Annotated in this window: 56 protein-coding genes and 2 pseudogenes (1 of these 58 cut by a window edge); 25 read left to right on the forward strand and 33 right to left on the reverse strand. The window is 36.2% G+C overall.

Going from position 1 to position 57671, the window contains the following annotated elements; all coding sequences use genetic code 11:
* On the reverse strand, nt 1–244 hold the 5' portion of the coding sequence (locus AC4CUY_RS11765) for a low molecular weight protein-tyrosine-phosphatase (RefSeq protein WP_490774146.1). Its footprint begins 260 nt before the window's first position; the window shows 244 of its 504 coding nt (coding positions 1–244); it begins with the start codon at nt 242–244; its stop codon lies beyond the left edge, outside the window.
* Nucleotides 245–364: 120 nt separating this feature from the next.
* On the opposite strand from AC4CUY_RS11765, the gene AC4CUY_RS11770 reads away from it, so the two are divergent.
* From AC4CUY_RS11770 to AC4CUY_RS11780, 3 genes are all read left to right on the forward strand, one after another.
* Nucleotides 365–1519 carry an iron-containing alcohol dehydrogenase gene (locus AC4CUY_RS11770; RefSeq protein WP_490774147.1) on the forward strand — a complete coding sequence of 385 codons (1155 nt, stop codon included), beginning with the start codon at nt 365–367 and terminating at the stop codon, nt 1517–1519.
* 482 nt (nt 1520–2001) lie between these two features.
* Nucleotides 2002–2805: an OmpW/AlkL family protein gene (locus AC4CUY_RS11775; RefSeq protein WP_336954185.1), complete on the forward strand. Its 804-nt coding sequence runs from the start codon at nt 2002–2004 to the stop codon at nt 2803–2805.
* Nucleotides 2806–3032: 227 nt separating this feature from the next.
* Nucleotides 3033–3464, forward strand: coding sequence for an acyl-CoA thioesterase (locus AC4CUY_RS11780; RefSeq protein WP_336954186.1), 432 nt, complete (start codon nt 3033–3035; stop codon nt 3462–3464).
* A gap of 365 nt (nt 3465–3829) precedes the next feature.
* Here AC4CUY_RS11780 and AC4CUY_RS11785 read toward each other — a convergent pair whose 3' ends face one another.
* The 5 genes from AC4CUY_RS11785 to AC4CUY_RS11805 all read right to left on the reverse strand — a co-directional run bounded on the left by AC4CUY_RS11785 (nt 3830) and on the right by AC4CUY_RS11805 (nt 13039).
* Nucleotides 3830–4549, reverse strand: a complete 720-nt coding sequence (locus AC4CUY_RS11785) for an MgtC/SapB family protein (protein WP_336954187.1) — start codon at nt 4547–4549, stop codon at nt 3830–3832.
* Between the two features lie 12 nt (nt 4550–4561).
* Complete coding sequence (gene mgtA / locus AC4CUY_RS11790; RefSeq protein WP_490774148.1) at nt 4562–7309, reverse strand: magnesium-translocating P-type ATPase; 2748 nt, start codon at nt 7307–7309, stop codon at nt 4562–4564.
* A gap of 34 nt (nt 7310–7343) precedes the next feature.
* On the reverse strand, nt 7344–8081 hold the full coding sequence (locus tag AC4CUY_RS11795) for a PA4824 family protein (RefSeq protein WP_490774149.1): 738 nt from the start codon (nt 8079–8081) through the stop codon (nt 7344–7346).
* A 525-nt stretch (nt 8082–8606) separates the two neighbouring features.
* A complete protein-coding gene (dnaX, locus tag AC4CUY_RS11800; RefSeq protein ID WP_490774150.1) occupies nt 8607–10841 on the reverse strand; it encodes a DNA polymerase III subunit gamma/tau in 2235 nt (744 codons plus the stop codon).
* Nucleotides 10842–11551: 710 nt separating this feature from the next.
* Nucleotides 11552–13039, reverse strand: a complete 1488-nt coding sequence (locus tag AC4CUY_RS11805) for an MFS transporter (protein WP_419359637.1) — start codon at nt 13037–13039, stop codon at nt 11552–11554.
* Between the two features lie 114 nt (nt 13040–13153).
* Here AC4CUY_RS11805 and AC4CUY_RS11810 point away from each other — a divergent pair, with 114 nt between their 5' ends.
* Nucleotides 13154–13741, forward strand: a complete 588-nt coding sequence (locus AC4CUY_RS11810; RefSeq protein ID WP_419359635.1) for a TetR family transcriptional regulator — start codon at nt 13154–13156, stop codon at nt 13739–13741.
* A 116-nt stretch (nt 13742–13857) separates the two neighbouring features.
* Here AC4CUY_RS11810 and AC4CUY_RS11815 read toward each other — a convergent pair whose 3' ends face one another.
* The 3 genes from AC4CUY_RS11815 to AC4CUY_RS11825 all read right to left on the reverse strand — a co-directional run bounded on the left by AC4CUY_RS11815 (nt 13858) and on the right by AC4CUY_RS11825 (nt 17641).
* Complete coding sequence (locus AC4CUY_RS11815; protein WP_490774151.1) at nt 13858–15123, reverse strand: serine hydrolase domain-containing protein; 1266 nt, start codon at nt 15121–15123, stop codon at nt 13858–13860.
* A gap of 80 nt (nt 15124–15203) precedes the next feature.
* Nucleotides 15204–16058, reverse strand: a complete 855-nt coding sequence (locus tag AC4CUY_RS11820) for a MaoC family dehydratase (protein WP_336954195.1) — start codon at nt 16056–16058, stop codon at nt 15204–15206.
* Between the two features lie 191 nt (nt 16059–16249).
* Nucleotides 16250–17641, reverse strand: a complete 1392-nt coding sequence (locus tag AC4CUY_RS11825) for a 3-oxoacyl-ACP reductase (protein ID WP_004822281.1) — start codon at nt 17639–17641, stop codon at nt 16250–16252.
* A 311-nt stretch (nt 17642–17952) separates the two neighbouring features.
* Here AC4CUY_RS11825 and AC4CUY_RS11830 point away from each other — a divergent pair, with 311 nt between their 5' ends.
* Nucleotides 17953–19491, forward strand: coding sequence for an acetyl-CoA C-acetyltransferase (locus AC4CUY_RS11830; RefSeq protein ID WP_483770916.1), 1539 nt, complete (start codon nt 17953–17955; stop codon nt 19489–19491).
* 178 nt (nt 19492–19669) lie between these two features.
* Here the strand turns inward: AC4CUY_RS11830 and AC4CUY_RS11835 are convergent, their stop codons facing one another.
* Nucleotides 19670–20788, reverse strand: coding sequence for an OmpW/AlkL family protein (locus AC4CUY_RS11835; protein WP_336954197.1), 1119 nt, complete (start codon nt 20786–20788; stop codon nt 19670–19672).
* A gap of 674 nt (nt 20789–21462) precedes the next feature.
* Between AC4CUY_RS11835 and mdh the strand changes: the two genes are divergently transcribed.
* The 3 genes from mdh (at nt 21463) to AC4CUY_RS11850 (ending at nt 24682) form a co-directional block, all read left to right on the forward strand.
* Complete coding sequence (gene mdh, locus AC4CUY_RS11840; RefSeq protein WP_483770915.1) at nt 21463–22635, forward strand: iron-dependent methanol dehydrogenase; 1173 nt, start codon at nt 21463–21465, stop codon at nt 22633–22635.
* Nucleotides 22636–22835: 200 nt separating this feature from the next.
* A complete protein-coding gene (locus tag AC4CUY_RS11845) occupies nt 22836–23678 on the forward strand; it encodes an SDR family NAD(P)-dependent oxidoreductase (protein ID WP_490774152.1) in 843 nt (280 codons plus the stop codon).
* Between the two features lie 41 nt (nt 23679–23719).
* Nucleotides 23720–24682 (forward strand): alpha/beta hydrolase, encoded by a 963-nt coding sequence (locus AC4CUY_RS11850; protein WP_419327803.1) that lies wholly within the window; start codon nt 23720–23722, stop codon nt 24680–24682.
* A gap of 57 nt (nt 24683–24739) precedes the next feature.
* Here AC4CUY_RS11850 and AC4CUY_RS11855 read toward each other — a convergent pair whose 3' ends face one another.
* Nucleotides 24740–25921, reverse strand: a complete 1182-nt coding sequence (locus tag AC4CUY_RS11855; protein ID WP_336954201.1) for a sigma-54-dependent transcriptional regulator family protein — start codon at nt 25919–25921, stop codon at nt 24740–24742.
* A gap of 359 nt (nt 25922–26280) precedes the next feature.
* Between AC4CUY_RS11855 and exaC the strand changes: the two genes are divergently transcribed.
* Nucleotides 26281–27792 carry an acetaldehyde dehydrogenase ExaC gene (exaC, locus tag AC4CUY_RS11860; protein ID WP_490774153.1) on the forward strand — a complete coding sequence of 504 codons (1512 nt, stop codon included), beginning with the start codon at nt 26281–26283 and terminating at the stop codon, nt 27790–27792.
* Between the two features lie 133 nt (nt 27793–27925).
* On the opposite strand, the gene AC4CUY_RS11865 is transcribed toward exaC, so the two are convergent.
* Together AC4CUY_RS11865 and AC4CUY_RS11870 are read right to left on the reverse strand one after the other, a co-directional pair.
* Complete coding sequence (locus AC4CUY_RS11865; RefSeq protein ID WP_336954202.1) at nt 27926–28264, reverse strand: immunity protein Imm33 domain-containing protein; 339 nt, start codon at nt 28262–28264, stop codon at nt 27926–27928.
* Nucleotides 28265–28826: 562 nt separating this feature from the next.
* Nucleotides 28827–29699 carry a LysR family transcriptional regulator gene (locus AC4CUY_RS11870; protein ID WP_336954288.1) on the reverse strand — a complete coding sequence of 291 codons (873 nt, stop codon included), beginning with the start codon at nt 29697–29699 and terminating at the stop codon, nt 28827–28829.
* Between the two features lie 147 nt (nt 29700–29846).
* On the opposite strand from AC4CUY_RS11870, the gene AC4CUY_RS11875 reads away from it, so the two are divergent.
* The gene (locus AC4CUY_RS11875; RefSeq protein WP_490774154.1) at nt 29847–30764 is read left to right on the forward strand and encodes an AEC family transporter; all 918 of its coding nucleotides are present in this window, start codon (nt 29847–29849) and stop codon (nt 30762–30764) included.
* Between the two features lie 171 nt (nt 30765–30935).
* On the opposite strand, the gene AC4CUY_RS11880 is transcribed toward AC4CUY_RS11875, so the two are convergent.
* Together AC4CUY_RS11880 and AC4CUY_RS11885 are read right to left on the reverse strand one after the other, a co-directional pair.
* Nucleotides 30936–31523: a 2-hydroxychromene-2-carboxylate isomerase gene (locus tag AC4CUY_RS11880; protein WP_419820300.1), complete on the reverse strand. Its 588-nt coding sequence runs from the start codon at nt 31521–31523 to the stop codon at nt 30936–30938.
* A gap of 163 nt (nt 31524–31686) precedes the next feature.
* On the reverse strand, nt 31687–32433 hold the full coding sequence (locus tag AC4CUY_RS11885) for an SDR family oxidoreductase (RefSeq protein WP_096734377.1): 747 nt from the start codon (nt 32431–32433) through the stop codon (nt 31687–31689).
* Nucleotides 32434–32527: 94 nt separating this feature from the next.
* Here AC4CUY_RS11885 and AC4CUY_RS11890 point away from each other — a divergent pair, with 94 nt between their 5' ends.
* The 4 genes from AC4CUY_RS11890 (at nt 32528) to AC4CUY_RS11905 (ending at nt 35204) form a co-directional block, all read left to right on the forward strand.
* Nucleotides 32528–33094 (forward strand): TetR/AcrR family transcriptional regulator, encoded by a 567-nt coding sequence (locus AC4CUY_RS11890; RefSeq protein WP_490774155.1) that lies wholly within the window; start codon nt 32528–32530, stop codon nt 33092–33094.
* Nucleotides 33095–33161: 67 nt separating this feature from the next.
* Nucleotides 33162–33878, forward strand: a complete 717-nt coding sequence (locus tag AC4CUY_RS11895; RefSeq protein WP_419327802.1) for a glutamine amidotransferase — start codon at nt 33162–33164, stop codon at nt 33876–33878.
* 321 nt (nt 33879–34199) lie between these two features.
* Complete coding sequence (locus AC4CUY_RS11900; RefSeq protein ID WP_419359615.1) at nt 34200–34469, forward strand: putative hemolysin; 270 nt, start codon at nt 34200–34202, stop codon at nt 34467–34469.
* A 201-nt stretch (nt 34470–34670) separates the two neighbouring features.
* The gene (locus AC4CUY_RS11905; protein ID WP_419820299.1) at nt 34671–35204 is read left to right on the forward strand and encodes a ClbS/DfsB family four-helix bundle protein; all 534 of its coding nucleotides are present in this window, start codon (nt 34671–34673) and stop codon (nt 35202–35204) included.
* Here AC4CUY_RS11905 and AC4CUY_RS11910 read toward each other — a convergent pair.
* Entirely contained in the window at nt 35201–35485 is a 285-nt protein-coding gene (locus AC4CUY_RS11910; protein WP_490774156.1) for a hypothetical protein, read from the reverse strand. The two genes, AC4CUY_RS11905 and AC4CUY_RS11910, sit on opposite strands and share 4 nt — an antisense overlap.
* 280 nt (nt 35486–35765) lie before the next feature.
* On the opposite strand from AC4CUY_RS11910, the gene AC4CUY_RS11915 reads away from it, so the two are divergent.
* Together AC4CUY_RS11915 and AC4CUY_RS11920 are read left to right on the forward strand one after the other, a co-directional pair.
* Nucleotides 35766–35975, forward strand: a complete 210-nt coding sequence (locus tag AC4CUY_RS11915; RefSeq protein ID WP_336954212.1) for an acyl-CoA thioesterase — start codon at nt 35766–35768, stop codon at nt 35973–35975.
* Nucleotides 35976–36051: 76 nt separating this feature from the next.
* On the forward strand, nt 36052–36606 hold the full coding sequence (locus tag AC4CUY_RS11920) for a lipocalin family protein (RefSeq protein ID WP_419820298.1): 555 nt from the start codon (nt 36052–36054) through the stop codon (nt 36604–36606).
* 72 nt (nt 36607–36678) lie between these two features.
* On the opposite strand, the gene AC4CUY_RS11925 is transcribed toward AC4CUY_RS11920, so the two are convergent.
* Entirely contained in the window at nt 36679–37902 is a 1224-nt protein-coding gene (locus AC4CUY_RS11925; protein ID WP_419820297.1) for an MFS transporter, read from the reverse strand.
* A 66-nt stretch (nt 37903–37968) separates the two neighbouring features.
* On the opposite strand from AC4CUY_RS11925, the gene AC4CUY_RS11930 reads away from it, so the two are divergent.
* The 4 genes from AC4CUY_RS11930 to AC4CUY_RS11945 all read left to right on the forward strand — a co-directional run bounded on the left by AC4CUY_RS11930 (nt 37969) and on the right by AC4CUY_RS11945 (nt 41375).
* On the forward strand, nt 37969–38361 hold the full coding sequence (locus AC4CUY_RS11930) for a helix-turn-helix domain-containing protein (RefSeq protein ID WP_419820296.1): 393 nt from the start codon (nt 37969–37971) through the stop codon (nt 38359–38361).
* A gap of 209 nt (nt 38362–38570) precedes the next feature.
* A complete protein-coding gene (locus tag AC4CUY_RS11935) occupies nt 38571–39569 on the forward strand; it encodes an AraC family transcriptional regulator (protein WP_490774157.1) in 999 nt (332 codons plus the stop codon).
* 114 nt (nt 39570–39683) lie between these two features.
* On the forward strand, nt 39684–40307 hold the full coding sequence (locus AC4CUY_RS11940; protein ID WP_419820295.1) for a sterol desaturase family protein: 624 nt from the start codon (nt 39684–39686) through the stop codon (nt 40305–40307).
* 33 nt (nt 40308–40340) lie between these two features.
* The gene (locus AC4CUY_RS11945; protein ID WP_419327795.1) at nt 40341–41375 is read left to right on the forward strand and encodes a DUF6670 family protein; all 1035 of its coding nucleotides are present in this window, start codon (nt 40341–40343) and stop codon (nt 41373–41375) included.
* An 84-nt stretch (nt 41376–41459) separates the two neighbouring features.
* Here the strand turns inward: AC4CUY_RS11945 and AC4CUY_RS11950 are convergent, their stop codons facing one another.
* The gene (locus AC4CUY_RS11950; RefSeq protein ID WP_336954219.1) at nt 41460–42038 is read right to left on the reverse strand and encodes a YceI family protein; all 579 of its coding nucleotides are present in this window, start codon (nt 42036–42038) and stop codon (nt 41460–41462) included.
* A gap of 310 nt (nt 42039–42348) precedes the next feature.
* Here AC4CUY_RS11950 and AC4CUY_RS11955 point away from each other — a divergent pair.
* The 3 genes and pseudogenes from AC4CUY_RS11955 (at nt 42349) to AC4CUY_RS11965 (ending at nt 43307) form a co-directional block, all read left to right on the forward strand.
* Nucleotides 42349–42749 (forward strand): annotated as a pseudogene (locus tag AC4CUY_RS11955) (OsmC family protein).
* Nucleotides 42750–42824: 75 nt separating this feature from the next.
* A pseudogene (locus tag AC4CUY_RS11960) lies at nt 42825–42986 on the forward strand (hypothetical protein); the annotation flags it as partial.
* A gap of 102 nt (nt 42987–43088) precedes the next feature.
* Nucleotides 43089–43307 carry a hypothetical protein gene (locus AC4CUY_RS11965; protein WP_419820293.1) on the forward strand — a complete coding sequence of 73 codons (219 nt, stop codon included), beginning with the start codon at nt 43089–43091 and terminating at the stop codon, nt 43305–43307.
* Between the two features lie 128 nt (nt 43308–43435).
* Here AC4CUY_RS11965 and AC4CUY_RS11970 read toward each other — a convergent pair whose 3' ends face one another.
* The 5 genes from AC4CUY_RS11970 to AC4CUY_RS11990 all read right to left on the reverse strand — a co-directional run bounded on the left by AC4CUY_RS11970 (nt 43436) and on the right by AC4CUY_RS11990 (nt 46208).
* Nucleotides 43436–43651 carry a hypothetical protein gene (locus AC4CUY_RS11970; RefSeq protein ID WP_336954222.1) on the reverse strand — a complete coding sequence of 72 codons (216 nt, stop codon included), beginning with the start codon at nt 43649–43651 and terminating at the stop codon, nt 43436–43438.
* A gap of 358 nt (nt 43652–44009) precedes the next feature.
* Nucleotides 44010–44216: a hypothetical protein gene (locus tag AC4CUY_RS11975; RefSeq protein WP_419327793.1), complete on the reverse strand. Its 207-nt coding sequence runs from the start codon at nt 44214–44216 to the stop codon at nt 44010–44012.
* Between the two features lie 70 nt (nt 44217–44286).
* Nucleotides 44287–44514, reverse strand: a complete 228-nt coding sequence (locus AC4CUY_RS11980) for a hypothetical protein (RefSeq protein WP_336954224.1) — start codon at nt 44512–44514, stop codon at nt 44287–44289.
* A gap of 100 nt (nt 44515–44614) precedes the next feature.
* A complete protein-coding gene (locus tag AC4CUY_RS11985; protein WP_336954225.1) occupies nt 44615–44830 on the reverse strand; it encodes a cold-shock protein in 216 nt (71 codons plus the stop codon).
* Nucleotides 44831–45878: 1048 nt separating this feature from the next.
* Nucleotides 45879–46208, reverse strand: coding sequence for a YcgJ family protein (locus AC4CUY_RS11990; protein WP_419327821.1), 330 nt, complete (start codon nt 46206–46208; stop codon nt 45879–45881).
* Between the two features lie 286 nt (nt 46209–46494).
* Here AC4CUY_RS11990 and AC4CUY_RS11995 point away from each other — a divergent pair, with 286 nt between their 5' ends.
* Entirely contained in the window at nt 46495–46797 is a 303-nt protein-coding gene (locus AC4CUY_RS11995) for a transposase family protein (RefSeq protein WP_490774158.1), read from the forward strand.
* Nucleotides 46745–47221 (forward strand): transposase family protein, encoded by a 477-nt coding sequence (locus AC4CUY_RS12000; protein WP_336954228.1) that lies wholly within the window; start codon nt 46745–46747, stop codon nt 47219–47221. Before AC4CUY_RS11995 ends, AC4CUY_RS12000 begins: the two co-directional genes overlap by 53 nt.
* Nucleotides 47222–47500: 279 nt before the next feature.
* Here AC4CUY_RS12000 and AC4CUY_RS12005 read toward each other — a convergent pair whose 3' ends face one another.
* From AC4CUY_RS12005 to AC4CUY_RS12050, 10 genes are all read right to left on the reverse strand, one after another.
* Entirely contained in the window at nt 47501–47743 is a 243-nt protein-coding gene (locus AC4CUY_RS12005; RefSeq protein WP_336954229.1) for a hypothetical protein, read from the reverse strand.
* 138 nt (nt 47744–47881) lie between these two features.
* Complete coding sequence (locus AC4CUY_RS12010; RefSeq protein ID WP_490774159.1) at nt 47882–48325, reverse strand: hypothetical protein; 444 nt, start codon at nt 48323–48325, stop codon at nt 47882–47884.
* A complete protein-coding gene (locus AC4CUY_RS12015) occupies nt 48277–48873 on the reverse strand; it encodes a hypothetical protein (protein ID WP_490774160.1) in 597 nt (198 codons plus the stop codon). Before AC4CUY_RS12015 ends, AC4CUY_RS12010 begins: the two co-directional genes overlap by 49 nt.
* A gap of 383 nt (nt 48874–49256) precedes the next feature.
* Entirely contained in the window at nt 49257–49535 is a 279-nt protein-coding gene (locus AC4CUY_RS12020) for a hypothetical protein (protein ID WP_336954232.1), read from the reverse strand.
* Between the two features lie 1317 nt (nt 49536–50852).
* Complete coding sequence (locus AC4CUY_RS12025; protein WP_490774161.1) at nt 50853–51329, reverse strand: hypothetical protein; 477 nt, start codon at nt 51327–51329, stop codon at nt 50853–50855.
* The gene (locus tag AC4CUY_RS12030; protein WP_490774162.1) at nt 51326–51766 is read right to left on the reverse strand and encodes a lysozyme; all 441 of its coding nucleotides are present in this window, start codon (nt 51764–51766) and stop codon (nt 51326–51328) included. Before AC4CUY_RS12030 ends, AC4CUY_RS12025 begins: the two co-directional genes overlap by 4 nt.
* Nucleotides 51753–51971: a hypothetical protein gene (locus AC4CUY_RS12035; protein ID WP_314340918.1), complete on the reverse strand. Its 219-nt coding sequence runs from the start codon at nt 51969–51971 to the stop codon at nt 51753–51755. The genes AC4CUY_RS12030 and AC4CUY_RS12035 overlap by 14 nt, the downstream gene beginning before the upstream one ends.
* Nucleotides 51968–52324 carry a hypothetical protein gene (locus tag AC4CUY_RS12040; protein WP_004724919.1) on the reverse strand — a complete coding sequence of 119 codons (357 nt, stop codon included), beginning with the start codon at nt 52322–52324 and terminating at the stop codon, nt 51968–51970. The genes AC4CUY_RS12035 and AC4CUY_RS12040 overlap by 4 nt, the downstream gene beginning before the upstream one ends.
* 41 nt (nt 52325–52365) lie before the next feature.
* A complete protein-coding gene (locus AC4CUY_RS12045) occupies nt 52366–52905 on the reverse strand; it encodes a DUF4376 domain-containing protein (protein WP_419371581.1) in 540 nt (179 codons plus the stop codon).
* Nucleotides 52902–57653: a TipJ family phage tail tip protein gene (locus tag AC4CUY_RS12050; protein ID WP_490774163.1), complete on the reverse strand. Its 4752-nt coding sequence runs from the start codon at nt 57651–57653 to the stop codon at nt 52902–52904. The genes AC4CUY_RS12045 and AC4CUY_RS12050 overlap by 4 nt, the downstream gene beginning before the upstream one ends.
* Nucleotides 57654–57671 lie beyond the last annotated feature (18 nt).

Here is a 57671-nt window from a genome sequence, read left to right on the forward strand (position 1 = left end):
AGTCTTGTATTTTTAATTGTCTAGCACGTAAGCTAGAAAGATCATAGCCTCTTTTTATTGCATGTTTTTGACTACGAATATCGGGTGATTTATTTGGATGATAATTGCTCGTTCCAGCTGAATCCACAATTACATTTAATCGTTTTTCATCACAATAGTGTCGTAAAACCACCTCTGCTGTGGGTGAGCGACAAATATTTCCTAAGCACACACATAAAACTTTGTATGGCATTTTGGATGACATAACAACCTCAAATGATCATTTCTTTTATAAAGTCTTATGTTAAGTTATTTAGCAGGCGAATCCTATAGAACCTTAAAACAATAATGTTTAATTTGTGATGATAGATTAAGGATAATACATATGAGTCATTTTCAATTCCAAACTGTAGCCAATATTATTTCAGGTTTAGGATCAATCCAAGAACTCAGTACAGTATTAGGCAATCAATACCACAAAGCATTAATTGTGACAGATGCAGGCATGATTCAACACGCACTGCATTTGCCGCTATTAAAAATTTTAGCGCAATGCAATTTAAACTATGAAATTTATGCCGATGTACAGGCAGATCCAGCAGAGCAAATTGTTTTATCGGCAGTTAAATTCGCCAAAGACAATCAAGTAGATGTGGTTATTGGCTTCGGTGGTGGTAGCTCTATGGATGTTGCCAAACTCATTGCGATATTGGCAAATCCAAAGCAATCACAAAGTATTCAGGAAATCTATGGGGTTAATAATGTCAAAGGCCCTCGCCTTCCTTTAATTCTTATTCCAACCACAGCAGGCACAGGCTCTGAAGTAACGCCCATTTCTATTGTCACGACAGGTGAAACAACCAAAACTGGAATTGTTTCTCCAATTTTATATGCAGATGTCGCAATTTTAGATGCAACCTTTACCTCAGGCTTACCTGCACATATCACAGCAGCAACAGGTATCGATGCTATGGTGCATGCAATTGAAGCCTATACTTCTAAAATTAAAAAGAATTTTTATGCAGACATGCTTGCTAAACAAGCACTTAAACTTTTAAATAAAAATTTAAAATTAGTATTAACTGATGGTACAAATTTAGAAGCTCGTCAGAATATGTTACTTGGCTCTATGCTTGCAGGACAAGCTTTTGCCAATGCTCCAGTAGGTGCTGTTCACGCTTTAGCTTATCCGTTGGGCGGTCATTTTCATTTATCACATGGACATACCAATGCTTTAGTTTTATTGGAAATTTTAAAATTCAATGCGCCTGAAGCAAAAATACATTACGCAGAATTAATGCAATGGATTGATCCATATAGTAAAGGTAGCACAGACGGCTTGTGTGATTTATTTATTGATCATATGCAGAGACATTTGGATCACAGTGGGTTGGCTTTGAAGTTACGAGATTTAAATGTACAAGAACACCAACTCGACAGATTGGCATCCGATGCAATGCTTCAGACACGTCTTTTACAAAATAATCCAAGACCGCTAAGCTACTTAGATGCGTTAAAAATTTATCAAACGATTTATTAAAAGTTATCAGTATTCATTTACGAAGTCATACATTAAATAAATTTCTAAATAAAACATTGAGATAAGTTAGCATATTTCATCTTCGTGTTTTATTTTCAAATATCTTCTATATAACTTATACAAACATAAACCATAGTATGCACATAGGGTATATCTCATCAATTTGACTACATTTCAACTCAAACTGTAACCACGCAAAAACTACTTTAAAGTTGAAGTTGGTTATTCTTAATATGTGAAAAATCAACGTGACTTATAATGTTTGTTATATTTTTTAATCAATTAAACTTAAAGTTTTTTTAATGAAATAATTTAAAATTCATTAATTTTCAAAAAAATACTCTATTAGATGACTATTTTTATGACTGCCTAGTAATGAGTTTTTATTTAATTTTTATTTAATTTTTAAAATAATTACTCTAAAATCGCGCCGGATCTTAATCGGAAAATTAAGACAACTGATAGTATTGGAAAATCATTTTATGAAAAAACTTACATTAGCGATTCTGCCATTAGCAGCATTTGGATTAAGCAACGTTACTCACGCAGCAACTTCAGATGGTAAGACTTTTGGTGTTTCTGCTGGTTGGTTGCATGTTATGCCTCAAAGTAAAGGACAAGGCGTCAATGGTAAAACTGGTAATAGTCCTTTCTTAGGACCTCTGGCAAATATACAAGCTAATAACCCTGATGCAGGTTTTGAAGTACAAAATGCAGATACTGCAGGCTTGATGCTTGATTATTTTGTCAATGATAACGTTTCACTTGAATTAACTTTAGGTGCTCCTCCTGAAATGGAACTTGCTGGTCAAGGTAGCATTAAAGTTCATGGCCTAACTGTAGTTGATTTGAATAAATTTGATAAAGCTGCAACAACAGATGCTTATACACCAACGCTTTCAGCTCGTTATCACTTTGGTTCAATCAATAACAAGATCCGCCCTTATGTGGGTGCTGGCTTGATGTATGCTCATTTCTCAAATGTTGAGACTGATCCAGCAATCAATGATGCATTAAAAGCTTCACCTATCGGCGCGTTTAGACCTGAACTAGGTAAAGTTAAAGTTGATGATGCGTTTGCTCCTGTTGCAATTCTAGGTGCAGATTTCAATATCAATAAAAATTGGTATGCAACTGCTTCTGTTTCATATGCGCATCTGACAACAAAAGCAAAATTAAATGTAAATGGTACAACGTTAGGCGGACCAACAACTTTAATTTCAGGCCAAAGCAGCATTGAAATTAAACCAATCGTGACTTATTTAGGTCTTGGTTATCGTTTCTAATCAATTTGAACTGAATCAGTTGTAAATTTTAAAAGCTCATTAAGTTATAATTAATGAGCTTTTTTATTGCCCAAACTTGATCGTGAATGTTTTAACCAAAACACTTGTAAAAAAATGCAAAATTCATCTATAAAGTTACTTGTTTATAAAACCATATAAAGAATTGACTTCGTGATTGACAGCGAAAATATTCTAAATATTTAATCTATAGAAATGAATCAATCAAAATGAAACCAGAAATAAAATTACGCAGCCAATATCCCTTTATCTTACCCATCCAAACACGTTGGGCGGACAATGATATTTATGGACATGTCAATAATGTGACTTATTATAGCTATTTTGATACTGCTGCAAATGCGCTATTGATCCACAAAGCAGACTTTGACATACATCATTCACCCATCATTGGTTTGGTGGTAAATTCTTCTTGCCATTTTCTAGAAGAACTCACCTACCCTGAAATTATTGAAGTTGGTGTAGCGATTACAAAAATTGGAAATACATCACTTAGTTATGATCTGGCAATTTTCAAACAAGGTAAAAATGATGCTTCAGCACAAGGTCACTTTATCCATGTTTTTGTAGAACGTGAAACAAAAAAAAGCACCCCGATTCCACAAAAAATGCGAGATTCTTTGCAAAACTATATAATCTGAGTTCAATATAGGTTCTTGATTAAATATGCTACTCAGAAACGTCATCCGTAATAGTCTGAGGCAGGACTTCATTCATAAAGTCTTCTTTCTACGATTTATTGAATGTGTAGCTGGTTGTCGACGATTTTTGCGGTGAGGAGCAAGACTTTGCAAAATGCTTGTCCATGCGAAGCTTAGCTCCTCCCTCCGAAAAAAAGTAGGGCATGCCGCAGGCTGACCCTGAAATTGAATGAAAGCTCAGTAAGAGACTGTCAAGATCATTGTTTTCAATCAGTTAAAGATAAGTCGAGTTCACTTTATATCATTTAAGCCAAAATTAATTCTTAAAAAACTCATCCCCGACATCCTAAAAATAAACTCTCCTTTCAAGCGAGCGTATTTTGATCCCAAAAAGCCTGACTCACTTCTGGCATTTGATTTAACATTTCAATAATGGGCTGAATTTCTTTTTCCTCAACGGAATTCGCAATCAAAATCGCTTTAATTTCCACATCTTGCTCACCAAAAGGTTCTACATCAAAATCTTTGGCTGGAAAATGATAACGCTTTAAAGCTTTATTCAGCTCATCCATAACATATTTACTGTGCTCTTTTTGACAAACCACATAAATTTCATGTTGCATTTCCGAATCAACATTTAAAGGCTTACGATCGATAATGTGCCCAATAGGACGCAATAAAGTATTGGCTGCCAAAATAAATATCGTCGCCAATATTGCTTCCACCAAACGGTCACAGCCTGCCGCAGCACCGACGGCAGCAGAACACCATAAGGTTGCAGCAGTGTTAAGTCCTTGAATATTCCCTTCTTGACGCATAATTACCCCTGCGCCAAGAAATCCAATGCCAGAAACCACATAAGCAATCACACGTACCGAGCCATCAGCACCTGTTAAGTTATTGGCAATATCAACAAATATAGCAGCGCCAAGTGCAACCAACACATTGGTTCTTAAACCTGCAGTACGTTGTCTATACTGTCGCTCAAACCCGATCAATCCTCCTAAAATAAAAGCGCCAAGTAAACTAATCAAAGAATCTAACATATTCGCTAATTCTAGATGTTGCATGAATTGGAGTTGCATTGGTGTTCTCCATTACCAGCCGTAACGACGGATGTAAATTTTTTTCATCAGTTGGACAACCAGTATGTAACCAAGCAAGATTAATGGTAAAAATAAGAAATAACTTAATGGTAAAGCTTGTAGTTTTAAATACTCAGCAAAAGGCCCCATTGGTAAGAAAATACCAACAGCCACAATGACCAAGGTCATGACCAGCAAAGGCATCGCTGCACGACTTTGAATAAAGGGTATTTTTTCCGTACGAATCATATGTACAATTAACGTTTGTGTCAGTAGCCCGACCACAAACCAGCCTGATTGAAACAAGGTTTGCTGTTCTGGCGAATTTGCATGAAATACAAACCACATGAGTGCAAAAGTCAAAATATCAAAAATCGAACTAAGCGGTCCAAAGAAAATCATGAAACGCCCAATTTCATTTGGTTTCCAGCTTTGCGGTTTCTCGATCAACTCATCATCAACATTGTCAAATGGAATGGCGATTTGTGATACATCATAAAGTAAGTTCTGTATAAGCAAATGAATTGGTAGCATCGGTAAAAACGGAATAAAAGCACTCGCTACTAATACCGAAAAAACATTACCAAAATTTGAACTTGCCGTCATTTTGATATATTTCAACATATTGGCAAATGTACGTCGTCCCTCTAGCACGCCTTCTTCAAGCACCATTAAACTTTTTTCAAGTAAAATTAAATCTGCTGACTCTTTGGCAATATCCACTGCTGTATCCACCGAAATTCCAATATCAGCACTGCGTATAGCCGCCGCGTCATTGATACCATCTCCTAAGAATCCAACCACATGTCCATTCTCTTTCAGCTGCATCACAATACGTTCTTTGTGAACTGGGCTTAATTTGGCAAATACTTGAGTATATTCAACTGCAAATTTTAGTTCTTCGTCAGTCATATTCTCAACATGCCCACCTAAAAGTACATGTTCACAATCCAACCCAAGTTCTTCGCAGACTTTTTGAGTAACAAACTCATTATCACCTGTAAGCACTTTGACATTGACGCCATGGGCTGCCAATTGAGCTAGAGCAGGTGCAGCAGATTTTTTAGGAGGATCCAAGAAAGTAAGATATCCAGTTAAAATCAAATTATTTTCATCTGCGACAGAAAAGTGATCTGATCTACCATTAAAATCTCGATATGCGATGGCAATAACACGTAGACCTTCAAGATTAAATTGGCGTATTTTTTCTTGAATAGCTTCAAGATACTCTGGCGTTAATAGCTCAATCTTGTCGTTTATCTCTACATGCGAACAGACTTTCAACATTTCCTCTGCCGCACCTTTAGTGATAATGCGTGCATTCCCTTGTAAGGTGCGGACCACTACTGACATACGTCGACGCACAAAATCAAATGGTACTTCATCCAGCTTCTTAAATTTAAAATTTAGATCTTGCAAGTCTTGTGCAGCATGGTCCAAGATTGCAGCATCCAGTAAATTTTTCAGCCCTCTTTGGTAATAGCTATTTAAGTACGCCTGTACCAGTACACGTTGTGATGACTTGCCATTTACATCGACATGTTGTGATAAACAAATTTTATCCTCAGTCAATGTACCTGTTTTATCTGTACATAAAACATCCATTGCACCGAAATTTTGAATCGCATCTAAACGTTTAACGATAACTTTTTTACGAGATAAGAATACTGCACCTTTGGCCAATGTTGAGGTCACGATCATCGGTAACATTTCAGGTGTTAAACCCACAGCAACAGATAAAGCAAACAGCAATGCTTCACTCCAATCACCTTTTGTAAACCCATTGATAAATAATACAATTGGCGCCATGATCAACATAAATCGAATCAATAACCAACTGACTTTATTTACGCCCATTTGAAATGAGGTCGTTGCACGATCTGCATGTGATACTCGGTGTGCCAATGCCCCAAAATAGGTTTGTGTGCCAGTATTTACCACCACCGCTTTTGCAGAACCCGACACAATATTAGTTCCCATAAAAACAATATTTTCCAGTTCCAATGCATTTTGCAGAGTGTGATCTTTTTGATCAGCAAACTTTTCTACAGGAATAGATTCACCCGTCATCGACGCTTGCGAAACAAAGAGATCTTTTGCAAAGATAATTCGACAATCTGCTGGGATCATATCACCAGCAGACAATAAAATAATGTCGCCAGGGACCAAATCTTGGATGGTAAGTTCAATCTGTTGAGATCCTTGATCTAAGTCATTTTGCATGGTTTCAAAATCTGGATCATCCCAATCTACTTGACGAATCACGGTAGCTGTATTACTCACCATGGCTTTTAATGCAGCGGCCGCTTTATTTGACTTAAACTCTTGCCAATAGCGCAACACAGTAGAAAGTACAACCATAGATGTAATAATGATTGTGCCTTCTATATCATCAGTAAAGAAAGCCACCAGAGCCAAAATTGTAAGTAAAATATTAAATGGATTGCGATAGGCATACCAAAGATGCTTCCACCACGGCAGTGGTTTTTCATGCGCAAGCTCATTTAATCCAAATTGTTCTTGTCGTTGTTCAACCTGTTTTGCTGACAGACCATGCTCTGTTGTATTTAAATGATTGAGCAATTGGTCTGAAAGTACATAGGAAGCATTGATCAAACTTTGTGAAATTTTTTTACTAATTTCACTGGCATAACTTGCTTGATGTAATTCTTTAAATGAACGATGACGTTCAAATAAATGTTGAATATGATATTTTTTGATGAAATTAGAAAATAAACGTTGCCATAGATTATGAAGCATAGTGTTCTCCTTTTTTGGCAATAAAGATTTCTTCCTATTGAACAGGAATTGAATTAGATGATTTTTTTATGAGTTTAAAATTGCTGAGAAACTCTGCTCCTAGCCCAAACCAGCGATCATGATGGTGGTCAAATCGATCTGCATAAGCCACTTGGATCCTGACAAAATCTTGAATCAACTCATAACCAAATGCGGTTTGAAAAAATGCAGACTGATGATCTTGATTAAAGATTTCTGCACTGAGAGAGGTTTTAGCAGTGATCCAATAATTGCCTGAAATTGCAGCTAAAACATACTGAGTATTGCCCTGATGTTCATAGGAGATGTTGCCATTTAAAAATAACCGATCATCCAGTAATAAATAAGTTACGGGGAGATTCACTTTCCAACTAGAGTGGCCATCACCATACATATTTCGGCTTATTGTTAAGGATGCGGCAGCGCCCCAACTATTCGACTCCACTGCTTTCAAATTACGTTTGAATTGACCTGATATCACATCATGACGATTCTTATTTTGAAGATGATCATCCAGCTGAAAACTTAATTCCAAATTTTTGGCGATACCACATACTGGAGAAAAACTGGAATTAACCTCCTGATGTTTATAAAAGTTTATATTACTTTCAAAATGACAGGTATATAGATCAGCAACACTTGCATCATCTGTAATTAATACAGGATCGGCATATGCTGATTTATGAATAATAAATAATAAAAAGCAGCCTGTAATCAGTACTGTTTCTATCATACAAAGTTGATTGATTACCATCCGTAATCCTCATTGCTGAGGCGGCATGAATCTAAGTGCGCACAAAAACAAGCCAAAATTGAACTAATTAAAGTCAAAATTGAGCTATTTCACGTCAAAATGGGGATGTAGTTTAAAGTCAGATTATAACTGTCTCATTGCAAGACAGCTTTCCTAAAGGCAGTGCTGTCTTGCTCAGATACGAATAATGGCTGTATGTAAACTACAGCGCCTCGATGAACAATTTGCCACTTAGGGTCTCCGCTAATTAAAGTTGCCGCAATTATAACCATAAAATTATTTAAAACAAGCGATTTTCAGCATAACAACAGCTATAAATAACAGATTGATTAGCCTAATTTGAATTAAAATTCTTATATAAATTGAAAGCATGATGAAATATTAAAATGATTTGCATTATCGCAGGCAGAAAAAGATTGTGAACCTTCCCTAAATCTAGACAAAATAGAATGCAATAAAATAAGCCCAATTCCAGTGGAATTGAGCTTATTTAAAACGATATATAATCTATACGTTTTTTAAAATTTAAGCTTTGAGCTGAATATTTTCCAACTTCCCATCCAATGCTTCAATTAAACTTTTGACCAAAGCTTCTTTTTCAAGCATTTCATTCGCACGATCATAAGCTCGAAGCTTACGCTCGTTTTGCATCATATAGGGTGTGGTCGACTCAACTTCACCATATTGCACTGTAAATAAAGTATTCGGCCACTGCTGTTTTAATTTTGCCTCAAGATCATGTTGTGCTTGATTCAGTATTTTTTCATATTTTTGCGAAATTTGAAAAATAGATTGACCATTCACATCCCCAGTCATTAATCCATGCTGTGCGAGTTCTTGAACAGCAGGAGAAAGTGAGCTGTTTCTAAACCAATATTCCCATTTCTCAACTGTCCACTCACCTTCTAAGACCTGTAATTTTAAGGCAAGTATCTGTTGCGGCGTTTGTTGCTCACCAGAAGATCCTGGTTCTATTTCAGGGATAATATTAGAAACTTGAGCTGGAGTATCTGTTTGAGAATGAATAGGCTCAACTAAATCAATTTCAACATTTTGATCCTGATTCTCAGGTGCTAAAAAAAATACATCTTTATTTGAACTAGACTGAGACGTAGAATTTTTCGGTTGACTCAAATCAGCACCAAATAAAGTTAAACTTGGTTCAGCATTTTCTACTGCAATTTTCTCTTGAACAGTTGGCGACTGCGCTTCAATATTTTGATTATTATGAACAGTTGATTCAACTACAGCGCTTTGTTGTACTTCCTCAGCAAAGTCATCCAAGTAGTCATCACTACTGGGTTCATGATCAACGCTTTGCTGTTGAGTTTGCAGCTCTTCTATTTCGTCAAAAGCTGGATCTGAATCATTCACTACACGCTGCGAATTGATCTCAACCTGCGGTTGCTGTACTTCTGTTAATGGCGCGTAACTTTCTGGTTGCGGAATTACATTCAAAGCAGCATTTTGTTGTTCATTATTTTTTTCAACAGGTGCTTGCTGAGCCTGCTGTTGATGAGCTGGTTCTTGTTGAATCTGTGCTTGCTGAATTTGCGCTTCTTGAATAATCCCGGCTTGAACAGTTGCTTGATGCGGTTGCTGTGACACAGCAACTTGAGCGATATTTTGATTGTTTTGTGGTTGTTCAGCTTGAGAGACTACAATTTCATTGATTTGCATCGGTCTAAATGCCAGTAAACGCAATACTGTCATTTCAAAGCCTTGCTCTTGTGTTACTGCAAGTTGTAGCTCCGCTCGACCTTTACAGGCAATTTGATAATAAAGCTGTAAATCTTGTGCAGAGACAATTTTTGATAACTGCATAATTTTTTGATTAATTTCAGCACTGTATTTTAGACTTAAATCAGGCAAATATTGCAACATCGCCAACTCATGCAAAGTTGAAATAAACTGATCTAAAACCAGTGAAACATCTAAAGCCTGTTGCCTAAATTGTAGTAATAACTGACTAACCCGTGCATTTTGATTTTGATGAATTGCCAAGATCAAATCATAAATGATGGTTCTATCAATCAAACCTAGCATTTCTTTGACATCTTGATGATGAATTGCGCCTTGACCATAAGCAATTGCTTGGTCAGTTAAAGACAATGCATCACGTAACGAACCTTGGGCAGATTCAGCAATTTGCCAAATCGCATCTTGCTCTGATGCAATTTCTTCTTTATTTAAAATGTCTGTAAGGTGATGGGTAATTTCATCTACAGCCAATGGACGTAAAGTAAATTGCAAGCAACGTGAAATCACCGTAATTGGTAATTTTTGTGGATCTGTGGTCGCAAATAAAAATTTTACATGTTCAGGCGGTTCTTCTAATGTTTTCAATAATGCATTAAAGGAATGCGTCGACAGCATATGTACCTCATCGATCAAATATACCTTAAATCGACCTTGGGTCGGTGCATAAGGTACATTGTCGAGCAACTCACGTGTGTCTTCAACTTTTGTCCGTGAAGCAGCATCGATTTCAATCAGGTCAATAAAGCGCCCTTCATTTACCGCCTTACAAGTTGCGCAAACTTCACAAGGTTTAGAGGTTACCCCTGTTTCACAATTTAAACATTTCGCTAAAATTCGAGCAATCGTGGTTTTCCCCACCCCACGTGTTCCAGTAAATAAATAGGCATGGTGTAAACGTCCACGATCTAACGCACTGGTCAGTGCACGTGAAACGTGATTCTGTCCGACCAATTCATTAAAGTTACGTGGGCGATATTTACGTGCAAGTACCTGATACATGGAAGCTCCTAGTTACAGGTCTAAGGATACTGTTTTTTTACTGATTAGTGAATGAAGAACTGTAGAGTTATTTTTTATTAGAGATAATTCGATCAATTTCTTCTAATTTGACACTGTGCTCTACAATATAAAGTTTATCTATCGCTTAAATAGATTTAAAAACACACAATAGCTAATTTTACTTTAAAAAACACTGACGTGGCAGTGTTAAACAAATCACATTTTGGGCTGCTATAGTTTTTCAATCGCTTCTCCAAACTTTTATATTACACCGTAAAACCTATAGTCAACCTGTCAAAAACTCAGATACAAGAATAGAATTTCTCTTAATCAATATTTTTAATTAAATCAATTATATGGAAAAAATTTTTGATTATAAAAAAGCCTGCAATGCCACACCTTACATTCAAGGTTTAAATAGCTTTGCGTAGGCTATGCCTCACTCTTGCGCTACAAACAAAGCAGTACTTTATTTTTGCTCATATACCCCCGCCTAACGGCGACATCCCTGTCGCCCCACGGTAGGACAACCATCTATAATTCAAAAGTTTCAAAAATGAATTGATAAGCAATAAATAGTTTCTAAAAGTTCATACCAAAATAAAAGCTTCATTTCAGATCAATGGCTACATAAAATCACTTGTATAAACAATTAGTTGCTTGACTATAAATATAAAAACAAGCGCATAATTTAAATCATGCGCAATATTCTAGACAGTAATCTGTTTCTTTGCAGGTAAAGCACGCCAAACAAATACAGATAAAACCAGAAACATCAGACCCGAAATGCCCAAGACTTTACTATGTGAATAAATAAACGCTTCAAAAGCTGCTTGTTCTACCTCTTGCATCAATGCAGGTTCTAACTGCTTGGTCAACAATAATGCCTCACCAATAGAAGAACTTGCTTGAGCTGCGATATTCAGCGGTAAATGCTCAGGCAAGACAATTGAATGCGCATAAAATATAGACAGCAACAGTCCAAAAAACGCAATCCCAAGACCTGCACCTAACTCATACGCCATGCCTTCAATTGCACCAGCAGCCGTTGCTTTTTGTGGAGGTACAGCAGACATAATAGCTGCCGTGGAAGATAATAACGCGATTTCAACACTGATTCCCATCAACACCATCCAAACCCAAGCTTGAATATAATCGATATCAAAATTGGTCATGGCCAAGCCAAAGAAACATAAGGCACACATCAGCATCCCAATAGTTGCAACAGGTCGTAAACCATAATGATTCATTAAAATACTGGTAAAAGGTCCTCCAATACTAATAGCGATCATAAAGGGCAAAATAAACAAACCTGCTTCTAATGGACTATATCCATACACAAACTGTAATTCTTGTGAAAGGAGTAGCTCAAAACCTACTAAAGCTATCATAGCCACCATTGCCATCACAATACTGGTTGAGATCACAGGATTCTTAAACAGACTAAAATCGATCATCGGTTGGGTTGTTTTTAATTGATGGCGGATAAATCCCACCAACAATCCCAATCCAAGCACAAAAATCAAAATCATCCCTAGGCTAAACGCATAGATAGAGGTCTTAATTGAATAAATCAGCATTAAGATTGCAGTGACCAAAATGAGCGCTTGTAATAGATTTAAAGGTTGTTTGGTTTGTACCACTTGCTTTGGCACCAGCCATGTCGTCAATACCAAGACCAAAATAATAATTGGCACGTTAATCAGGAACACGGTTCCCCATGAAAAATGTTCCAGAATAAAACCACCCAACAGTGGACCAAAAGCGGCTCCACCACCACCGACAGTTCCCCAAATACCTAAAGCATAATTACGTTGTTTTTCATCTAAAAAGGTATTGCGAACACCTGCCAAGGTTGCAGGTAAAATCATGGCAGCACCTACACCAAGAAATGCTCTTGCCGCAATCAACATATAGGCTGAACTCGCAAAAGCAGCCATGAGAGAAGCCACACCAAAAATACCAGCACCAATCAGCATCAGACGTTTAAAGCCAATACGATCCCCCAATGCCCCCATGGGCAAAATCAAGCCTGCCATGATCAGTGAATAAATATCAATCACCCAGAGCATTTCATTACTGGATAGTGATAAAGCAGCACTCAATGTTGGGATGGCAACATGCAAAACCGTTGCATCAATTGAAACCGGTAAATAAATTAAAACGATGATTGCCAAAATCACCCAATTGCGGTACATAACACACCTAATTAAAGTTGGACGCTTGTTCAAGTTCCATCATTATAAGCAGACTTGAACAAACGTCCAACTTTGTTTAATATTTGTTTTGTAAATTTTGTTGTATTAAAAGTGATGAATTATTTAAACCGAGAACAACGTCGTACTATGATTTTGGATGCAGCAAAGCGTGTTGCATTACAAGATGGATTGAATGGATTAACTGTGCGCCGTATTGCCGCAGAAGCACAAGTTTCAACAGGGCAAGTACATCATCACTTTCAATCAAGTTCGCATTTAAAGGCAGAGGTTTTTATTCAGTTGATGGATCAACTCAATAAAGTAGAAGATCAAATTAAAACCGACAGTAGCTTTGAACGTTTATCTCTCTTGCTAGGCTTTGAAAATATTGAACAAACTCAACCCTACTTACGACTCTGGAATGAGGCTGAAATTTTAATCGACCAAGATCCAGAAATTAAAAAAGCTTATAATATTACGATGGAACAATGGCATGTTGCCTTGGTTACAGCGATTGAACATGGCATCGCCCAACAAGAATTTAAAATTGCTACAGCCAGCAGTAGCCAAGACATTGCTTGGCGGCTGATTGCTTTTGTTTGTGGTTTAGAAGGAATCTATCAACTTGGCTTAAAAGGTCTAGACCAACACTCGTTTAAACATCATGTCGAAACCATCTTAAAAATGGAGTTACTTGCCTAAGAAAATATAGATGGATCTACATGCCGCTGTATAAAGTCCTTATTTTTAATTCTTTTGCACTATAAGACTCAGCCATCTAACCTTCTATGAAATTTCAATCACTTTGATCTTAATATTTAGAACCAGCCTTTACTTCCCTTAAGTAAACCGTCGGCGCAACGTAATGTTTCTTGGGTCAGCCCCCAAAGACGATAATCACCGGTGATTGAACCAATGGCAAAATTATGGGTGTAGGCAAAACTAAGCCCTCGTTGCGGGTCACACCACGCTCCAGAACCGTTATATCCAATGTGACCAAAGCCTTGCTTGGCACGTTTACCCATACTAATCACACGGTGGTAGCCTAAACGCCATTTCATAGGAATTGGCATCACGCGATCTCGTTTAATCGATTGGATCTGACTTAACTCTGTAAATATTTCAGGGCGAATTAAAACTTTTCCTTCCCAAACCCCTTTATTTGCCATCATGGCATAAACTTTTGCAAGACTATTGGCGCTAAATACACCATTGGCCGCTGGAATAATCGCTTGAAGCCCTTGGTCACTAAAGAAACTAAAATCACGCATCCCTTTCGGTACCATAGCATCTAAAAAATCTTGCGGATTTTGTCCGGTTAATTCAACCAATTTATCTGAAAATGACGTTTTATGATGCTTCTTAGCTTTGCTCTTACTGGATTTTGTTTCTGTTTTTTGTACTGGCACTGCTTTTTGAATTAAACGCGCCACACGATTTAGCTCAGATTCAGGCACACCAAAATAGGCACCATCAAGTTGTAGGGGTTCAACCAAATACTTCTGCATTAACTCTGTTAAAGATTGTTGCGTTGCTTTCTCTAAAACACCACCCACCAACCAGCCAAATGTTAATGCCTGATATGCAATATCAGTTCCTACAGCAAAACGAGGTGTGGCCTGCTCCATGACCTTGAGCATATGCTGCCAATCTGCCATTTCAACTGCACCAGCAACAATATTGCGAATATCGTATAAGCCACTTTGATGGCTTAAAATATGACGCAGTGTCATTTTCTCTTTACCATTTTGAGCAAATTCAGGCCAAAAATTGACTATAGGCGTATCGTAGTCTAAGAAACCTGCACTCACTAAAATATGCGCGAGTGTTGCCAATACACCTTTCCCAGTGGAATAACACACTGATAAAGTTTGCTCATCCCATTGCTCAGTTTTTGATTTTTTACCCGTATATATATCGACAACTTTTTCATTTTGAAAATAAACAGTTAAAGCAGCACCACCATTTTCGCTACGACCATCCTGCAAACGACTAAATTGAACAGCGAGATCTTGAAAACGCTCATCCACATAGCCCTGATAATTTTTCGTACTCGCAAAAATAATGTCCGTTAAACTGCTCATTGCCCTATCCTATTTTTTTAATCATAACTTTTTTAATTAAAAAAGCCTGAATCATCTCGACTCAGGCTTTATATTTTATCTTATAAAGCGTTAACCACACCAGAAACATGAGGTTTTTGTGATTTTTGATTACGAATCAAAAAGTCAGTTGTTGTACCATCTTGTACAGTTAAAAATTCTACTGTTGAAGGTAAATACATCGGCAATTTAAACAATACATCGGCTTCATAAGCTTCTGGTAATTTAAGCCCAGCGAGAACGCGCGCCTTGCTCCACATCCCATGAGCAATCGCTTGTTTAAAACCAAATGCTTTTGCAGTTAATGCATGGATATGAATCAAGTTAAAGTCACCTGATGTCATAGCATAACGACGACCAGTATTTTCAGAAACTTCCCAAACCGCCTGAACTTGATAATTTGGTTCTTTTTTATCTTTTGGTTTTTCTGTAACTGAACCATCGGTTTTTTGACGTGCTAGATAGGTGGTTAATCCTTGCATGACCACGTCACCGCCAACTTTGGCTGTTGTGATGAAGTCGAACTGAACCCCTTTATCATGGGGCTTTAGCTCACCAAATTGACAAGATAAAGTCAGCTGTTCATTGACCCCAATTTTACGTGTTTGCTTAATTTGATTGCGAATATGCACCAAGCCTAAGATTGCAAAAGGAAATGCTTCAGAGGTCATCATATGCATTTGTAAACTTTGCGATAAAACAGCTAAATAAATCGCGGGAATATACCCATTATTTTTAAAGCCACACACTTCGTTATATGCTTTTAAATGATTTGGATCAATTTTGAATGAATCAACCACATATTCAACTTGCGGTAGAACTTTTTCACCTTTTGGCTTTTTAAAAATTAAACCCTGAATCACTTTTGGATAAGCTAAATATGGCTTAGGAAGTTGACTAAAATGGCGAGTATTCATACTGGACCTTTGAAAAATTAATTCTTATTCAACATTTAAAAAATCCAACATTTCAGTTGGAAATTAACGGATGATACAGCTTAAACATCCTGATTTCGTTCAAGAGAAAGCCAGCGAAAGCGTTATTTAAATACACAAATAATCTCTTCGCGGTAATCCCCTAAACGAAACAGGATTTCACTTATGCGTGATTATGCACCCAATAAGCTTTGACCACAAACACGCACAACATTACCATTTAATCCTGTAGATGCTGAAGATGCAAATAAAGCAATTGTTTCAGCAACATCAACAGGTAATCCACCTTGACTCATTGAGTTCATACGACGACCCGCTTCACGGATTGCAAATGGAATTGCCGCGGTCATTTGAGTTTCAATGAAACCTGGCGCTACAGCATTAATGGTAATACCATTTTTTAACACAGGCGCAGTAAATTTCACCAAGCCAATGACACCTGCTTTTGATGCCGCATAGTTGGTTTGACCTAAGTTACCAGCAATACCTGAAATTGAAGATACGCAAACGATACGACCATTTGCATTTAAACCATCATTTGACAATAAATAATCGTTAATACGTTCAGCAGCAGATAAGTTGATATTAATCACCAGATCCCACATCTCTGGCTTCATATTTGCCAAAGTTTTGTCACGTGTAATACCCGCATTATGTACGATGATATCTAAACCACCTTGTTGAGCTGCCGCAGCTTTGATTTTTTCACCAGCATCAGCAGCAGTGATATCAATTGCAAGTGTAGAACCACCGATTTCACTTGCAACACGGTCAAGGTCTGCTTGTTGTGGTGGAACATCTAAACAAATTACATGTGCACCATCACGTGCCAATACATGTGCAATCGCTTCACCAATACCACGGCTTGCACCTGTTACTAGTGCAGTTTTGCCTGCAAGCGGTTTTGCCCAATCGATATCAATCACATCACCTTTAGATACGCGAATCACTTGACCCGATACGTATGCTGAACGTGGAGAAATTGCAAAACGTAAACTTGATTCCAAGTTTTGTGCAGCATCTGCATCAACCAGAATAAGATCAGCAGCAATTCCTTTCTTAAACTCTTTACCAACCGATTTAACAAACCCTTCTAATGCACGTTGTGCAATCGCCTGCTTAATCGTTGGTGCAGTTTCAGGTGTTAAACCAATAATAATTACACGGCCTGATGTTGCAATTTGACGGGCAACAGGATTAAAAAACTTGTGTAGTTCATGTAATTGTTCTGAATTTTGAATCCCTGATGCATCAAATATCACTGCTTTGAATTTTGATTCTTTATCGCCTTCATTAAAAGCACCCACATTCAAACCAGATTTTGCCGCAGCTTGTTGTAACTCTGCGTTATTCCCTGCATAAGTGTTGGCATGAATATTACTAAGAACCTGCGCAACTTCACCAGTGAAATGACTCTTTGGCGCTGCACCAAATAATACAGCACCTTTAACGACAGGAGTGGCTGACTCAAAGCGGTCTAGCTGGATTGGTGATGGTAAACCTAAATTTTTTATGACAAATTTACCAATTGGAGATTTAGCAAATGCTTGGTATTGGTCAGACATGTTTCTTATCTCTCATCAAATTAATTTTGTATGGGGCTTAAGCTATCTTTTAACTTCAGTATAATCTCAGATATTTAGCTGTGTTACGCTTTCTTAAATGGCTTGCGTTGGTCTTCGCGCAAGACTTAGAGGAATCGTCAACAACGCTATCATCTCTATGACCCATAAGTTTCAGTTAAATCATACTTGAGTTGCCAAAATGATGACTTGACCTGAAAGAATATGCAAATGTCATTATAGTCAATTCGAGTCATAGCCAATTATGTTAATGTAAGCCCTAAGAATATTGCGAACATGCTTGGAAAAGCCTTATGAGCAAAACAACTCAAGAAAATTCAAACGCTGAAAGCACTGTACAAGAAACTGTGTCAAATACATCAAAAGCTCGTACTCGTACGAGTAAAAGTAGCAACACAAATTCTACAAATGCCAATGCAGCCAACACGACTAAAAAACCGACTCGTGCGCCAGCAGCTGCTTCACGTAGTAAAGCAACAGCATCGACGGCAAAAAAAGTTACAACAGCTTCATCTTCTAAAACTCAAACTTCTGGTCAGCAGGATAAAATTATGAGTCAAAACACTGTACGTCGCGTAGCAATTATTGGCGGTAACCGTATTCCTTTTGCACGTTCAAATGGCCCTTATTTCCGAGCGTCAAACATTGACATGCTTACTGCGTCTTTAAACGGTTTAATTGAACGTTTTAACCTTCAAGGTCAACGTTTAGGTGAAGTTGTTGCTGGTGCAGTTCTAAAACATAGCCGTGATTTCAACATGACACGTGAATGTGTTTTAAATACTCAACTTGCACCTGAAACCCCTGCTTATGATATTCAACAAGCATGTGGTACTGGCTTACAAGCAGCTTTCCTTGTTGCAAACAAAATTGCATTAGGCCAAATTGAAGTGGGTATTGCTGGTGGTGTGGATACTACCTCTGATGCACCGATCGCATTTGGTGACGGCTTACGTAAAGCATTGCTTGAATTAAACATAGCAAAAACAGGTAAAGACCGTTTAAAAGCCTTAGCTAAAATCAATGTTAAAGACTTGATGGATGCGCCAAAAAATGGTGAACCTCGTACAGGTTTATCTATGGGTGATCACCAAGCGATTACTGCTCTAGAATGGGGTATTCCTCGTGAAGCTCAAGATGAACTTGCTGCATCTTCACATCAAAAAATGGCCAAAGCATATGATGAAGGCTTCTTCGATGATTTGATCACGCCATTTATGGGTCTAGACAAAGACAATAACTTACGTCCTGATTCTTCAGTTGAAAAATTGGCTAAGCTTAAACCTGCATTTGGTAAAGGTGATACTGCAACAATGACTGCAGGTAACTCTACGCCACTTACAGACGGCGCTTCAGTAGTGCTTTTAGCCTCTGAAGAATGGGCGAAAGCAAATGGTCATGAAGTACTCGCGTACTTAACATTCACTGAAACTGCTGCTGTAGATTTTGTCAATAAGAAAGAAGGTTTATTGATGGCGCCTGCTTATGCTGTTCCACGTATGTTGGCTCGTGCGGGTATTAAACTTCAAGACTTCGACTACTATGAAATTCATGAAGCTTTTGCATCACAAGTTCTTTCGACCTTAAAAGCATGGGAAGATCCTAAGTTCTGTAAAGAACGTTTAGGTCTAGATGCACCATTGGGCTCAATTGACCGTAGCAAACTCAATGTTAAAGGTTCTTCTTTAGCTGCTGGTCATCCATTTGCAGCAACAGGTGGTCGTATTTTGGCAACTGCTGCAAAATTGATTAACCAAAAAGGTTCAGGTCGTGTACTTATTTCGATTTGTGCTGCTGGTGGCCAAGGTGTAACTGCAATCGTAGAGAAATAAATTCTCTGATTTGTACAATACTCTCAAAAAAGCATCCATTTAGGATGCTTTTTTATTGCTCATCAATCTACATCTAGCTAAAAAAATTTGCATAGACCATTCTGCTCAACATAAAAAATGGTTAGCCGAAGCTAACCATTTAAAATCTTCACTATTCTTAGGGAAAATAGTGTTGATTTTAGAAGCGATACCCTACACCAACATAAGTAATCAATGGATCTATATCAACTTTTGTCGTGGAATTAATCAGTCGCTTACCAGTCTTGGCATCAACAACATCAATCTTAGCCTGATTGTTGAGCTTGGCATAAGAAACAGAAGCCACACCAAACCAGTTTTCATTAATATCATAAGTAGCACCCAGACTTACAATAGGTGCAATTGCATCAGTCGTTTTAACCCTTACATAAGGATTTGCACTGGAAGGTTTGCCATCCAACGCAGCCCCTGCTTTTCCATCTAAAACGTTTTGAATCATGTGTCCCGCTGCGACCAGATCACTTTTGATCTGTGAGTTCAATTTAATATCAGTAAAATGAGAGTACATCACCCCTACCCCAATATATGGACGCAATTTATTGACACCAGACTGACCAAACTGATATTGCGCTTCAAGCGCTGGTGTCCATGCACGGACTGAAGCTGCTTTAGATTTGTTGCCTAAATTGGTGATTGGAATTGCTTGGTTTAAATCTATACCATCTGGAAATAAAATTCCGACTAGGTCACTTGGCGAGGTGGCTAATCCGGTGAGGGGTGCCAAGATTTCCCCTTTACCTTTAATATCAACTTTTGGAGGAATTCCACCAATGAGTTGCAAAGAAACATTGTCGTTAATGTAATAATTTAACATCATACCAAGGGTATCTACATCATCGACTTCAAGCCCTGTTCCCTTAGCTTGCCAATTTTCCAAGCCATGAATATTTGCTGTTCCTGCGACCTCTGGCAAAATATTACCCTTACCATCGGTCAATAGGGTTTGCATAAATGCATCATTGAGAAATTCAGTTAAAACCTCTTTCTGATTAAATGGTACTCCGCCTAAGTCTTCCCCCATAGCATTAGGATCAACTGAGTTTAAAAAACTGGTTGTAGAGATACTTCCGACTGTTGCGTTAGTACCATTTTTAACACTGGTATTAATATTAAAGGGATTGGCTTTTCCCTGAGGCATAACATGTAACCAACCTGCAGATACTGAAAAGCGTTTATACTCCCCCGCAAAACTCATGCTGGTAATCGCGAACAATGAACTTGTTATGACAATATTTTTTAACGTTAATATTTTTTTCATTTTTTATCCTTAAAATATGAGATTACCGAACCGTGGCAACCTGTTTAAAAAACATACATAAAAAACAATCTTTATGTATAAAATTCTGATCAATAGCATTTTCACTCAGCCGTAAAAAATATAGGTAATTTTATTTTTAAATTTTTTATAATACTTATTAATGATATATATCATTGTTTTATTTTTATCATTTAGCATAATTTAACAGTAAAGGTATATTTAAAAAGTCTATTTAAGCCCATGCTGAACTATTATATAAATATCAAATTTTTCACATAATTTTAACTTTTTAATTATCAATACACATTCTCATAAATTGATAATTCATTCCATTTTGATGGATTTTAAAATGTATGCCCGAAATTAAACTCAACGATTCACTTTTTAAAAATAAAATGAATTGTTAGAGCAAAAAACACCCAACAAAATAGCTTTTTGTACTTTTTAATCAAAACTCACGTTCAAATATAATTTTCACCTTAAAAATTATAAAGAAAAACTTCACTACTTTATTTTAAATAAAAATATCAAATACTTAGTTTAAGGTTTGCATTATTAAAGTTTGGTAGGTGTTTAGTAGGTATTCAATCTAGCCCTCAAAACAGATACTCAACCTCAAGGTGAACATCACCTTTCTGGAATGATGAAATAACAATGGTAGAAGGAATCGCACCATGGCTTTTAAAAATATAGCAGATCAAACAAACGGTTTTTACATCCCTTGCGTCTCACTTTTTGGTCCAGGTTGTGCCAAAGAAGTCGGTGCTAAAGCACAAAATTTAGGGGCAAAAAAAGCCCTCATCGTCACTGATGCCGGCTTATTCAAGTTTGGTGTTGCAGACATTATTGTTGGATATCTTAAAGATGCTGGGGTAGACAGTCATATTTTTCCTGGGGCGGAACCAAACCCGACAGACATTAACGTACATAATGGCGTAAACGAATATAACAATAATGGTTGTGACTTTATTGTGTCTTTAGGCGGTGGCTCTTCTCATGACTGTGCAAAAGGAATCGGCTTAGTTACCGCAGGTGGCGGTCATATTCGTGATTATGAAGGGATTGATCAAAGTAAAGTCCCAATGACACCGCTTGTCGCAATCAATACGACAGCAGGAACTGCTTCCGAAATGACTCGTTTCTGTATTATCACCAATACTGATACCCATGTAAAAATGGCAATTGTTGATTGGCGTTGTACACCGCTTGTTGCAATTGATGATCCTAAACTTATGATTGCAAAACCTGCTGCTTTAACTGCTGCAACGGGTATGGATGCTTTAACTCATGCTGTAGAAGCTTATGTTTCAACTGCTGCAAACCCAATTACTGATGCATGTGCAGAAAAAGCCATTTCAATGATTAGCGAATGGTTAAGCCCTGCTGTTGCCAATGGCGAAAATCTTGAAGCACGTGATGCAATGGCATATGCACAATATTTAGCAGGTATGGCATTTAACAATGCGTCTTTAGGTTATGTACATGCAATGGCTCATCAATTAGGTGGCTTCTATAACCTTCCACACGGCGTATGTAATGCAATTCTATTACCGCATGTGTGTGAGTTTAACTTAATCGCCTGCCCAAACCGTTATGCAAAAATTGCCCAATTAATGGGTGTCAATACTGAGGGTTTAACCGTTACTGAGGCTGCCTTTGCTGCGATTGATGCAATTCGTGAGTTATCATCATCTATTGGTATCCCTTCTGGCTTAGCTGAACTGGGTGTCAAAGCGGAAGATCATGCAGTGATGACCTCAAATGCGCAAAAAGATGCCTGTATGTTGACCAATCCACGTAAAGCAACTGATGCTCAAGTCATTAAAATTTTTGAATCAGCAATGTAAAATGATCCGCTTTCGTTCTACTCAGCCTGAGAACCTTTTAGGCCAAATACAATGAAGTGTGCTTGATACTCAGGAATATTACTTTGGTAATATTCCTTTTTTATACGCTTATAAAAAATGACAATCATTATTGTCAGATATATTGATAAAGTCACAATCTATGACTATGATGCTTAAAACATCAGCGGATTATTTCAGCAATGACAACAACAAGTAAAACCATCATCATCACGGGTGCAAATACCGGAATCGGGCTTGCAACTGCAGAAACCTTTATTAAGGATGGTCACCATGTGATCATTGCTTGTCGTAATCTAGAAAAAGCCAAAACAGCACAGCAACATTTAGAGTCATTCGGTACAGGTCAAGTAGACGCAATTCACCTTGATTTAAATAGTCTTGAACAAATTAACCAAGCAGCCAATGAAATTATTGCTAAATATGAAAAAATTGATGTATTAGTCAACAATGCTGGCATGATGACACCTGATCTTGAGGCCACAGCTGATGGTTTTGAAAAACAGTTTGGGGTAAATTATCTGGGGCCTTTTCTTTGGACATTGAAACTTCTTCCATTGGTTCAAAAAGCCCAACAAGGTCGTGTAATTCATTTGGCTTCAATGATGCATCTTTTAGGTCGTATCCAACCTGAAAACTTTAACGCGGATCAAGTGAAGAAATACAATGGTGTTTTGAGCTATGGCAATAGTAAATTAGCTAATCTGCTCTTTAGTAATATCCTCGCCAAACAACTATATGGAAGTCATGTCACCAGCAATGCATTACATCCAGGTGGCGTAGATTCTGAGATTTATCGTGAATTACCCAAATGGCAATATGCAATCATTAAACTTGGTCTTATTCCACCATCTAAGCCTGCCGAATTAATTAAAAAAATTGCTTTTGATCCGTCATGGGAAAAGCGAAATGGTGATTATGTGAGTTTACAAACTCCAGCGTTTAAATCAGGCAGGGCCAAAGATATAAAGTTGGCACAAAAACTATATGATGAATCCTATGCGCTGGTAAAAGACTATCTGTAATTTTTCGGATTTCATTTTTCTATAAAATTCAGGAATACGCTATGACCACTCAATCTATTGAATATCAACCTGATACCCTTGGTACGGGTTATGAAAAACTAACCTTAAACTTACCAAATGACTATGATGGTAAAGTCATTGCGACTTTGGTACGTAAACAAGCAGCTCAAGCGACCAAGAAAGCGGTGCTCTATATCCATGGTTTTATCGATTATTTCTTTCAAACAGAAATGGCTGAACAATTTAATCAACATGATTATGATTTTTATGCACTTGATTTAAGAAAATATGGTCGTTCTTACCTACCACATCAAAAATATTATTATGTTCTAAATTTGAATGAATATGATGAAGAAATCACGCAAGCATTAAAGATTATTGGTCAGGAAGGCCACACTGAGGTGTTACTGGCAGGACATTCTACAGGTGGATTGATCGCAACATTATATGCAGCACATTATCCACAACATCCCCTTATTCAAGCCTTATGGTGCAATAGTCCTTTTTATGACTTTAATATGCCTGCTTGGAAGAAAAAATTAGCCCTCCCCAAACTCAGCGCAATGGGCAAACGCTTACCTAATTTAAAGTTTCCAAGTGAATTAAATAAATGGTATGTCACCAGTCTGCATAAAGATTTGCAAGGCGAATGGGATTTCAGCTTAGAGTGGAAAAAACCAACTTACCCCAAAGTATATTTAAGCTTTGTGCATGCAATTTTTGAAGCGCAAAAAGAAATTCATGCAGGTGTACAGATCAATGTACCAACCTTAGTGATGCATTCTCACAGAACAACCTATCCTAAGAAATTTAACCGAGATGCTCAAAGCACTGATGTTATTTTAGAGGTCAAAGACATCGTCAGAGATGCAGGTAAAATACAGGGCGATGTTAATGTCATGACCATTCAAAATGGACTACATGACTTGGTTTTATCGGCACCAGAAGTCAGAAGAGAAGTTTATCATCAACTTTTTTCATGGTTAGCTCAAAAGCAACCTTAAAGGCTCAAATCCATTTTTCTTTGCAAGCAAATGATCAGTTAAAAGTATCCTGCAAAATCAATGCTCATCTTTATATTTCATTAGAATTTGATGAGCAGGATGCCCGTCTGGTGTAAGTTCAATTAGACGTTCAACGGCATCAATCGCTTCTGGAAAATGTGCAAGGTGTTTTAATAAAGCATCTGTTTCATTGGCTTTAAAAATCGCTTCACTTAGGCGTGATTCGAGGCAGTCTCGCCATGCAGATAAAAAAGGACTTTCGGTTTTAGCTAAAAATACACCTTTACATAATTTTAAAGCGGATTCGGTATAACCCGCATCTAAAGCATTCTCTGCTTGCAAGAAATCTGCTTCAACATGTGCCAATAAACGATAAGGCCGTGAACCCAGCATGCCGCCCAAGATATCACGCAACTGCGACATTTCTGCTTTTAATGTGCCGACACTCACTTTTCGTTCACCATACAACGCTTGATGTAAATTTTCCAGATTCATCCCTTGAGGGCACAACGCAAGAATGGTCAAAATTTCAATTTGTCGTGGTGTCAATACCACAATCTTGCCATTGAACAACACTTGTGGCACAGCAAAAGCACGGATAAATAAATGTTGTTGTTGAAACTCTAGCAATGCCGATTGAATAATCGAGGCACAGCGCTCAGCCGCCAATAATCCCAAACTATTGTGATGATTCCATGTGGTTGAAAGATCAATGACCCCTAAAACTTGTTTGGAATATGGATCTATAATTGGAGAGGCATAACAAACCCAGTCATGCACAGAAGACATAAAATGCTCGTTGGAAAACACACAACTGGATTGTTGGGTTTTTAATGACAGTGCCAAAGCATTAGTTCCCACCAAATCTTCACGCCATTGTCCACCAGCAATAAAATGGACACGTTCTGCAGCATTGCGCATTTGCCCACTTGCGGCTGACCAAATAATAGTACTACCGATATCCCCTACTGCAGCAACCATTGCTGACTGTTCTGCGATATGAGTTAATTCATCCCGACAATGTTCTATTGCTTTTTCTAACAGCGTTTTTCTTTCTTGTTTTACATTCATCAAAGGTGCAGCATCACGATCTTTGGGAATCGCAGCTGAGTTGGAACGTTGCCATGAACTTGCAATACTCTGTCCGAGTTGATCAGCATGTTTTAAAGACAAACTACTGCTTTGGCGTAACTGCTCAATTAAACTCCGTTTATTTGATAACTCTTGTTGGCTTAACATACGCTACTTCCTCTGTAATTCGTTAAAAAATATCCTATCCTTTCTCTGTTGTTTTTATCCAGCGGACCTGCTTATAAATTACTCTAGCACATTAACATAGTGAGCTTAACCTGAGTCAACACAACTCATACCAAAGCTGTAGAATAAAACCAATTTTTTCCAATATTTAGCAATTTTCTAATAAACAAGAAAATATTGCCAAAGATTAAAGCATAGCGCAAATGACTCTAGGATTTCATCCAACCTTTTCCCTACCTTTGACTCTCTATGCTCAATCCATCATGTAAACAATCATTGTTCATACATGCCATATTAAACACATCATGAATGATCATGAATATAAGTAAAGGGATACTCTTATGCGTTATGTAGATCCAAATCAGCCTGGTTCAAAAGTACAGTTCAAAGCCCAATATGAAAACTTTATTGATGGCAAATGGGTAGCACCGGTTAAAGGGCAATATTTTGATAATGTCTCTCCTGTAGATGGTAAAGCCTTTACCAAAATTCCACGTTCTTCCGCGGAAGATATCGAACTTGCATTAGATGCAGCACATAAAGCCAAAGCTTCATGGAACAAAGCATCTCCAACAACACGTTCAAATGTACTACTGAAAATAGCAGATCGTTTAGAAGAAAATTTAGAATTACTGGCGGTTGCAGAAACATGGGAAAATGGTAAGCCAATTCGTGAAACATTGGCAGCCGATATTCCTTTAGCAATTGACCATTTCCGTTATTTTGCAGGTTGTTTACGTGCACAAGAAGGTGGTATCTCTGAAATTGATGAAGATACCATTGCTTACCACTTCCATGAACCTTTAGGTGTAGTGGGTCAGATCATTCCATGGAATTTCCCTATTCTTATGGCAGCATGGAAACTTGCACCAGCACTTGCAGCGGGTAACTGTATTGTACTTAAACCTGCTGAACAAACACCATCAAGTATTTTAGTAGTTGCAGAACTCATTCAAGATATTTTACCGCCAGGCGTTTTAAATATTGTCAATGGTTACGGCGTTGAAGTGGGTCGCCCACTGGCTACCAATCCACGTATTGCTAAAATTGCCTTTACAGGTTCTACTGCGGTTGGTCAAATGATCATGCAATATGCAACTGAAAATATTATTCCTGTAACGCTTGAGCTTGGTGGTAAATCACCAAACATTTTCTTTGAAGATGTCATGGATAAAGATGATGATTATTTAGACAAAGCGCTTGAAGGCTTTGCCATGTTCGCATTAAACCAAGGTGAAGTATGTACTTGCCCATCACGTGCATTGGTTCAAGAAAGTATTGCAGATAAATTCCTTGAAATGGCAGTTGAACGTGTAAAACGCATCAAAACTGGACATCCTTTAGACACAGACACCATGATTGGTGCTCAGGCATCTCAAGAGCAACAAGACAAAATCTTGGGTTGTATTGCAACAGGTCGTGCTGAAGGTGCTCAACTGCTTACAGGGGGCGGCGATCGTCAGGAAGTCGGTCAAGGTTTCTATATTGAACCTACCATTTTCAAAGGCGACAACAGTATGAAGATTTTCCAAGAAGAAATTTTTGGACCAGTTCTCTCTGTAGCAACATTTAAAGATTATCATGATGCAATCAGAATTGCCAATGATACGATGTATGGCTTAGGCGCTGGTGTATGGTCTCGTTCTGCGCATACCTCTTATCGTGCGGGTCGTGCGATTGAAGCTGGTCGTGTATGGACCAACTGCTACCATATCTACCCTGCACATGCAGCATTTGGTGGTTATAAGAAATCTGGTATTGGCCGTGAAAACCACAAGATGATGCTTGATCATTATCAACAAACCAAGAATTTATTGGTTAGCTATTCAACCAAAGCAATGGGCTTCTTCTAAGTTCTATAGTTGATTTACACTTTAAAAAAGTGAACTTCGGTTCGCTTTTTTTAGTCATGATTAAGATGCTGTTTAATCCTTATAACTCTCAATTCATTCATTATTTTATACAGATTGCGATGATTCGCTAAATTTAGTCTGTTGTTGGATTCATCCAAACATCTTCATAGCCATGCTTATCAATAATGACATGATAACCGTGCTCAAGCGCCAAATAAGGTAAAATTTCAGGTAAATATTGCTGTAAATGTGAGGCATGCAGCGGTTGATAAAAATCATCAGCTGAAGAATATTCTCCACAGTGAATAAACCAAGAAACATTGTCTTGTTTTTTAAGCGCAACTCGAACTGCATAAATCGGTTGTTGGCCTAGACTCTGTAATGCAATTGCAACCCTATCCGACAGATTAAATTCCATATATTTTGATTCATATTTTTTGCAAATTTGCCTTTGTAATGTTTCTAAATTCATCAACACATTCCTTTATTGCCTGTTTCGTATTGTTTGTTTAGTTGAATAAACCAATGCGTTCAAACAGATATACTGAGATCAGCAGCAAAATTATTTAGGTCTTTTCCATAACATTTTAATATGTTCGAAACTATATCCAACCACGACTCTTAAATTCATCATCAATAACATTGTGAAAAACACAATCACAGACATCACTAAACTTTGTGGAAGAAATTTCTGATCTAAAACAGATTTATAAGTATTCAATGCTAAATATAAAATGATCAAAAGTATATAAAACAACAGTTGAAAGTAGATCTTGTATCTTGGTTTTTTCTCAACAAATTCCATCAAATAAACAGACAAAAACAATGCAGAAAATGCGGTAAAAACAAAGAAGCATATTACCCATAAAATACTAAAACTTTTGATATGACTAATTGCCCATAAGGATAGGTTAGCAACACAGCCACATAGTATAAATGCTGTTTTAGGACGTTCTATGAATTTATAAATCAAATCATTCATGCTGTGTTTAGACTCGTCATTTATTCTTCTGCGAAACGTTCACGATAAAATGCTAAACCATTTGTGCAATATCAATAAATGCCTGCGTAATTGGACTCATCTGTTTTTTATTCTTCACTGCCAGACTAATAGACCGCTTAATATTGGGTGATAAAGGTAATTTTTGCACATTGGGAAACAGTGTCATTAACTCTTTATTCAATGCCATATCAGCAACAATTGAAACACCTGCACCATTGTTAACCATATTAATAATGGTCAAAATTTGAGAAAAATAACATTTAATTTTTGGACTCAGATTGGCTTTTCTAAACATCTCTGTGACATGGTTTTGACTGCCTGCTGAGGTCATTAAAAAAGGATATTCTGCCAATTCATCCAATCGAACTGCACTTTGCTGTGATCGTGCATAGGACTTTGGAATAAGTGCTACAAAAATATCCTCAATCACAGGAAAAGTATCAAAGCGTTCTTCGGGTAAAACTACAAATCCAACATCAATAGTACGATCATGAATCCATTGAGTAATATCTTTATCCGTTCCTTCTTTAATAAACACTTCAATATTTGGATATTTTAAACTAAATTTTTCTAGAATTAAGGGAATAAGTACATTAGAAGATGAAGCACCAAAAGATCCAATTCTTAAAGTTCCAGAATGAAATCCTTGTATATCGGAGATTTCTTGTTTTAGTACATTAGAAATATTCAAAATTTCTTTCACATGCACTAAAAGCCGTATGCCAGATTCAGTTAACTCAACTTCATTATGATTGCGATAAAACAATGTGACCGACCAATCTTGTTCTAAGCATTTAATTGCATGAGAAATCGCAGATTGAGAAATTTGCAAACGCTGAGCTGTAACAGTAAAGCTTTTCTGTTCAGCTAACACGGCAAAAATAGTCAGTTGAGTAAATGTCATCGCCACTCTATCCATGAGTAAAGACTCATTTTACCATGAATAGGCATAAGTCATATTCTTGATTAAAATTTACTTGGGTTTAGCTTACAGATGAAAAAATCAGTGGGTGGGACTTGGTCGAATTAGGTTCTGCATAGAGCGTTCATCATGCTACAAATGATTACTATTCTTTTCCCATCCATCGCCCTGATTGGTTTAGGTTTTTATCTTTTCCAGTCACATATACTTGATGAAAAATTCTGGAATGGCACAGAAAAGCTAAATTACTATATTTTATTTCCAGCCTTATTGTTTAGTTCTCTTGCAAATGCAGATATGAATATGGGGCATCTCGACAGTATTCTTACAGTCATTTTTTTAATTATGGCCATGATCATTGCTGGCGTTTATCTGTTTGCAAAGTTAAACCGAACACCTATTGCCCAGATCGGTGTATATGTCCAAAGCTTGATTCGTTTTAATACCTATCTCGGACTCTCGATTGCCACGACACTCAATCATGCTGAAATCAAAAGTATCTTGGTAAATATCCTTGCTATAGCAATTCCCTTGGTTAATGTTATTTCGATCCTTTCTCTGACAGATAAAGATCAACAGAACATTAAAAATATATTCTGGTCTTTAATCAAAAACCCACTGATCAGCTCTTGTATATTGGGAATTACATTTAATCTTTTAAACATCCCTATTTGGTCTGGCTTTGCAAATCTGTTAAATGCTTTTTCAAGTAGTAGTCTGATGTTAGGCTTATTATGTGTAGGAACAGCAATTCAATTTTCGACCCTCAGAATTTATCTGAAAAAGTCTTTGCTCATTAGCCTAATCAGATTATTGCTGATCCCGCTTATTGCCTTTATCTGTTTGCAGTTTTTTGAGCTAAGTCATGCCGCCGTGATTGCTATCATGATTTTCTTTTCTATCCCAACCGCATCTTCCGCATATATCTTAACCAAACTATTAAACGGCGATCATCAATTAATGGCGGCAAGCATCAGCATGCAAACACTTTTATCCGTATTCACTTTGGCACTAATCCTTGCACTATTACAGCATTTTTATGTTTAATCCTCTATATTTACGATTAGCTTTCTTCATCAAATATTTTTCTGATTCAATGCAGTTTGGCTTTCTATAGAATAACTGTGTGGCATGGCTAGCTGTAACACAATACAACGCAATTCTCTAATGCTAGCATCTAAATAATAGAATCAGAATTTAAAAGCGTATTTATCAAGATTAAGCCAATTCCATCTCAACAAAGTGAAGATGATCAACACCCCAAAACATTTCATCTCCAATAAACCATGTCGGTGCACCAAAAACACCACGCCCAATGGCTTCTTCTGTGATATTTTTTAGTTGGGCTTTAACCTGTTCATCTGAAAACCAAGTTTGAACCTGCTCTGTACTAAAACCCAATGATTGAAGCAAGGTAATAAATTCATTGATATCATTTAAATTACGCGGATGCCCAAACATTGCATCAAATAAAGCGTTTAACACTGTTAAGAATTTTTCAGCTTGATAAAGCTGAACTGCTGTAATCACGCGCATCAGATTTAAAGTATTAATTGGAAAATAGGGATTCATTTGTATTGGAATATTCCAGAGTTTTGACCAACGCCCCATATCGATCATCGAATAACTGGCTTTTGCTGGCACAGCCATTGGACTGCTGTTCCCTGTGGCTTTAAAAATGCCACCAAGCAAGATCGGCTTCCAGATCACTTGTGCTTGATTTTGTTTTGCAATTTTTTGAATCTGATAAAAGCCTAAATAACTATATGGGCTACCCAAATCAAAATAAAATTCTACCTGTTTCATTCAGTGTTATTCCTTAACTGTACTGATCATATTTTTATCGTACTACTGTAAAAATAATTCTAGAAAAAACTTAAATCATGACTTCTTACTCTCGCTATATCGAGATAAGTCATCTAGCTATATTAACCTACTCATACAAAAAAACTTACTAATATAAAGTGACTTACCATTTTTCCATCCAAGGGCGTAAATCTAGCTCATGCGTCCATGCATCACGTGGTTGCTGGGCAAGATGCCAATAATTTTCAGCAATATGTTCAGGATTTAAAATACCATCTTGGTCTTTTTTCTCATAAAGATCAGGAAAACTGTTTTTAATAAAATCTGTATCAATTGCACCATCAACTACCACATGAGCCACATGAATATTCTGTGGACCAAGTTCACGCGCCATACTCTGTGCCAAAGCTCTAAGTGCATGCTTTGCCCCTGCAAATGCTGAAAAATAAGCAGCACCACGTAGACCAGCAGTCGCACCTGTAAAGATCAATGTCCCGCGTTGTCGGCTTACCATTCGTTTCGCCACTTCACGACCAGTTAAAAAAGCAGAAAAACAGGCCATTTCCCATATTTTAAAATATTTACGCGCTGTTTCTTCAAGGATGCTACATGGGACATTGGCACCGATATTAAAAACCAGTACCTCTATTTCACCAATATTGCTTTCAATTTCTTCGATTAATTGTATAACTTGCTGTTCTTTTCGAGCATCTGATGCAAAACCATATGCTGTCCCGCCAGCCTGTTCAATTTCATCAATCAGTGGTTGTAACTTGTCAGCATTGCGACGGGTCATACAACTAATATATCCCCCTTTGGCAAAACGTTTCGCAATTGCGCCACCTGTTGCATCACCTGCTCCAATAATCAATGCAACTTTCTGATTTGATGTTGTTATTTCATCTTGCATATCATGCTTCCCTTTTTGCATAACGATCGTTATTATAACGATCACTATGTTATAGTTTTACAAGAGCGTCAAGGAAAATTTGATCGAGGAAAATATGCGATACAAATCTGGATATAAAGAAGAAAAAAGAAAAGAACTATTAAAAATCAGTGGACAGCTTGCCAAAAAAGATGGCTTTGCTGCAACCGGTGTAGATGGCTTTATGAAAGCTGCTGGCGTGACCAGTGGTGCATTCTATTCACATTTTTCTTCCAAGCAGGATTTGTTTAAAGCATTGGTTGAAAATGAACTTAAAAATAGCATTCAGCTGTGGCAAAGCAATCCCTATAATCAGGCTGAGTTATGGATTGAATTTGAACTCAATCGTTACTTAACCCTCTCTCATGTTGAACATCCAAATCATGGTTGTGTACTGCCAACACTCGCCACAGAAGTCGCACGTTCTGATGAGGAGATTAAACAACGCTATCAACAAGAATTACAGCGCGGTCATGCCCTATTTACTCAACGCCTCGGAAGTGAAGAAAAAGCCTGGGGCGTCTTATGTCAACTGGTAGGTGCTATACTCATAGCAAGAAGTGTTTCTGATGATTCGGTTAAATCGACCATTTTGGAATCAAGCAAACACTGTATTTATTCTATGTTGCAAATCACATCATAAATTTAGTTTTCAACCCAATAGAATCTAGTATAAATTAGCGATATTCTCGTTAAATCATCATAAAACCATGACTTCCTCCACATACGCTTTGCCGAAGACAATCTATGCCATTCAACATTTAGCTTTTGAAGATTTAGGTATTCTTGAAGACACTTTTTATGATTTGGGCTATCGCATACGTTATTTTGAAGCAGGTATAGATGATTTAAAGCAAGCATTTGCATTTGAAGGTTTAGTCGTCGTTCTAGGTGGTCCAATTGGTGTTTATGAAACTGAGGATTATCCTTTTTTAAATGATGAAATCACTTATCTTAAACAACGTTTAGCCAAGAATTTACCAACGCTTGGTATTTGCTTAGGTGCACAATTGATTGCACATGCTTTGGGTGCAAAGGTTTATGCAGGCCATCAAAAAGAAATTGGCTGGAGTCAATTGAAGCTAAATCTGGCTCAAAATAATCCATTATTGCCACTCGTAAATACCGAAGTTTTACATTGGCATGGTGATACGTTTGACTTGCCAGTACAGGCTGAATTACTTGCAAGCTCTGCAATTTATACAAATCAGGCATTTAGAGTTGGTCAAAATATCTTAGCACTACAATTCCATGTCGAAGTTGCAGCAGAGGATATGGAAAAATGGCTGATTGGTCATACTTGTGAATTGCGTAAAGCTGCCTTAAATATTCCTCATTTACGAACTGAAAATGAAAAATATGCGCCAAATCTAGAATTAAAATCACCCCTGATTTTAGAGCATTTTATCAAACACTTAAATGTATAATCTGTTTATCTATATCAGCATGAAATAGACCTTACTGTTTCGTGCTTTTTATACCCTATTTAGTCTCCACCCATAAATACGGTGTTGGTGTAAGTGTAATATCAATACTGCGTTGCCCATATTTAACTTACTATTATATTTAACTGACTATACCATTTACATTTAAAAGATTTTCTTTATTTATACATAATATTATTTAATTAAACTTTATACTAAGTCGTACTCATCATTATTTTGAGCTACAGGATTATACAGAGTAGATACATTAAAACTTGCTAATTTAATTATACTTCATACTTTAAAACAAAGACTTTATTTGCAATGAATAAAATATATATTGGCACATCTGTGCTCATGACAACACTTCTTTCTGCCTGTTCTACCCCTGAAGTAAATACTCAAAATGCTAAACCGCTTGGCATGGCTAATCCCGCAAGTGTGTATTGTCAAAAAATGGGAGGCGAGTCTCAGATTAAAAAAGATGCATTAGGAAATGAAGCAGGATATTGTAAGCTTCCAAATGGAACAGTGGTTGATGAATGGAAGTTGTTTAGAAGTGCACAAGGCGATGTGCAAGCTGCTGCTAAATAATTTTGAATAATCGCTGCGGAATATAAACAATAGACAAGCCTTCTTGAATGACTCATTTTCTATTGGCATTAATTTCAGACTCATTACTATATATTCACTACAGTAATGAGTTGCTCCACCCTTTTCATAATTAAAATAAATTAGATCTAAACTTGCACTAAATATAAACAGTATTGTATTTATTTTGGGAATATTGAATAGATGAAAACCTATCAATATAAACAGGAACTGATTGTTGCAATCAATAATTCATTAAATCAATATTTAACAGAATTTGAAGAAATATCCGAAGACTTAAAAGATCATAAAGTTGCAACTGTAGATAAAACCCCTGCCCAAAATTTATCCTATCAATTGGGATGGGTAAATTTATTATTAGAATGGGAAAGCAAAGAACTTGCAGGTTTCCCCGTTTCAATGCCGAAAGAAGGCTATAAATGGAATAACTTAGCAAGTCTATATCAAAATTTTTATCAAACCCATGCCCAGCATTCATTAAAAGAAAATACTCAGTTATTATCTAAACAGGTCAAAGAAGTCACAGACTGGATTGAAAATCTAACAGATGGAGAACTATTTGAAATAAATCAACGTAAATGGGCAACCACACCTGCCAACTGGCCACTGTATAAATGGATTCATATCAACACTGTCGCCCCTTTTACCAATTTTAGAGTTCAAATCAGAAAATGGAAGAAACTCAACATAAATACTGAACAAACTAAAAAGCCTTAACAGGTTATTTTTTTCAGTTCTAAATATTGAGAAATGGTGTTATTTAATTCATCCAAATAGTACTGTTTTGGTTTTTCTTGCCCTAATGATTTATCATATTTCATTAAAGCAGGCAGGTATTCTGTTTTATAGACACGCTCATATTCACCACATAATAATGCTCTATTTACCTCATTACTGGTATTTTCATCATCCAGTTGCTCATGCATGACTTTAATGGGTTTTTCTTGTTTCATCAGTACCAAACTATGAGGATTTGGAGTAATGCAACCTGTAAGCATAAGCAATAATACCATTGTTATTTTTTCATAAACTTGCTTCATCGTTCTTAGGTTAAGCTGATCATAAACTATTTATATCTTATATCACCCTCTCAATTTATCCATAACAATTAAAATTTGAGTTTTTCTAAAGTACATATTAAAATCTTGATTAAGTAACAAAATCAAAATTTGATATAAATATATCAAATTTATATCGCTAAAAGTGCAGAGCGTTAAAATTCAATCACTCGCAATTTTATTGATTGTCAGCCATTTAAGGTATAAAGAATTTAATCCCATGTCCTATAGAAATAAGCCAAACACAAAACAATTGTTATCCTCTGCTTGGTCAACAGATCAAGATTGCTTTCTCATTGAAAACAACCATTTAACTGTTGATCAATTGGCTGAAATACTGCCTTACCAGCATGATGAAATTATCGCAAGAAAAAGACAACTTGGACTGCTTAGAAGAGATTTTTACATGAAAAAACTACATGACTTGTAAGCAAAATTACAATATCCCCGCATCAGGCGCGACATAATGAATATATATATTAAATACTTAAATATAGGGCTATGTCATGAACAACAAGTTTAAAATATTAACGCTCGTCGGTGGAATAGCATTACTTAGTGTTGCGGCATTTGCTTATGCAGGAAATGAAAAGATTCAAACCGTTAAAAATGTAGATTTAAAGAGGTATCTGGGTACTTGGCATGAAATTGCACGCAAGCCAATGTATTTTCAAAATAAATGCGATTATAACGTTACTGCTGATTATTCCTTAAATGAAAATGGCTCAATCAAAGTAGATAATCGTTGTTACGATAAAAATGGCAAGCTTCAACAATCAATTGGCGAAGCATATGTACAAAACGCGCCTACGAACTCCAAATTAAAAGTAAGTTTTTTACCAAAAGTACTTCGTTGGTTACCTGTCGGGCGTGGTGATTATTGGATTTTAAAGCTGGATGAAAATTATCAAGTTGCATTGATCGGTACACCCAACAAAAAATATTTATGGTTACTCAGTCGATCTCCACAGCTTGATCCAGCCACAACTGAAGAATATTTAAATTATGCTAAAAGCTTAGGTTATAATTTAAGTGATTTAATTGAAACCAAACAAAAATAAACGCATACAAGCCCTTAAAAGGGCTTGTTAGATCTAGCTCATTTTATACGATTACGCTACAAATCCTTCTTATCAATATTGTCTACGAAATGAGACAAAACTGATGAGCACCCCCACAATCATCAATGCTCCAGCACACAAAAAGGTAAATTGCATCCCATCAATGATTGCTAAAGCCGTTGCCTGAGTGAGTTGATTTGTGCCGACACCAAATGAAAAAATAGCTCCCATCACTGAAACCCCGATAATTAAGCCCATATTACGAGATAAGCTAAGAAGTCCTGATACCATCCCTTGTCGAGCTTTGGGAACATCTGCCAAGGTCATGGTATTGTTGGCTGCCTGAAACAGTTGATAACCCGAAGTCAAAATAATGATCGGCATAATATAGCCACTTATACCCATCAATTTCGGTAAGATAGCGAGCATCGAGCTACCGATAATCAGAAAAATCAATCCTGTAGTGACGATATAGCGACTGCCCCAACGATCGACAAGTCGACCCGATGGAATCCCACTTAAGATAGCAACCACTGGCCCAATCCCCATAATCAAACCCACTTGTATTTGATTCAAGTTTAGACCAAGACTGAGATAAAAAGGTCCAATGACAAGTGTGGTCATCATAACGGCGGCAACCAGCAAATTAACCATGAGGTTTTGTGTTATGTTCGTGTCTGGTTGCAAAGAAGTTAGTGCAGGAATTTCTTTTTTAATGTAATCATTAGGCAGCAGTACCCAAGCCAGAATAATCGCGATACCCGCAAGTATAAACTGTAATCCAAAAATGCCTTGCCAACCGCTCACAACAAGCAGAAACCCACCCAACACTGGTCCAAGTGCTGTACCTAAAGCTGATATCGTTCCAAGCATTCCCATTGCTCTTCCCAACTGTGATTTACTGACTGTATGACGTGTCAGTGCCATTGCAAGTGTCATTAAGAATGCCGCACCTATTCCTTGAAATGATCGTGAAGCAACCAATATCCATAAGTTAGGTGCAACACTACATAGCAGTGAAGCCAAACTGAATATAATCAGTCCAACGATCAGCATAGACTTACATCCATATCGATCACCTAAGCGTCCAGCAATGACAACAGAGAGAGTCAGCGAGACAAGGTATCCAATTACAATAGCCTGTATTTGATTAAATGGCAGTAGAAATACCTCAGCAAGTGTGGGTAAGGCGATATTGACAATGCTTGTCCCCAGCGATGCCAATAGCATGGATAACGCCAAAGTGATGGTGATTCCAGTTTGGGTCTTGTTTATCGATTCTGTCTGCTCTGTCATGTTGCGCTCTTGTCAGCAGTGGTGTTTAATCACATACTACTAATTCAAGTTGACTTGAGGTCAAGTATGAAATTTCTTGATATTGGTGTAGTTTCAGCAAAAAGTGGAATTAAACCTTCAGCACTACGCTATTATGAAGAAATCGGTTTGATTTTCTCAATTTCTCGTCATGGATTACGTAGACAATTTTCTTCTGAAGTTCTGTTACGACTCACTTTGATTTCAATGGGAAAATCGGCGGGCTTTTCGCTTAAAGAGATCGCAGCAATGTTCGATACTCGTGGCGCACTTGATCTTTCTCCAAGTGTTATTCATCAAAAAGCCGATGAGATTGATCTTCAAATTCATAAATTGATCGCACTCCGTGACATACTTCGCCACGTAGGTGACTGCCCTGCACCATCGCATTTGCAATGCCCTAGCTTTAAGCGACTAGTTGAGAAGGCAGCTCAGAAATAAAAGACATTTTAAAAAGATTGTTAGGCGTATTTGTTGAATAGCTAAATTAGATTGTAGAACAATAATTAAAATTAGCACGCAATGACATTGAACAGTCAAATGGCTTTCTCTAAGATGATAAAACAAGCTTAAATTTTCATGACTTTTATACATTTGTAGCCTGATCTATGAGTATTAATTGTATATGTTGAAATCGGTATTTTTGATTTATGGATCAAAACAAATCTAGTGATTCTGGTGTTTTCCTCTGGTTAACATATCACACCCTAAATAAAATGAATTTGGATGCAAATCGGATATTTTCACAAATAAGATTATCTGAACAACCACCTGACAAAACCATTCGGCGAGATAATTCGACCCAACAACGCTTTTGGGAAATAGCTGAAGAAATCAGTGCTGATCAAAATATCGGACTTCATGTAGGTGAACATTTCCCCATTTTTAGAGGCGAAATATTAGAATACATTTTTATGAGTAGTCCTACATTTGGGGACGGCTTACAAAGAGCTTTGCGTTATCAAAAAATTTTTACTGATGCTTTTGTGGCTCATTTACACATTGAAAATCAAAATGCAATGATCACGAATCTTCAGCACCCAGTTCGTCATTATCTAGAATGCGCCATAAGCGTTATGCTTAATTTTTTGAACTATATAACTAACAATCATTTTAATCCCAAAGAAATATGGTTGCCATACCAACAAGGTGCGAGCTTAGATGAATATCAACGTATCTGGAAATGCCCTACTCGTTTAGGTATGCAGCACGGCTGTATAGTTTTTGATGCTGAAATATTGAGCTTAGCTTCAGCATCAGCTGAACCAATGCTATTAAAAATACATGAGCATGTTGCTAAACAGCAGGTGAAAGTTGTCGATAAATATTATTTAATTAATGATATAGAAAACTTACTCAGCTCCGGTTTATTAGAATCAGGTCAATTAGATTTAAAATTAATTGCCCAACATTTAGGACTGCAGCCACGAAAACTTCGTGCAGATCTTAAAGAAGTGAATAGGACTTTTGAAAAAGTTTTGGCAACTTACCGTGAAAAAATGGCCAAAAAACTATTGATGAATCCCAATATAAGCATAGATCAAGTTGTATATTTACTTGGTTTTTCTGAGCCTTCCGCCTTTTCACGTGCCTTTAAACGCTGGACAAATGAAACGCCATCCCATTATCGCCAGCGTAAGCAAAAATAATTTTTTAGCTATAACTTGATTCTAATGACATTTAACGAGTTAGCTTTTCAGTCAAAAAAAATGAGCTGTTCTTTTCTACACTGATGTTTATTTCTTAATTGAAAAGGATTAGAGATGTTAGGTTTTCCAATTGGCCTTTTAGTTGCGAATGGATTTGAATGGTATGCACATAAGGTATGGTTGCATGAATTTCCAAGTAAACACCGTAATAGCCCTTTCTTCACACATATAGCACATCATAAACGTGCCAGAACACATGTGTTTCATGATGAAGGATATCGTGAATCTATGTTTAAAAATGCAGAAATTTATAATGAAAAAACCGCATTGTTAGGTATAGCCGCGGTTTCAACTGTATTTTTACCCATTGCACCATTTTTTACTGCCGGCTTATATTATGGGATTTGGAATTATTGGCGAGTACATGCAAAATCTCACCTAGACCCTGAATATGCGCGTAAACGGATCCCTTGGCACTATGATCATCATATGGCTAGTAATCAAAATGCCAATTGGTGTGTTACACGTCCGTGGTTTGATTATATTATGGGAACACGTGTTTTTACTGAGCTTTCGATTAAAGAAAGCAATCCTCTAGGAATAAATCTACCTAAAAATTTTGAAATAATCCTAAACAAGACATCACAGATAATATTTGCAAAATCATATCTTAAAATTACTTCTAAGAGTGCATTGGATATAAAAAGTGCTCGTCAAGGCATCTCATTAGAACTGTAAATTTTAACAAATAAAGTATTAAGGATCATTTAGATGAAACGATTATTACCCAAACACATTGCTGCGCCAAAGTTTTTACATAATTTTATCGATTGTTCAGAGACAATCAACGGAAAACCTTTTGAGGTGAATACGCCAACGCATACACCACGAGGAAAATATTCTTGCGTTCATTATGGGGTTATGATTCCGAATCTTAATGCACCATTTAATTTTTTGAATCTTTTAATTGTGGTTGGTCAACCACGTGTAAAAATTTTTAGAAATCAACATTTGATCCAAACCACTGCGCTTGATACAGCAAATGTATTAATAGGCACAGCAGTGGGTACAGACAAACACTTTAATGGCTATAGTGTAGAAAATGACTGTAAATTGGAAAGTAATGGTTCATCCTTAAAATTTGGGAATGACTTGTTATTAAAAGGCACATATCCAAATTTTCATGCGCATCGTGAAGGTCATGATTTCAATTTTGATTTAAAGATTCGTGCGACTGATAAAATTGCACATTTTGCACAAATGTCATTAGGTTTATATGATCACTGGGCATTATTATGTACATATGAAGGATTTCTTGAATATCAAGGTAAGAAAACCTCAGTTCAAGGACTTTGTACTTATGAATATGCTCGTGCAGTAGATGTAAATTTATATATCAATTATTTTACTTATCATATTTTAAATATCGATGAGAAAACTCAAGTCCTACTTGTCGAAGTTCTTGGCCCATTAAATCTTGTATTGCAACGTCGAGTATATATTCGTTCTACAGATGATCATGGCAGTATTCATTCAAATGGATTTAATTTTAATGTCCATGCATTTCAAGCTCAACGTGTTATAACACCGAATGGTTTATCAATGCGTTTACCTCGTACTTTCTCATGGTGCGTGAATGATAATAATGGAAATTCGTTAATACGTATTGATGGTCTAACAAATGCAGATTTTCAATATGGCATGGCTGGAGGCTATGCAGGAAGCTATCAATACAAAGGTACATTCAAAGGGAGTCCAGTTGAAGGTACTGGTTATATTGAATATTTAGATATCCGTACTGATTAGATTGATGCAACTTTTATCTAGGCGATAAAAAAGGCCTATAAAGCAAGTTATATCCACCTTATAAGCCTTTGATCTATTTAAATATTACTTTGCTACAGACGCTTCTGTTGTAATATTTACAGTAATTTTATCACCTACATTTGGCACGTATGCTCCAACACCAAATGCTGAACGGTCAAATGATGTCGTTGCATTGAAACCAATTGACTGCGCTTTAGTCATTGGATGTTCACCTTGTTTGTTTAAAACAGCATCTAAAATAACTGGTTTAGTCACATCTTTCACAGTTAAATTACCTGTGATTTTGTATTTATTTTTACCTAAAGCTTGAACTTTAGTACTTTTAAAAGTGATATTTGGATACTTTTCAGCATCAAAGAAATCTGCCTTTTTTAAATGTTCGTCTAATGCTGCTACATTGGTATTTAAACTAGCTAATGGAATAGTTACATTGACAGATGAGTCTGCTGGTTTTGCATTATCAACAGAGATCGTACCTTGAATGTCACTGAAGTTTGCTGAAGGTGTTGAAAAACCGAAATGATTCCAAGTAAATACTGTTGCAGTATGTGTTGGATCAATTTTGTAATCTACAGGCTTTGCCATACTGAAAGTTGTAACTGATGCTACGGCCAAACCCAATGTTAATGCTTTAAAGTTCATCTTTATATTCTCGCTATCGAATGGATATTAGTGTATACACTTCCCGTATAAATTCACTGTTATTGATAATACGATATGTTGCATATATGCAACGATTCTATAATGACCATTTTAAAAACTTAATCCAACCCTAAAAAAACAAAACAAGACTTTGTTTTATAATTATTTATTTTTTAAAAAGTAATTAAGAAAAACATTGACCATAGGTCACATTCAAATCTAAAATTTATAAAGCAATAAATTAAACTGAAAACTTTTCCGAAAATTTTATATTGATGATACTGGTCTATTTTTATCTGATGAACATTTTATGGCAAATCTTGCTCAAGTAGAAAGTACACAGACACCTTATCGTGTGACACTCACCCACCCCCAAGGACATACATGGTATGCCGATAAACCTAGCGATAAGGGTGTTCAAGATACAGCACAGAATCCGATTTAATTTCTATTATCTACATAATCTGCTTGTACTGTGAGCAACTTAGAAATGTATTCAAATCATAAAGGGCTAAAATTGAACATGTACAATTAGATTGAGCTTTAAACCCTGAACTAGTTGAGAATAATATTTCAAGGAAAATTTTTCTTAAAGGTGATTTCACCGAGTAGCAACATAAACGCCTGCTTAAAGTTACAGAAAGTTGTCCTGTTCATAAATTATTGACTTCAAATATTCAAATTCAAACAGAGTTGGGAATTGAATGCTAAATGCTAAGCATAGGACAAGCACATATTCATAATAGTAGCGTAAAAATATGATACAAAACGTCCTGTCAAAAATGTTGGCAATTACATCAATCCGTATGGCCTACACTTTGTTTTTCTAATCCCAATTATTTTGCAATTCTTTCCGAGGAAGCTAAAAGTAATCTAGCTGTTATCCATAATGACTTTTGTGTGATTACACACCATGATCAAGTTAACCATTTTATACCTTGTATTTAAAAAAAGTTATTAATCGTTGTTGTGAGCTCGAATTTGGCTTATGGGTATTTGTAGGTGAAAAAAGTTTTCAAGATTATTAAGATCATTTTAATAAAGAAAATCATGAAATCACTTTTTTGGTCGCTGTGTAATTTTCTTTCTGAATATAAATTTGGTGATTCTTCGACACTGATGTCTGTTCATACCCAAACTGGTAATTTAAGAACTATTTTGATTCCATATCTCGCTAAGGAACATCTATTTGTAGATGATTTTTATCATGATATTTCATTGGGCGATGCTGAAAAACGTATTAAAAATATGATGGATCGTTTATCTTAAATTTTCTAGGTTAATATCATTTGAATTATCAAAATTTTATTTATAACTAATTTACTTGAGTCAGTTTTTGTACGATTGTTCTGCAAAATATTTCTAAAATATCAAAGCCCCTTACGGGGCTTTTAAACTTATAACTTCTCAACCAAGACACGATCAACCTGTTTTAAACCAGAGTGCTTTTCATGGTTTTTACGGCGGATCTTAATCAACTTATCTTCTTGAAAATCTTGTAGCAGTAACTCAACAGCAACCATAGATTCAAGCGGCAAATCCTGCCCAATCCACTTTTGCTCACCTGCATCCATCAAGGTAATTTCATCACTAATTTGTTCATAAAGGCTCATATTTTCCTCACTTATGGGATATGTATCACCATGTTTCATGAATACCCAATGAATGGCACAACTATATACCTATTGCAAAAAACTGCTACTAAAATTTAGTTAATTTACAAACCAAGTTCACAAAATAAAACCGCCCCAATTGGGGCAAATAATTTGCTTATAAATCAATTAAATAATTTAGAATGTTGCAATTTTGTTGCACTTTCACGGAAATAACAAATTTCAAATAAATTTGAATACGTTATAAATACACTAATATTTTTAAAATGCAAGTTGAAATAAGCGATGTAAATACCTGCTTCCACTTTAATTAAGGTATTTGCTCTTCATCCCCTTTAAAACACTAAATTCATTATAACTAAGAGATTTTATCAATTTTAAAAATTTTACCAGTGAGCTTACTTTGAAAAAACATTTCAAAACTCGGTCGTATGTCTTCGCCTTCAACTGTAATGTATTTTAAATTTGAAAAACATTGGGTATTAGCGAAATAATTATCCACGGTTGCCTGAATGAGATATTTAATTCCAAACTGGTCTTTAACACTGATACTATGTTTAAGCATTACGATATCCTAATAAAATTTTGGCAGAAATGAAGAATCCACCTAAGTTTTCAGTAACTAATTGAGTTTTTTAAATAACTCTATCATTTAATTTAAATAGTTGATTTAAAGAGGCATAGAAGGTCCGTCCATCTAAATTCAAATCAACTTCAATTCCAGAGGAAAGAAGAACTCTTTTTCCAACCTCTACTGTTTTAAAGCCTTCACGTGTGTTTTGTATTTTATTTAGAGGAATCAAAGACACAAGAATTTCTGTACCATTTTTAGATTTTGCAATTAAATCATTTATTTTTAACAATTTACATCCTAAATTTAAACTTATTAACAATCTTAAAATTAATTTTAAGAGAAAATAAAAAGCACTAATTAGTGCTTTTCTTTTTACTATTTACAATTACTTATACAGCAACAATATTTATAGCATTTGGGCCTTTTTGACCTTGTGCAATACTGAATTCAACGGGTTGACCTTCAGCAAGAGTTTTGAAGCCAGAGCTAGCGATTTCGCTAAAGTGAGCAAAAACATCTGGACCTGATTCTGGCTGAATAAAACCAAAACCCTTGGCTTCATTAAACCACTTAACAGTACCTTTCATAACATTTGAATTAGACATAATAAATCCTATTTTTTAAAAATTTAGCCATTTTATTGACTATTCTGTAACATCGAAATAATAAAGAATGGAGCTTAAAATCTGAAAAAAACGAAGGATTATGACTAATACTGCGGTACTTAGAGAAAATTTACCAAACATGACTTTTTCTAGTTAAGTTTATTGTACACCCAAAACAAAAATAATCAAGTTTTCTTATATATATATTAATTTTATTTATAAAAGTTCTTCATAAATGCTTATAGTTATTAAAATTTAATGTTAAAATTTCATTTATTAACTTACACTTACGATTATTTTTGCTTTATTATTTCTACAAATAAATAATTCTTTTCATTTCATGACATATCTAATATACAAGTCTCTAGAGATAAATGTTACAATATAACAATTAAAGAATGAGTTTTTCATGACAAATCAATATCTTAATAGCAAATTCTATGTTTTAATTTTGGTCTTATTTATATCAATTATGACGACTAATGTAATTCATAATGATTTTTCTGATACTTTATTAACTGTAATCAACAGTTTTATAATTATAAAAATCTTACATGTATTATTTATTCAACTCTTAAATACAATCTTTGAAATATGCAATCCATAGTCCTTTAAAGTTATAAAATTTCTACAATTGTCTTTTGTAATTTCATCTATATTGATAAATTAATAGTTGCCCTTATCATATCTAATTTGATGTAGATAATCATTCTTATTTTGTTTCATATCAGATAACAAAAATTTATTGAATAATTGATTTCATAATCATGGGAATATACAAATTTCAATGATTATTTCTTTTAAAATTTTATGTTCACTCAAAATAATTTCTATATATTGGGTTCTTTTCAATCAGAAAATTTCATCTGTTCCAATTTGTGCCCATTAACTTCAAATTAAATTTGCTTTGCCTTTTGTAACGCCCTTGTTCTTGGTTTATTTTATGGTTTTCTTTTTTGCTAAGAATATTATATTGGTTAATTTCCACATTTCGATCATAAAAGAGCTCACCTTTAGACGAGCTCTTTAAGTTATTTATGACAAAGAACTATTTATAATTAAAAAGCTTATCAGTCATGCTTTTATCAACTTTACTTCTATGTCCGTTCTCAAAATATCGATCTACATGACATCTTTTTGTATTTGTATCACAAAATACCCCATTAGAAAGTGTAAATGCTGATGTGTCAAAATTGCTTTGTGAAAAAGCTTTACTCGCTTTCTTAGTCCCTAAATATTTGGCCGTAAGGGATTTTGATACACCTTTCTTATCAGCACAAATATATTTATCACAAATCACACCTTTTTTAGGTGAAAAAACACTAATGCTTGTTTTTGCTATCACTGAAGAGCTGATGATTAAACATGTGCAACCAATGAGATTAAGAAATCCCTTATAAATTTTCACTTTTGATCCTAAAAAAATAAAGCAAAATTATAAGTTCAATCTGATTAAGGATAAACAATTATTACTTTTAAACTAATATATAAATAAAAAATTACATTATTGAGTATTGATGAACTTGTCAAAAAATAGATTAAAATTTAAGATTTTCAAGCATAATCTGTATTTGAAATATCTCAACTTAACAAAGCTTTCTGATTCCCAGTTTAAGCGTTATACAGGCATATCTCGTTCAACATTTTCTCTAATGGTTGAACAAATGCAGATGCAAATTCCATCTAAAGGCAGACCACCGAAACTGTGTCTTGAAGATCAAGTACTACTCTGTTTAAGCTATTGGAGAGAATACCGAACCTTATTTCATGTTGCTGCAAGTTACGGTGTATCAGAGCCAACAGCTTCCAGAATTGTTCGTCAAGTTGAAGTTAGTTTAATCCAGTCAGGTTTGTTTAATTTACCCAAAGATATCCCCGAAGGTGAAGGTATAGACTGGAATGTGGTGATTGTAGATGCTACTGAAACTCCAATTCAAAGGCCTAAAAAAACAGAAAAAAAGCTATAGTGGTAAGAAAAAGACTCATACGCTTAAAGTACAAGCGATCATTCACTGTAAAACTCAGCAAATACTAAGTTTATGCATGAGCAAAGGCGCTGTACATGACTTTGAACTGTTCAAACGCAATCTGCATTTAGTCCCAACAAATTCATTTATTCTGGAAGATAAAGGTTATCAAGGGATTTATACTATATATCCCAATAGCTTGTTACCGTGCAAGGCTAAAAAACGTTGTGAATTAGATCCTTTACTAAAAACATATAATCGAGAAATTAATAAAAGAAGAATAGGGATTGAGCATGTATTTGGAACATTAAAGACTTTCAAAATCCTTGCAGAGCGATATCGAAATAGATGGAAAAAGTTTGTCTTAAGATTCAATTTTATTGCAGGAATTTATAATTTAGAACTGAGTAAAAGTGAGTTATGAAAGAAGTCTATTTCAGAAGTAACATCATTAACAATAGAAATAAAAATGCCAAGATTCATAGTGCAATTTCGAATTGCATAAAGAATTGTATCTACAATATCTACTACTTCATCTGAAATTTGACTTCATCAACTGAAATAGAGGTTTTGTAGAGGGCTTTAATTACATCTACATAATGTTGGCGTTCTTCACGTGTCATTCATTTTCTCCTGACATAAAAAACCGCCTTTCGGCGGTCATGGTGAATCCATCAAACTATTTGACGGATAAAATTTATTTTTAGTTAATTTTATTTAAACAAAAACTTTGAGCACTACTGCTATCTTTATAATTAAGCTGATTATTGAAACAAGTACAATATTGTCGGGACTTTGTATATTTTACACTCTCAGGAATATTTACTCCTATACATTCCTTTTCAATACCGCCAGATTGAGATAATTGTAATTCACCTTTAACTAATAAAATAAAAAAACCAATACAAATAAATATGACAAATAGAAATAAATATTTATTTTTCATGATTATCTCAATGCAATGAACTCTAGGTCGATACTACTAAATTCAGCCTGTTAATTGAATTATAATTTATAAGCTTTAGAAAATAAAAAAGCCCACTAAAAGTGAGCTTTAAATTTAAAACTATTGAAAATCATATTCTTACTGTAAAAGTAAAAATTCTTGTTCTTCTGTTGTTTGATTCATCCCAAATTGCAACATTGAATCTTGGATTGCCTTTAACATTAATGTTCTATTAGCAGGATTAGACTGATCTATTTCGTCCCAATTATGAGGATTCCGACCATTTTGTGAAGAAATTTGATCTGATTTAATTTTCAAATTTTCTAAAGTTTTCTTAATAAATAAATAACCTTTTAACTTGTCATCCTTAAACACCTTTGTGCCATCTAGGTATGTTCGGTTTATTAAATTTGGCGGAAGATTTAGTTGACCATTTGTTGTATCAGAAAGTACGGCTAATCGACTCCATAATTGATTGTATGGTACTTCATAAACCTCTGCTGTTAATTTTTTTTGTTCTTCTGGCAATGGAGTTAGGCCATCTCCATTTTGAGTACCCGATCGCAAAAGACTTTCAGCCATTTAGCCATTCCTTCAAGGTACCCGCCACCTTTAAATTGATTATAGTCATATTGATAAAGATGAAAAATTTCGTGCGTTCCTGTAACCCAATAATCTCCAGTAAAACTCTCAATATTATTTCGAATATATATGTTAAGAGCACATTTACCTTCTTTGGTTGGTTTATTAATAAATATTGAAGGATTTTCATACGCTACACCATTGCCAGTTAAAGCTGTTAAATGGATATCAATGAATTTTGCCGCACCCGCGTATCGTTCACTATTTAAAGGATGAACAAATCTAAGGCTAGTTAAAGCTTCTGTAGTCGCATTAGCTTGTATTGCTACATTTTCAACATAGTCTGGAATACCATTATTATTAAGATCAGTTTGATTTGGTATGTAATCAGCATTACTTGGATTTGATGAGTAGAAAATTCTAAACTCACCTGATTTATAAACACTATTTAAAGTAGGAAGTGTTGATGTTGACGTACCACATGTTACAGCCGCATATATATGATTAGACATAAATGCTAGCACTAAGCCACTTAATATATTTTTCATCTTTTTACCTTTTAATAATTTTGAGCTTGTCTCATCCTGAATAAATAATTAACAAGAATATATGTAAAATATTTAACCTATATAAATCAAATAATTATTCCATCTTCTAGTTTTAAAATAAAAGCAACATAGATAAATTTCAATATTCATGCGTATTAAAGTAAATAGAAATGAGTAAATAAACTTCCATATAATTTGAATATAAATTTTTTTAATAAACAACAGTTAAGTATAGTGTTTTAAATTATCTAAATAAAAGTGGTCTTAGGTTACTGATCTCACCGTTTACTCATATAATTTCCAATTTTTCTACAGTATTATAATATCTGTTTTTATTTGTATTTCTAAAAAGCAAAAAGCCCACTTAAAAGTGAGCTTAATATCTAGCGGATTACCATAACTTTGCCCACTATAACAAGAAATATGCCATATACCCTGTGCAGGGTCAAGCAGTGTGCTTTATATTGAATAAATGGATACCTCACATTTAATGCATCTAAGCCACACTTCACATCAAAACAAGCATCCCTTTCTGCGCGAGCAATAACTGGCATATCCACTGTACCTGATTTAATAACCATTTGGGGCCATGAACTGCTATAAAAATATCGATCAACTATAGCATCCAGCCATTCATCCAATGCTTCAGATTGACCTTGCATATCTAAGATCAGTCGCCGTACTGCTCTTGCTTCATTGTCTGATATCTCACAACAATGCTTGTTCTTCTTGGGGATTAAGACTTTTGAATCATCATTAATCCAATCAGCAATAACACGCTCTCTATGCTCTGATTATTTAGGTATGGACGCATCCTTGAGTGGGTTACTACCTAACCATATTTTTGTTTCTATGCACCATGCAAAGAAGCCTTGAAACATTATTAGATCACGGCGAACAATTGCCCTCCTTAACGGTTTCTAAACGCAATTCCCTCCATTTAACAAGCATTTCTTTATCTACATTTATCAAAGCCTTTGAACAGTCCATATTTTTTAAAGATGTAATTTATTCTGGTGATTTCTTGGGATGCACCTTTTTTATTTATAGATACATTTTCTCGATATTCAATCAGAGCATCTTTAAAAACTATATGTTTAAAATTTTGCACCTTTTCATTTTTCAAGGTGACCTCAAGTTCTTTGGCCCAAGCTTTTGCATCTCTTGCAGTATCAAAAGTTTTCGATTTAGGTGGATGGGGTTTTATTCTAACTGTTGCTGTTACGCTGCCATTTCGCTTTTAAAAAGTTGCCAGCTTGTTACCCTAGAATTAATAATTCAGTTTTAAGGAAAAAAAGCCATTGTCTGTTATTTTAAAAGATTTAACAAAGGTAAAAAAACGCCCCTGTTGGGGCGATTTCACACCATATAAATCATTAACTTACAATAGATGGTTGCATTTTTGTTGCACTAAATATTTTAAGATATTAAATTTAAACTTTAAAGGATTTAAAAAGTAATCATATTTTAACAATAATTTCGCATCGTTGCACTGCCTGAATCACTCTTTAAGAACTTAAATTATGTAGTGGCAAGTGTTGAGCTTACTACTATTTTTTTTGTGGAAATCAACTATGGGCATAATGACCGTAGTTGAATGACGCTGAGTTGTGAAAATCACAATGCAGTTATTGGGTGCATTCATTTTTGGATAGACCTATCACAAGCCATCTTTGAGTAGGTCAGTGTCGATGATGGTGAATATTGGTGAATATGTTGAAAGAGTACTCATATTGTGAGTACCCTTATTGACCACACTTTTAGTGTGGTTATCTTTAGATACTCAGATTGTGAGTATCAGGTGTTGTGATTTGCACTACCCTTTCGGTAATTACCGAAACGATAGAATAGTCTTCATAAAAAAATTGATTTTATATACATGATACGCAAGTTTTAATGTTGTTTTGGCTAAATTGTCATTACGATTTTTGCTTTTTTGATAGTTTTTTATTCCAAAATTATTCCTAAGAATAAAGCCCTCACTCAGAGGGCCATGCATCCCTCAATCTTTCTGCATCAGCTGCGTGTCCATCAGCTTTTTCTGCCACTGTTCGATATTCAGTAATGCAGTTTTCGAGTATGTCACTGTTGGCAATGGTGTACTCAACGATGGTTTCTTTGGAGGCACTGGACAAGCGACTGTTTGCAATCTTGAGCTGCTTTGACAAGCTGTTAGCGCTGGACTGAGCAAGATCAGCATCAGACTTAATCTGTTTAATTTTAGCATTATAGTTTTGCTCCGCTTTTAACTGTTGTTCAGACCATTGTTTCTCTTTGAGTACTGCTGAGGCTTTGGCCTTGGCATTTTCAGCTTGCAAAACAATTTCAGCCTGTTTGTATTTCTCGATCTGCCCTGTTTTGTGATTCAACAATGCAAGACAAATAATCAATAAAAAAGCGAGAAGTCCAATTAAGATTTCTCGCCATGCTTTTACAGCTAAATAGAGGTAGGTCATTTTAAAAATAACTCCATTTCAGCTTTTCGACGTTTTACGAGTCCAGCCAAGACACGACCACCAGCTTTATTCCACTTTGGAAATTCAGCAGCAGCACCTTTATAGTCTTTGGCATTGAGCTTTTTTAGTAACGTTGATTTGCTAAGATTACCTTCACCAAGATTGTAAGTGAATGAAGACAAGGCATCGAATTGGTTTTGATTAAGAGGCGCTTTCACCAAACGATTGATAGCATTTTCAAATACAACCAACTCATTACGAAGATATTCTTCTGCTTGAGACTCAGTGCATGTGTCACCTTTTTTAACTCTTAAACCATTGGGATATTTGATTGTGCCAAATCCAATGGTCCACACCCCCACACCATCATCATAGGCTTTTAAACGTTTACCTTCAAAGCCTTTGATTAGATTAACGCCTGGGTTACTTGTTTTCATTGCTATCACCTTTCTTTTCTTGCTCAGAACTACCAAAATAGAATCCACATGCTGTTGTCATTGCGCCAGCAATAAAACCCAATGCTGTGTTAATCAGATTGCTGTTTTCCCGTGGCATATCCACAAAAAATAATGCAATGATCAGAACAAACATCAATGTAACCAATGAGAAAGCTAAATAGGCTCTTGTGTTGTCATTATTCATCGTCCTACTTCCTCTAGCCGAGAAACCTTCTCTTTTATCAAAGACTGATCTTGGCTCATCTGAATAATTGAGGAACCAACCCAAGCGCATAGAGAAAACACGACACCAGCAAAAATCCCGAGTAATACACGCAGCACAGAAAGCCCACCATCTTGAGATGCTGTCCGATTTTCTAAGTTGGCGACTTTGATATCTAATGTATCGATATCCTTTTTGTTTTGTTCGCTAGTTTCTTTGTGTGCTTCATTAATGAATGTCAGTCGTGTAACGTGATCTGACAACATACGAATATCACTCTGAATTGAATCAATTTTCTTTTCAAATCTAATCCCATAGGATTCGTTTTCAGACATGTAACCCCCTATTTTTGGCAATAAAAAAGCACCCGAAGGTGCTAAAACTGAATTGATTCTATTTGTTCAATACTTTCTGAGTCATAAATAAGTTGCCGAGCTATTCGGCTTCTTGAATGACAGTTTGAAACATGCTGAGCTAGCGCAATTCTCAAACCTCTCAATTGCTCTGCATCTAGCGAAACAATTGAATTGTCTTTCAATGTCCAGTCTACTGAGACACCTAAATCACTTGCCGCAATTATTCGGGCCTGTGAAGAAACGTCTGAATCAAAAGTAAAGTTTAAAAAAGAAAAACCTCCATATTCGGCGGTTTCTCTTTGAATTTTGATCTCCGACCATTTCTGCTCTTTAGCTTGATCTAATGACCGAGGATCAATCCACTGTTTCAAATCATAATCGAATATGTGATGAGTTGATGGTTGTTTGGGTATATGTGCCCACCACCCACGGTAATACATATTTGAGGATGGAGGATCTGAAACAGCCAAACAACCAAGCGGTTTATTTAGTGCAATGGTTTCTTTATTTGCATAAATCAACTGTAGCAGCTCACCTCTTTTTGAAATAATAGCTGTCATTTCTTCATTTCCGTCAGAATCATTTGTGGACTTTGAATGCTAAAAATACCTGTAGTGCTGTTTAAAGTAATACGTATCGCGCGAGTATTGCGATTTGCAAAACCTAATTTGAGAACGTAAGTAGCTGTCCCACTAAAAATGTCTTCTATACCCGCATTCACTGCAAAAGTTCCTGTGAAATAAAATCCACCAGAGCTCATCACATCAGTCGGGGGTGTTTCCTGCCGGGCGACTAAAGTTCCATTTCTATAGATGGAAACAACTGCCCTAAGGTTTAACCTTTCAAAATATGAAAGCGATCCACCATCCACTGCATACGCAGTCAAGTATTCATTCTTAAAAGCAATACAAGATGCATCTATTCGGCATTTCCCTCCTGAACGGTTGATTGTGGCTGTTAATAAATTACCGAATTTAGCCTCCCACTCTGCAAGTTGAGAATTATAATCGCTATATTGCGGACTATAGGCTCCTGAAACGACGATTTCACTTGTTGACTTGATTGATGTTGGAACAGTGACTGCTTCATCTTGTATCTTTAAAGTACCAACTGCTAAATCTTTGATTTTTCCTGCTGTTACGGCTAAATCTTCAATCTTTGCTGTTTTGACAGCCAAATCTTCTATATGTGAAGTCTTAACAGATTGGTAATCCATAAACACTGATTTCAAGTATGCGGCAACAGGAAATACTGTACCTGTGACTGGATCGGTAAAGGATGTGGTTCGAAATATAAATGGGTAGTACCCGACACTATCACCGCGTCCAATAGCCAATGAGTCAACATCAAAGATATACTGTCCCTCTACACCATCATTAGCACCTCCCCACCCGATAACTTTGCCATTCACATCAATTTTAGTAAATTTTTGCGCGTACAAACCATTGGTTGATTCAGTAACTTCTTGAATCGAAGCCGCATTGTCTCCAACTTTTGTTTGAAGCGTTTCAGTCAATTTTACATTGGCTGATACTGCATCGGCCGTTGCTTTAATCTGTTGCTGATATAAAGCATCGTTCTGATTCATTTGGGCAGTAACTTGGTCAGTGCGAATAGACTGAGCTAAATCTCCTTCTATACGTGCTGATTGTTCAGACCAAACACCAGCATAACCACCAGAATTACCAATCAGATCAGTTTCTGAACCAATCAATGGTGGATTGATTTGAGCATACACACCATCAACCTTAGTCGTTGTTGCTGTCAATTTATTGTCAACATCAGCAACTTTTGAATCAACAGTACTCAATGCACCCGTTGTCGCATAATTGCCTAGCTTTGCCTCTACCGCATCCACTTTCGATACAGCAGAACTTGCATTCGTCACAGCCACATCAGCTTTTGATAAAGCAGTTGCAGAATTAGTTAATGCATTATCAGCTGTACTTTTTGCCGAAGTTGCAGTTGCGTTGGCTTGTTGCGCCATTGATGCTGCTGCACTTGAATCAGTAACAGCAGTATTTGCTTTGCTTAATGCACTGGCTGCATTAGTTTTTGCAGTCGATGCATCAGATTCAGCAACATCAACGCGACTATCTAATGCCTCAATAGAACTACTGTTTGCTGTTGATTGTGTTACAGCGGTTTCAGCTTTTTGTTGTACTGAAGATAATGCTGAATTATTGCTAGAAATATAGTTATTTAAAGCAAGGGTATTCACTTTATCTCCATCAACACGAGCCTGAACTTCTTGCTGTGCTAATGCTTGTACATCGTTGATCTGTGCAACTGTTGTATCAACTCGTTTACTAAGAGCTAGATCACCTTCAATCATTGCAGATTGGAGTGACCAAGTCCCGGCAAAACCTTGATCATTGCCGATCAGATCAGATGAAGATCCAATCAATTTTGGATTTAGTTGCGCGTAAACACCATCAGTCTTCTCTGCAGTCAATTTCAAATCATCAGCAACAACCTTGATACCTGATTGTGCTGCCGCTAAACCTTGATCACTTGATTTTTTGACTGTATCTACAACCTCTAAAACAGCATCATCACCTGCTTTAATTTGCTTTGTTAATCCATCTTCCAAAGTACTAATCGCAGTTTTTCGATCCTGTATTTCAGTATTGATCTTTGAGGTAGTTGAATTGATTGAGTCAATACGCTCAGTCCGTTCAATTGCTAAATCATCATTTGCTTTTTGAGCTAACTCTTTCGCTTGTTGTACAGATGTTTTAAGCCCTGAAATATCAGTATCAATATTTTCAATGTGATCAATCTTGGTCTGTAAGTCCTTATGCAATTGGCTTTCAGTGATTTGCTCATTTAAAAGATCAAGTACATCGGAAGCATCAGCGGAAGTCACACCACTGACCCAATCTGACCAATCGCCCACATTGCCGATGCGATCAATTAAACGACCTCGGTAATACTGGCGTAAGTTTGGCTGCATACCTTGAATGGTGTGAACGGTTGTTGGATAAGCAAACAAACCGAGTTGAGCAATGTTTGAGGTTCCATCTGGTGAAACTTCAATTTCAGTATAGGCGGTATCAAGTGCACCCACCGCTGGAAACAACCAGTTTAATTTCATGCCAAATAAAATCCCTTCAGCACGAAGATTTGCTAACTTTGGTGGTTTACCTTGCTTGCCTTTTAATTCAGTTAGTACTGAATAGGTTGGTAATGAGGAAATATCAAAAGCACTGATTGCAATTACTCGCGCCTCATATTGCCCTGCGTAAATACCAGCTATTTCTGCCGAATTATTTCCAGTTAAGGGTAGCTTTAACCAAGTGCCGTTATCTTTACGCCATTCCACTTGGTATTTGGTAGCATCTTTGGCTTGTGGCCAACTGATCACCATAGTTTCAACTGACATTCCCTGCTGAACCATCTGTTCGCTCGAAATCGTGACTGATTCAACTGGTGCTTGGGTTGTAGGGTTAATAATTGATATAGGTCGATCATCAATAAACGCACCATGATCAATGGCATCATATTTCGAATCATTGTGCTGAATAGCATTAATTGTGAATTGGTGTGGCTCGTCTTGTGAGATTGAAACGACACGAAATTTCATTGTCGCTAAATCTTGTGCATCAATCACCCACACGTTCTGCACTGCGACAGAATCGAATGCAGATACTACAGTAACAACTCGACCAGCAATACTTGATACAACTCGTGCTTGTGCCTTTCCATTCTCGCCATTCACAACTAGACGGTCACCAGCTCGGCATACAACATCATCACGATCTAAGGTTATTTGTTTTAAATCAGCGCTGACTGAAGAAATACGCCCACCATTTGCACGACCAGCTAACAACTCATCAGCAAGTTCAATCACTTTACCTGGTAATGGAATATAGCCATCCAACCCAACTTTAAATGTGACAGTTCGAGTTTCGAGTTGTTCTGTTTTTAAAGCCCATTGGCCAGTACGTTGTGCTTGTCCTTCTGATGTACAGCCCCATGCCTCTAGTTCTAATAAACGTACCGCTTTAGCCTCTGCAATTGATTTTTCATCACGTACAAAAACATATTCAGTCTTATAGCGATTTTGCGGATTATCCCAAGCAACTTTAACTGCATTATGCCGATCACGTGCACGCGTACCGGTGTAATTAATACCAAGAACGCCATCAATAATATTGGCAGATGTGTATGTAAAAATAGCATCTTGAGGTACATCAGCCTCACATACGATAGATGCACCATCCCAATAACTGATTGCACGAAATAAACCTGCAAGTTTGCTTAAAATATCGAAAGCAGATTCGGCACTTTGAATATACACATTACAAGTGAACCGTGGTTCTTGCTCACCCTTGCCATCCGGTACCAACTGATCACAATATTGTGCTAAACGATACAATGACCATTTATCAATCATTTGCTCGGTTAAGCGGTTGCCAAGTGCATATCGCTTATTGGTGCATAAATCGTAGTAAATCCAAGCTGGATTATTGCTATAAGCACGCTTAAACAGGCCATCCCATATCCCGATGTAAGTTCGGCTTACCGGATCATAGTTGCTTGGTACTTTGATCTTTACACCCTTTAGATCTACTGCAATTTTGGCAATATTCGAGAATGTTTCAGCATCATATTGCACGCCAATCAATGCAGTATTTGGGTAAGCAAGCTTAACATCGACAACTTCAGTAATGGCTTGAATATACATCTTATCGCTGACATATTCAGAGCTTGAATTCGGTGTTTTACGTAAGACGCGAATCAACCAACTATTATTGGCTTTTGGTAAGCCGACACGATGGGTACGTTCATAATTTGCTGAAGTTTTTCCTGACATTTGAGTATCAAGCATTAACTCCCATGATCCCCCATCAGTCTGCACTTCAATCAAGTAATCAATAACAATACCTGAGACATCGCCATTACTTGGGTCTTGCTGTTTTAAAGCCCCAAAACGCACTCTTACAATCACGGCATCGAGATTAAGATTGGTAATCCCTTTAACCCAAGGCGTATCACTTTTAAGTTCAACACCAACAGCAGTTTCAGAAGCAATGCTTTCAAAACCTTCCATGTATGCCTGATCATTGGTACCTGAGCGAAAATCTAGAGTGACATCTTGAAAGTTTCTTGCACCACTATCGTTTTCAACTGGTGTGTCATCAAGGAAGATTGATTTAAAGCCATTTGCTAAGCCCTCAACTTCGCCCTCACTCATGCCATACTGTAAACGTGCATAGGTTTTTGAAGCGGTTGTATCATTTGCAACTTTTGGTTGTCTTTGGTTTTTGCTACCGCCTTTTGCGCCTTTTACTGTTTTAAGCATACTTTTTCCCACACAATA

This window comes from Acinetobacter sp. 778_lipA (genome assembly GCF_058242985.1).

Bases quoted from the DNA above. Each gene is read 5' to 3' on its own strand.
- AC4CUY_RS11770 (WP_490774147.1), top strand. From the start codon at position 365: ATGAGTCATTTTCAATTCCAAACTGTAGCCAATATTATTTCAGGTTTA.
- AC4CUY_RS11775 (WP_336954185.1), top strand. From the start codon at position 2,002: ATGAAAAAACTTACATTAGCGATTCTGCCATTAGCAGCATTTGGATTA.
- AC4CUY_RS11780 (WP_336954186.1), top strand. From the start codon at position 3,033: ATGAAACCAGAAATAAAATTACGCAGCCAATATCCCTTTATCTTACCC.
- AC4CUY_RS11785 (WP_336954187.1), bottom strand. From the start codon at position 4,549: ATGCAACTCCAATTCATGCAACATCTAGAATTAGCGAATATGTTAGAT.
- mgtA (WP_490774148.1), bottom strand. From the start codon at position 7,309: ATGCTTCATAATCTATGGCAACGTTTATTTTCTAATTTCATCAAAAAA.
- AC4CUY_RS11795 (WP_490774149.1), bottom strand. From the start codon at position 8,081: ATGGTAATCAATCAACTTTGTATGATAGAAACAGTACTGATTACAGGC.
- dnaX (WP_490774150.1), bottom strand. From the start codon at position 10,841: ATGTATCAGGTACTTGCACGTAAATATCGCCCACGTAACTTTAATGAA.
- AC4CUY_RS11805 (WP_419359637.1), bottom strand. From the start codon at position 13,039: ATGTACCGCAATTGGGTGATTTTGGCAATCATCGTTTTAATTTATTTA.
- AC4CUY_RS11810 (WP_419359635.1), top strand. From the start codon at position 13,154: ATGAATTATTTAAACCGAGAACAACGTCGTACTATGATTTTGGATGCA.
- AC4CUY_RS11815 (WP_490774151.1), bottom strand. From the start codon at position 15,123: ATGAGCAGTTTAACGGACATTATTTTTGCGAGTACGAAAAATTATCAG.
- AC4CUY_RS11820 (WP_336954195.1), bottom strand. From the start codon at position 16,058: ATGAATACTCGCCATTTTAGTCAACTTCCTAAGCCATATTTAGCTTAT.
- AC4CUY_RS11825 (WP_004822281.1), bottom strand. From the start codon at position 17,641: ATGTCTGACCAATACCAAGCATTTGCTAAATCTCCAATTGGTAAATTT.
- AC4CUY_RS11830 (WP_483770916.1), top strand. From the start codon at position 17,953: ATGAGCAAAACAACTCAAGAAAATTCAAACGCTGAAAGCACTGTACAA.
- AC4CUY_RS11835 (WP_336954197.1), bottom strand. From the start codon at position 20,788: ATGAAAAAAATATTAACGTTAAAAAATATTGTCATAACAAGTTCATTG.
- mdh (WP_483770915.1), top strand. From the start codon at position 21,463: ATGGCTTTTAAAAATATAGCAGATCAAACAAACGGTTTTTACATCCCT.
- AC4CUY_RS11845 (WP_490774152.1), top strand. From the start codon at position 22,836: ATGACAACAACAAGTAAAACCATCATCATCACGGGTGCAAATACCGGA.
- AC4CUY_RS11850 (WP_419327803.1), top strand. From the start codon at position 23,720: ATGACCACTCAATCTATTGAATATCAACCTGATACCCTTGGTACGGGT.
- AC4CUY_RS11855 (WP_336954201.1), bottom strand. From the start codon at position 25,921: ATGTTAAGCCAACAAGAGTTATCAAATAAACGGAGTTTAATTGAGCAG.
- exaC (WP_490774153.1), top strand. From the start codon at position 26,281: ATGCGTTATGTAGATCCAAATCAGCCTGGTTCAAAAGTACAGTTCAAA.
- AC4CUY_RS11865 (WP_336954202.1), bottom strand. From the start codon at position 28,264: ATGAATTTAGAAACATTACAAAGGCAAATTTGCAAAAAATATGAATCA.
- AC4CUY_RS11870 (WP_336954288.1), bottom strand. From the start codon at position 29,699: ATGACATTTACTCAACTGACTATTTTTGCCGTGTTAGCTGAACAGAAA.
- AC4CUY_RS11875 (WP_490774154.1), top strand. From the start codon at position 29,847: ATGCTACAAATGATTACTATTCTTTTCCCATCCATCGCCCTGATTGGT.
- AC4CUY_RS11880 (WP_419820300.1), bottom strand. From the start codon at position 31,523: ATGAAACAGGTAGAATTTTATTTTGATTTGGGTAGCCCATATAGTTAT.
- AC4CUY_RS11885 (WP_096734377.1), bottom strand. From the start codon at position 32,433: ATGCAAGATGAAATAACAACATCAAATCAGAAAGTTGCATTGATTATT.
- AC4CUY_RS11890 (WP_490774155.1), top strand. From the start codon at position 32,528: ATGCGATACAAATCTGGATATAAAGAAGAAAAAAGAAAAGAACTATTA.
- AC4CUY_RS11895 (WP_419327802.1), top strand. From the start codon at position 33,162: ATGACTTCCTCCACATACGCTTTGCCGAAGACAATCTATGCCATTCAA.
- AC4CUY_RS11900 (WP_419359615.1), top strand. From the start codon at position 34,200: ATGAATAAAATATATATTGGCACATCTGTGCTCATGACAACACTTCTT.
- AC4CUY_RS11905 (WP_419820299.1), top strand. From the start codon at position 34,671: ATGAAAACCTATCAATATAAACAGGAACTGATTGTTGCAATCAATAAT.
- AC4CUY_RS11910 (WP_490774156.1), bottom strand. From the start codon at position 35,485: ATGCTTACAGGTTGCATTACTCCAAATCCTCATAGTTTGGTACTGATG.
- AC4CUY_RS11915 (WP_336954212.1), top strand. From the start codon at position 35,766: ATGTCCTATAGAAATAAGCCAAACACAAAACAATTGTTATCCTCTGCT.
- AC4CUY_RS11920 (WP_419820298.1), top strand. From the start codon at position 36,052: ATGAACAACAAGTTTAAAATATTAACGCTCGTCGGTGGAATAGCATTA.
- AC4CUY_RS11925 (WP_419820297.1), bottom strand. From the start codon at position 37,902: ATGACAGAGCAGACAGAATCGATAAACAAGACCCAAACTGGAATCACC.
- AC4CUY_RS11930 (WP_419820296.1), top strand. From the start codon at position 37,969: ATGAAATTTCTTGATATTGGTGTAGTTTCAGCAAAAAGTGGAATTAAA.
- AC4CUY_RS11935 (WP_490774157.1), top strand. From the start codon at position 38,571: ATGGATCAAAACAAATCTAGTGATTCTGGTGTTTTCCTCTGGTTAACA.
- AC4CUY_RS11940 (WP_419820295.1), top strand. From the start codon at position 39,684: ATGTTAGGTTTTCCAATTGGCCTTTTAGTTGCGAATGGATTTGAATGG.
- AC4CUY_RS11945 (WP_419327795.1), top strand. From the start codon at position 40,341: ATGAAACGATTATTACCCAAACACATTGCTGCGCCAAAGTTTTTACAT.
- AC4CUY_RS11950 (WP_336954219.1), bottom strand. From the start codon at position 42,038: ATGAACTTTAAAGCATTAACATTGGGTTTGGCCGTAGCATCAGTTACA.
- AC4CUY_RS11965 (WP_419820293.1), top strand. From the start codon at position 43,089: ATGAAATCACTTTTTTGGTCGCTGTGTAATTTTCTTTCTGAATATAAA.
- AC4CUY_RS11970 (WP_336954222.1), bottom strand. From the start codon at position 43,651: ATGAGCCTTTATGAACAAATTAGTGATGAAATTACCTTGATGGATGCA.
- AC4CUY_RS11975 (WP_419327793.1), bottom strand. From the start codon at position 44,216: ATGCTTAAACATAGTATCAGTGTTAAAGACCAGTTTGGAATTAAATAT.
- AC4CUY_RS11985 (WP_336954225.1), bottom strand. From the start codon at position 44,830: ATGTCTAATTCAAATGTTATGAAAGGTACTGTTAAGTGGTTTAATGAA.
- AC4CUY_RS11995 (WP_490774158.1), top strand. From the start codon at position 46,495: ATGCAGATGCAAATTCCATCTAAAGGCAGACCACCGAAACTGTGTCTT.
- AC4CUY_RS12000 (WP_336954228.1), top strand. From the start codon at position 46,745: ATGCTACTGAAACTCCAATTCAAAGGCCTAAAAAAACAGAAAAAAAGC.
- AC4CUY_RS12005 (WP_336954229.1), bottom strand. From the start codon at position 47,743: ATGAAAAATAAATATTTATTTCTATTTGTCATATTTATTTGTATTGGT.
- AC4CUY_RS12010 (WP_490774159.1), bottom strand. From the start codon at position 48,325: ATGGCTGAAAGTCTTTTGCGATCGGGTACTCAAAATGGAGATGGCCTA.
- AC4CUY_RS12015 (WP_490774160.1), bottom strand. From the start codon at position 48,873: ATGAAAAATATATTAAGTGGCTTAGTGCTAGCATTTATGTCTAATCAT.
- AC4CUY_RS12020 (WP_336954232.1), bottom strand. From the start codon at position 49,535: ATGCAAGGTCAATCTGAAGCATTGGATGAATGGCTGGATGCTATAGTT.
- AC4CUY_RS12025 (WP_490774161.1), bottom strand. From the start codon at position 51,329: ATGACCTACCTCTATTTAGCTGTAAAAGCATGGCGAGAAATCTTAATT.
- AC4CUY_RS12030 (WP_490774162.1), bottom strand. From the start codon at position 51,766: ATGAAAACAAGTAACCCAGGCGTTAATCTAATCAAAGGCTTTGAAGGT.
- AC4CUY_RS12035 (WP_314340918.1), bottom strand. From the start codon at position 51,971: ATGAATAATGACAACACAAGAGCCTATTTAGCTTTCTCATTGGTTACA.
- AC4CUY_RS12040 (WP_004724919.1), bottom strand. From the start codon at position 52,324: ATGTCTGAAAACGAATCCTATGGGATTAGATTTGAAAAGAAAATTGAT.
- AC4CUY_RS12045 (WP_419371581.1), bottom strand. From the start codon at position 52,905: ATGACAGCTATTATTTCAAAAAGAGGTGAGCTGCTACAGTTGATTTAT.
- AC4CUY_RS12050 (WP_490774163.1), bottom strand. From the start codon at position 57,653: ATGCTTAAAACAGTAAAAGGCGCAAAAGGCGGTAGCAAAAACCAAAGA.